Raw genomic sequence first — 57,671 nt, forward strand, 5'->3', positions numbered from 1 at the left:
CATTCACCGTATCCCTGATCGGAACCGTTCCTGCAAATAAAGCATAAACTTTATCGCCTTCCTCAACCGGGTCCAGCTTGCCAAAGTAGAGCGGAATGATCGGAACCAGATTGTTTTCTGGGGCCGGCACATTATCACACTGAATGGTAAAAAAGAAATTCGTGTCTGAAAGAGTCCCTTTCACAGCAATTTCAGAATCACTCCACCAGTTTGTATTTTGGACAGGGTAGTTAAAAGAGTTGTTGTAATAAGACTCCATCAGCTTGTAGCGCAGACCTGCTTGCATGATTGGAGACTGCATTCGTGCGCCTTCTGCTTTGGTCACTGTAAACATGGGACCGCTACTCGTCGTCTTCCACGCAGATTCCTCTACTTCAATATCCAGCGCTGCCCGAAGCTGCCCGGCTTCAGAATTATCGTTCCAGGCCAGTACAAGATCTGCACCGTCTGGCTTCAATCCTTTTAAATCTTCTAGCATGTACACATATAAAGTATGGGAAAGCCTGTATTTGCGGAATTCATTTGTTGCCCATTCCCCAAACTGCTTGTAGGAATCCTTATCCGGGCGCTTCACATAATCAGCCAATCGTGGGTACCATGTTCCGGCAATGGCGATACCGAAGCTTTGATTTTCCTTATTGGAATATATAAAATGTTCGGCAACCGTGATCCGATAATTTGTATAGTTCCTCACTAAATCCGAGGGATGGGTAATATTTGCATCAAAAATGACCCTTTTGTAATTGGCCGAGACTTTCCAGCCTGCGGTAGCGAGCAACTCTCCCATACGGGGCTGTAAGTCTGCTTCTGTTACTTTTGGAGTAAATGCTGCTGCTGTCGTATCAATGAATGACATTTGTTTCTCCCCTTTCTTTGAATTACGATTTGTTCTTTGCTACTTAACTACGTCAATGTCTGCTGATGCCGTTCCTGTCTGTCCCAATTCATTTGTTACGGTGAAGGTAACGGTGTACTTTCCCTCTTTATGAAAAGTAAAGCGGGCGTTATTCACCGTACGGCCTTCTGGATTTGTACCATCTGAAGCAAACCAGTTGAATATAATCATCGGTGAATGCCTGTTATAGGAAGCTATCAATTCCACTCCCTCCCCGATATGGACAGAAATATGGGACGGAGTTAGGGATACAACGAACGGAGGCAGCGAAACAGGCAGCCGTTTTTCCGGTCTTCGAAGATTTCCAGCCTTCAAAATACCGATGCCCGCTGGTCGATAAGGTGTCGCTGCCCGTTTGGTCAACGGTGATATGCCCTCTGTCAGATAATAAGAATACGTCCGATGCTTAGGGCCCTCTCCATCGGTGCAGTGCTCATCAACAGCCTCCAGCTCATCCCCGTTCATTATAGTTAAGGGCGACAGTAAAATAACATTTCGTAGTGTTCCGTGCGTACCATCTTCCGGATGTATTAATAAAGCTCTCGAAGAATGGACCTGCTCAGTGTAGCGGGATGGATTAAACTCATATTGATAGGTATTGCTCATATCGCTGTTGTTCCAGGCTCGGACGTGCTTGGCACCTGACGTGTTCTCCCGCAAGGGAGGCATCCTGTTCGACGGAACATTCCAGGCAAAATAGTACGATTGATAACGCGCACCATACTTTGTCCTCTTGACCATGACAGAATCAATACCATTACTCGGGTGAGCAGGATATTCTTTTAAGATCGGCATAAGCACATCCTGATGACGTTTGGGATCTGCATCATCATAGTCAAACCGGGCCGATTGACTGAGCGCATTCTCTAAACTCAAGCCATCTTTCGCAAAGGCAGTTCCTGCGAATAGAGCGGCTGTAGCACCCGCATTTTCTGTATAGATTTGAAGATCCACCCAGACCCTTGCGGAAACTGGACTATAACCATCAACTCCGGAAGAAGCGAACACTTCCAAATCAAATGAATTCTTGCCATCCACCCCGTATACGGAAAACTCTCCAAGGTACTCTGCCTGATTTTTGGAATCGACAGGGGTGCGGGCTTCTGTGGTTCGCAGCTTTACAAGCTCCTGACCTGCAATACGTAGAGAAATATAGTCTGACTCCGCAGCCACATCTCCTGATAACCACACTTTCATCGTAGATCCGGTATTAACCATAGGACTCTCCGAGAAAAAGGTTGCTTTGCGGGAATCCTCATCTCTATTCAGTTCAAACACGCGACTCTCGTTCATGATTGAATTTGCATTGCTCTGGACATCAAAATCGCCCATATAGATCGGGATCGAAGGTACTGCATTACGTTCCCAGGCAGGTGCTGTATCTGCCAGCAAAACCAGCATGGCAGACTTTCCATCGACGTAGCCTCTAAGCTGGACTTTGCTGTCCTGCCACCAGTTGGTGAATTTCACATTCATGGAGGCCACCTGTTCATAACGATCCAGTTGTGGAATCCGTGTCCGCGAAGCAACGTAAGGCGATTGATAAAATTGAGGAAACTGATGCGTGATCCTCCACTGAAGCGCTTGGGTTTCCTCGTGCAGCCCCCACATGGAGGATTGAATCTCTACGTCCAAAGCAAGCCGCTTGAAATCAGCGGGTTGTTCCCAGCCCACAATCATTCTGCTCGTATTCACGAACTTTTCCAATTGATAAAAATACACCGTATGACGCTCAAACAGGTTGTCCTCTTCAACCTTTTGGACAGCCCAAGAGAATATACCGTCAGATTGTGGCTCCAGCTGCGTTCCCCAACCGGTATGCTTCCTGTGAATAGCGAAAGGGATTTTTGAGCCTGTATTGTGCAGCTTTTCCTTCACACTGCCCAGCATGGCCAGGCCAAAAAGATGCCCCGATACATTTCGCAAAATATAGTGCTTGGCTACAACAAATTCAAATTCCTCCGAGTCGTTCAGATCACTGTAATAAACTGCGGCCTCTCCTGAAACTCCCGACGCGAAGGTAATGCGCTGTCCGCCATCCTTTCTCTCTTCTGCTGAATAATAGGAAGACGGCATAAGCTCGCCATCCAAATACACATAGTAGTCACCCTTACGCGCAAGCTTGGGAATATCTACATAGGAATTGACGAGTGGAAGAGAGAAGCGCTGAATCACAGGTTTGGTCAATCTGCTTGAATACACAACCTTATGAAATTCGTCCACCATATCCCATCCGTTTTTAGAGCAAAGGGCCGCGATCTGGCTCATCAGCTGGTCTTCGTTAACGAGCATGTCCAGCCAAGGACTATCCTGTGGCATGATATTTCACCACCTTTCTATTGGAGCATTTGATAGTTCATCCATATATCCTTGTTCCTGCCGCCTTCATTAAAGAACTCAAAACGAAATTCAGTCCCCGTCGGACAAGGAATAACGGCGGTGAAATACATTCCTTCAGGCAGGTCCTTCGTGAAGATCCGTTGGCATATCAGCTTATCTCCCACATATAAATTCCAATAATCACTGGACTCATAAAAGGACGCTCCCACTGCTACCGCAAGCAGCTCGCAATCATGACTGACTTGCATTGTGCTTTCTACCCTGCCAATTCCTCTGGATTCAATTCGATTGCCCACAATGTACGGCTGGGTCTTCGTTGGCATAAAAGGCGGGTCCAAACGCCCGCCTACCATATAGCTTGCAAAATTACCACCACTGGACAACGATTACACCGCCCTTACATAATCAAGCGTCAGATTTTTGAACAAGCCATTTTCCCGGATAATGCTTCCCCGTATAGCGTTTAACGTCAGAATATCAGCCTCTTCTTCCATTTCTGCGTTCAGGGTTGTGGAAGCTTTAAATTCAATAAAAAATCCGGTCACCTGCAACAGATCGTCTCGATACAGCGTTAGCCGTTCTGACAAACCGTTATCATAGGTGTACAGCACTGACGTTACCAATGCAGGATATTGAGGCATTTCACGGGCCACATCAATGGTAATGACATTAGGCTCCTCCTGAGCCTTTTTATCCAACAATCCGTCCGTCTGACCCGCATGTACTCTTTCCTTGCGTACTTCACGTCGAATCAGATCAATAATCGGGAATACCTCGTTGGAATTCGTAAAATTCTGGTTTTCCAAAGTTTACACCTCCCCTTCTCCTTCAATATAAGAAAAAGGAAATGACAATTAACGCAGGTTGCGTAATGCCATTTCCTTTGCTTGTGCTATGGATTATACCGTCAAAATCAGGCTTTTGCAGGAAGAGCCGACCACGTCAGCTCCAGATAGTTGACCATGCCGCATTCATTGCCAACCAGCCTGTTGCCCTTAATCAGATAATATCCCGCATTACAGGTATGGTTGTCATACACATAACACCCATCCAAAAGCTCTATGTGCGGGTTGCCCGGAATAACCATATTTTTGGTGCGGGCTTGTCTTTTGATATCAAAAAATACTTTATTCGCTATCTGCTGCTTGAGATCGCGCATGGATGCCTCATCCTGCTCTTCAATCCATGGCAGCTGTAATGCCATAGTTCTCATGTTCCCTTTAGTGGCGAGAATTAGGCTTTTATCCAGAAAGTGCTCCGTCAAACCCGCAGAACCGGTAATCATCAGATGATTACGAACACGCGAATAGTCGGTAGAAGACGTCATTTCAAGCAAATGATCATCTGTAAATTTCCATTTGGAACGCGCTGCCTGATCCCAATCCGGAGTATCCAGAAAATCCATCCGTTTCAATACAAACGTTCCGAAGCGATCGCATCTGACATCGTAGGGCAAATCCTGCATGAGCGTTTGTATAGCATCTGATGCCCTTGTCCCCGCCTTGAAGGACGCCTTGGCTACGATAGGACTTTTCCAGCCTTCTGCTGTTTTTATACGTTCTTGATCCTGGGGAATCGTCTGAAGTTCTCCTGTCTTGGGATCAAATTTCATATAGGAGTGATCGCGCTTCTTCACATCAACATACTCCGTTTCGGCTATATCCAAATCAGGGTATTGGCAATCTTCACTCTGCACACGCCATGAATCAAGACCGGCTGCAACCGCAATATCCCTTACAATGCTGGACTTCATCCAGGCAAAGGCGCCGCCATCCCCGGCATACGCTTCCTCTGGAGGGTAGATCATATCTTTATAAAATACAAATTCCTCCAGCATGTCATATCGGTCTACACAGTGAAACGTAAGCGTTCTTCTCTTGGCATCCTCCTCCATTTCACCCTTGATCATACCTGTAAATACACGCACCAGCTCATCGCCATAACCTGCATAAATACGGATGGGGGTCCCCTCACTAATCAGGTGCCGCTGTTCTCCCTCCTCCCAATAGGTAAATTCATTGGACGACTGCTTCTTTCCATCAGAAAATGCAGCGTATTGTTCCAAGAATGGGGAATAGATCCCTCTCGCATTATTTAAAGTTACAGTAGCTGAGCTCGAGGACATATCCATGTGAGAATAAACCTCCCAGTTCATCACATCCTGTTCCAGTGAAACGGTATCCTCATACTGAAATCCGCCGATGTCATACCACTTCTCCTTATACGTATCTGCGATATGGGTGGCAAACTGCTCAATGGAGTAATCATGAAAAGCATATTTTATCTCTGCAATATAGAGACCGCCACTAGATACGGAGAACCGTAGTCTGTTCGTCGTATCATCCTCGGATACGCCGCGCACTCGGGTATTTTCCCATTGTTCGATACCACCTGACAGTATGCTTTTCACATATACATCCATATCCGTTTCATTATGACAGGTTACAACATAATCCGTGTACTCACTCAAATGGTTATGGCTATAGGAGTTCACATTCGTAGAAATCCCCTGATCTGTAACCTTGAGGATAAAGACTTTGGAGCCATTGGAGATCATTATTTTCCCTTGTGTTCCCTGATCGGCTTTGATGCGGAACTGCATCGTAAATGGAAATTTGTTGATCTTCCCAGCCCGCTCAATCCCGGCCTCTCCCTGTGCGGTCGATATTTTCTGCTGATTTCCCAAATCCGTCTCCACCATATGCTGATCGGGAGTCCAATTGTTTATTGTGCACATCGGGTCTTCAAACGTCCAGACTGTTTTGGCCGAGATGGATTCCACATCAAATTCTCTGGCTTTCAGTAAAGTGATCCCGAAATTGCCCCTTGATGCCTTGGAAGGATTCGACATGGAAAATTCAATTTTGTGGCGACCACCCGTCACTGGAATAGAGGGAGGATAAGCCAGTCCATTTTTGGCATTGACCCCTTCAATGGTGGCAACTACATGGTCGTCCACCTTCACCTCTACTCTGTCCTCGATGTCCATATCCGAAACGTAGGCCCAGCTCAAACAGCCTGCCTTGAACCAGTCATGCACAAACGAAAATTTCTTTACCTGGCCTGCCCCGTCTGTTCGTTCAAAACCTAAAACATTACGGACCTGATTAGGCGTTTCATTTGTAAAAAATTGTGTCGCACCTACGATATCCATAAATTTCAAAGGGTCCAGACTCGTTTTTTGAGCCGTAAAATCCTTGAAATACGATACTTTCTCCGTGGTCCGATTGATCTGGTAGGATTCGCTGGCTTGGTCTACTTCTGAATTGGCGCTGCGGGTTCTTCCGTCTCCCCACTGCTTGATTTTTACAATGACAGGCTTTCGCCCAAATTGAAGGCATTTCTCTGCATTTTTCATTAAAATCTCAATGCGTTTGCCCTTCGTGGAGCCTGCCGTATCATCGGCCACATATTCACCCCAATTTTTCCCCTCTACCCATAGCTCAACCTTGCTTCCCAAAGGAATGACAGAAGGATCGACAGCGATAATTTTGTAGTCCTTCCACTGCCGTACATCTGTTCCGCCTCTTGTTATGCCTTCAGAGTTTGCAGGATTCACATAATAAGCCCACGCTTCCATGCTATATTCGGTGTGGGATTCGAGGGCGCTAGCTTCCAACGATGAAGCAGCCACGCTTTTATTCTCAACAGCCGTATCCAGCGTTCGAATGGGCAATTGTATGGCTTTTTCTCCACGCAGGAAAGCTTCGGGGTTCAAATCCTTGCCATCCTTGCGAACCTCAAAATGAAGATATGCTTCATCCCCGCCTTCACTGCTATTCTTGTGACCCGAATTCCATCCTATAGCAATCGGGTCCCCAGCCCTCACATGATCTCCAACCTTGACCATCATGGCATGGGGTTTCAAATGGCCATAACGGGTCGCCCAGCCATTGCCGTGATCAATATATACAGCGTGGCCGTAACCCTTTATGGCACCAGCCGCAGTGATTTTCCCATCCCATACAGCATGGATGGTATCTTCCTTGTCACAAGCCAGGTCCACGCCCTTGTGATGAGGGCGCTTGGAGTTCACTGAATGGTGACGGTTGGTAACCAGCATGCCCTGAATGTGATTCGAGTCAGTAACATGTTCACGCATTTTTGCACTTGAAAGGATCGGCATGGACATAGGCAGATTGGAGAGACGTGCTATCTCGCTAATCTTTATTGCTTCCTGTTCACTTGTTAGTTGGGTCACACCATCAATGGATAAAAAGTCTTTAACAGACGTATCTTTTACATATTGAACGACGTCTTGGTTTGGCCGTGATCCGCGGACATAGGACATTTTGTCCAGCTCAACAATGACGCGTGGCTTACGGCCCGGAGCCTGTACACGCTTCATCATGGATTCAAGAAAAGTCATTTTTTCATCTCCTATCTAAATTTCTCCAGGGCCCACTCTATGAACCGGTTTAAAAATACAACGGCTTCCGCACGTGTAATACATTTTTCAGGTTCCAGCATATTGTTTTCATAGAGTGGAAATACGCAGCTTCCATCTAGAAACTGCTCACTCATCAAGTCCATAACATTCTGCTCATACCATTGGCCTGAGAAGGTGCTTCGATCCTTTATGGTTCTCTGTGGATACGCACTGCTCTCCAATCCATGGTCGGTATATCTGTTATAAATATCCACCCGCATCTGTTGAAGAAGAACAAGAAACTGTGCTCGTTTTATACGAACATCCGGAAAGAAACGATCATGATAGCGGGCGTGTGCAGTACTTGCAATAACGGTCTCCTGTTTGAATTGCACCCTTCCGGCATCACGATAGTTATATCCGACAATTGCGGTAAACCCGTTATAGTTGAAGGGAAGATATACAATTCCCTGATGAATCGCAAATACATCCTGTCTGAAGCCGAATGCCTTCTTTATAGCTTCACTTGGAACTTCTTCCGTGAGAATCTGTACAGGCAGCCGCTTGAGCTTGGTTCCCAGAACCGTGACCGTCTCCGGCTGATATTTGGCTTGGCTTTGATAATCAGCCGCCATGGACAAGGCCGCCGAAGGCAGGGAAATCGCACTTTCGTCCGTCCCAACATAAGGCCCTTGAACACAGCCATCCTTCTGATAAGCGGGTCTACCATATGCGATGCATACCACCCCAAGTCCGCCAGACAGAGGATGAGGCATCGTTATCTTCTCGTTCTCCACTTTTTCAGGCTGCACCTGAACTCCATCGATGAGAACAAAAACCGGATTATCAATATGCACCTGGTAGCCGGGAATGGCAAACTCCTGTTGGCCATCGAACGTTATATAGCGCTTGATCATGCGTTCATGCCCCGGCTCAAACGTGTCGTAGGCCAGCCCCTCTATAAAGCTGTGCTCGCTTGGAGCATCCAGACCTAATCGTGTCATATCCAGCATATCTCTATAAAACCAATCCAGTGGATCAACATCAATCCAACGTTTCATCTCAATGCCCCCTTAGAATCCGGTCCACATACCTGTAGGACCTCATCAAAAAGGTGATTCCCTCTGCCCGGGTACAGCTCTCATCCGGCCTGAAATAAGGACTAACCTCCCCTTCATCCGTAGGGGTGATAACCATGCCACGCTGCTCCATTTCCTCAATATAGGTGGATGCCCAATGGTCTTTGAGGTCTATGAATTGGCTTTTGCAACGGGAATCATCGCTTTGCTTGCGAATAAGTGACATTTGGACTTTGATGATATATTTAGTCTCCATCTCCGCTGTTTGAATATCTGGTTGACTTGTCACAATCCCAAGGTAAATGGTGCCTTTTTCATCATAATATTTGTGCTCTGAGCCTATAAAAGATAGCCAGTCCGCGTATTCCTTTTTACGGTAAAATAAAAGTGTCAGGGTAGCGGTATAATGTGAGGTTCCACGATTGACCAATCCTGCCGAGTGAGAAAATGTCTCATGAACATATGATTTCAGATGCGGAGCCGGTGGCTTGTACTCATTGATTAGCTTAGCCTGGACCTCGACAAAACGAATTCCATTATCGTAAAATAGCCGCTTTTTGTAGATCATATCTTCTGATTTATAGGGACTTTGCTGAGTCAAATGTAAACCTCCTGTCATTAAAATGATGATTTGCTTCGGGGCGACGGATATGGATTAATAGGATGCGCTGCTACGATAAGCAGTGGTCGGATTCATGAGAAGCTGATCCCGCAAGCTTCCCACTCTACCGTTTTGAAGCCCTCTTCCCAGCCTGTTGCCGATCATCTCCAGTTGGGTCGGACTTACGCTATTCGTGACATTAGGCAATGTCACATGGACAACAACATCACCGGAGTTGATCGTATATGAAGGGATGGCTGGCATTTTAAACATTCCGGCTGGCAACTTCGTTCCATTCCAATCGTCTACCCGGGTTGGTTTGGACTGACTGCTCCATTCTCTGATCTGCTCCTGGAAGTTCCATGAAGCTTCCGGCTTCATATGAAATGTGCGCTGATGACTGAGTACACCTTGCAAGCCCTGAGCTTGTTGCTTTCGTATACGGATGTACTCCAAAGCGTCTGCTCGTACAGCTGCTATGCCAGCGTTTTGCATCTTCCTGCTTTGCTTCCTGTCCCGCTGTACCTTGCTCACGTTCGAAACTGCTGATAGCTGATCTGTTGTTTGCTGGTTTACTTCCTGCCTTGCCCTAAAATCCAATAAGGCACTTAACGTAGTCTTGTGTTCCTCCAAGCGCTCAAAGCTTACTTCCAATCCCTTCCTTTTCCCCCTGGAAGAATGCTTTAGTGTCTGAATAAATGCCTGTAGCTCCGCAAGTACATCAGTCTCTAAATTCCCCATACATTCACCGCCCTTTATAAAATGAAACTCCCCCTCCATATGAAGCAGAGCAGGAGTGTCCTTCAACCAAGCATATTGGCCAGAAATGCCATATCATCTTCGTCCGCTATCTTATAGCCGCTCATATATGAGCGGTCTTCCCTGACTTCTTCACGGCCTGTATGGCGGGTATCCAGACGACCCGTTTGATCAGCCCCGCTCCACAGCCCCAAGGCAGACATGGAAGAAACTTTAATCGTAAATTCGATATGGTCATGACACTGCTCTAGATAGTAGCCCAACTGAGGGAGTGTAAGGTCCCAAACCTGGTGCTTATCCAGGTGACAATAATGAGCCAGCTTAAAAAAAAGATTTGACCAGTCAATGGGAGCTTGCCGGTCATACTCCAGTTCCCCATCCTCAGAGGCTACATAGACTTTTTTATTCCATTCAGTCCGATCATGGCATCAATAATTTGCTTGGCCGTTTCGAGGTCGACATACTCTTCCAAATACTCAGGAGTCATCCAGTTATAATAAGGCTTGAAGCCCATCATCAGCACATCGATCAGGTCATGATAACGATCTGCACCTTCTGGATCATCCGGGATCAGATTTGCAATAATCATACCGGAATCAATAGCATTCAGCTTTTGAATCAGTTTGCGCGCATCCTTTAACCCAAGCGGAGGCAAATAATACGTTTTACCATCACGCAGACGCACCTGTTCATCTTCTTCAAAGAATGCTTTTTCTTTAATTTGAGCTTCCTCTTTGGTCAAAATCTTTTTTGCGTCTTCCGCAGCTTCATCTGACTCGGGAAGCACATTTTGCGATGGAAAGGTGAGCTCTCTTCTGTTCATTCTGAACACACATCCTTACCTATAAGTTGTTAGCAGATGCCGCTGCAATCTCATAGCGCTTGATCGTACCTAGCTTGTTATCAAAGCGTTCCGGATCAATGACCGTCAAGGTTACACTATGTGTAGACGCCTGCTGGCGCTGAGCATCAATCATGAAATTGGATTTCAGACGACATTGATACAATTCCGTTTGGTACCCCTGTACAGAGCCGTCCTTTTGCTCAAATCGGCCATCATGAACCAGATGAACGGTTAACGGTAAATCCCTGCTCGAAATATCCAAAACATCTACCACTTCATTGCGTTTATAGTTGACATAAATGGCTACATCCTTCAAAGCCGGATTGAAAATCAGCTTGCCCCCTTCAACAAAGTATTGCTCCTCAGTAGGGATTCCGGTGGACAATTGTTTGAGAAGCTTGTTTCCTGCTAATGTACGCACTGAGATTTCAGGTGTGGAATACAGCGAAGTACCATATACAAGCTCTGCCTCACATTTCCCGTTTACTTCCTGAATAACGTGCTTTTCTTCCAGTTCCCACACAAATCCATCGTTATCCTGCTGAACTCCACTCAAAGCGACTGGATAGACAATCACTACTTTTTTCCCGGCCAACGCTGCATCGAACACGGCCTTGTTATCTGTCACGGTAACTTCTGTAGTTACACTTGGACCTGTAATTACCCCCTCATAGGCCTGAATAGCAGGGCTTTCCGCCGCAGCTTCTGTGAGCAGCACCTGGTATGGCGATTCCCCTGGAACCGTCACGGTTTCCGTTATCAGTCGGTAAGGCGCTCCGCTAATACCCTCACGAAGCTTGGAACCGAGAACGAGACGGACCAGATTTAAGTCAAATTTGGCATCCTGAGCCGTAATATCAATCGTCTTTTTACGAAGCAATGCATCCAGGGGCACACTGGAATCCCCCCCCTCGATATCCTGCATATCAAGTTGGATGTCCAGAAGCATATTGTTCAGTGCTCCAATCGTGATGAGTTCATCACGATTTGGGATTTTAGCCATGAACTTGCCAGCGCCTTTAATCAACATTTTTTTGTTTTTCGTTATTCCCATTTCAAGAACCTCCCGTTTAATATTCCATTCCAATGGTATCCCGGTTTTGAGCAGACCACCTTCCTGACAATATCAATATAAGTGAAGCATTCGGGGTTTTAACTGTATCGGCGTACTTGATCTCCTTCATTTCCCTCGTTTCTTCATACAGGGCCTGCAGCCCTTAATAGACGACCTCGGAATATGCTGTTGCCGATTAGACGCTTCAACCTCATGTGGATCAACAAGGCGTCCGGACTGATCTATTACTTCTCCTGTAAGTTTGCCGATACAATGCAGACACAGCATGGCTTCTCCTGTCATTTTCTCCTGTGCAAAACTCTCTTGGCCCTCTGTGTCACATAGCGGAATTTACATCGGGTACATAGGGTAAACTCCTTCATTCTCATGGCCTCCTTCTTGGCATAAATTTGATTTTTTCTAAACCTAGCGCCCCGAATTACAACTCATCTGACGAGTCCCACTTCAATATAAGCAACTGTAAGCTTCGTTGAACGATTCAGACCACGCCTGCCGAAAATTTATAAATTCTATCATCTTAAAAAAAGGAGGGGCGCCCCTTAAGCCAATTATGGCTTGAGAGTCTGCCCCTCCTCTTCTATAAAGTGGAAGTTGCGTGCGATATACAAAACCGGTGTACCCGCCGCGGTCAGCACAAATTTTAAAATATAGGTAGTGAACAACAGCTCCAGCCATATTCCCCATGCATAACCGGAAAAAGCAATGCTACAGAAAATAAGTGTATCTATAAACGAGCTGATCATCGTACTGCCATTGCCGCGAATCCAGAGCTGGTGACGCTTCGGGAAAAACTTGCGAATCCAGGCGTACAGACGCACGTCCAGCAATTGGCTGACCGCATAGGCTGTAAGACTGGCAAGCGCAAGCCTAGGCAGCAACCCGAACAGCTGTTGCATCGGCGTCTGGGCAAAATCCGTTGCAGTCGGCTGAAACAGCAGCACCATCTGCATCGTTAACGTTGTCATAATTAATGTGAAAAAGCCGAACCATACTGCTTTGCGCGCCTCTTTAGGCCCGTATTTCTCATTCAGCAAATCACTGGCCATATACATAGAAACATACATGGTATTTCCCAAGGTAGTGGTAATGCCGAGCAAATCAATGGTTTTGGTAACCTGGATGTTAGCTAGTACCGTAGCGACACCAATCCAGGCGTACAGCCCTTTTTTACCGAACAAACGATAACATAACAAAAAGAACATAAAATTGACGAGGACAAAAGCCGTCCCCCATAACAGATTAAACATGAAATCCTCCTAGTTTTGATAGCGCGGGATGGTTGCGAACCGCGGTTCATCCGAAGCAAGCCGGAAAAACATTATTATAATGTATCATAGATCAGGATTGGTGAACAGCTTTCATTTAATATTGTCATGAAGCCAAAATAAAGAGCCGGCCTAATGGCCAGCTCTGAATATTGAGGTGCACGATGCGTTTTATTGTTGGCTTAAGAACGTGCCGCTGCATCCAGATCCAGGCCGCGATCGTTGAACACGTCCTGATCGTTCTCCTTGAGCAGCTTGCCGGAAATGAGTCCTGTGGTAATCGAATCATTGACATTCAGCGCGGTGCGTCCCATATCAATTAACGGTTCGACTGAAATGAGCAGGCCCGCCAATGCAACCGGAAGATTCATTGTAGAAAGCACGATCAAGGAAGCGAAGGTAGCTCCACCGCCTACACCCGCCACGCCGAACGAGCTGACCGTAACGACCAGGATGAGCGTGAGGATAAAATCCCAGCTTGTCGGATCAATGCCCACGGTTGGAGCAATCATGACCGCCAGCATCGCCGGATAAATCCCTGCGCAACCGTTTTGCCCAATGGTTGCTCCCAAGGTCGCAGACAAATTCGCGATGCCATCGGACACGCCGAGCTTTTTCGTCTGTGTTTCAACATTTAACGGGATGGTCGCTGCACTGGAACGGGAAGTAAAGGCAAAAACCAATGTAGGCAATACCTTTTTTACATACGTCACCGGGTTGTAGCCAAACAAGGCCAGCAAGATAAGATGGATGATGAACATAACCAGCAAAGCCACATAGGAAGCGAGCACAAATTTGATCAGCGTCAAGATTTCATCCGGATTGGTCGTAGCTACAACTTTAGTGATGAGTGCCAGAATACCATAAGGCGTCAGCCTCAGCACCAGGGTTATAATCCGCATCACCACAGCGTACACGGCGTTAATTACATGGCGGAAGGTTTGCGCCTGCTCCGGCTTTTTACGATCCAGCCCAAGCACAGCCACCCCGATAAAGGCCGAGAAAATAACTACTGCAAGCGTCGAAGTACGGCGCGCGCCCGTCATATCCTCAAAGGGATTGGAAGGAATGAACTCCAGCACCTGCTGTGGAATGGTCATATCCTGAACCGTTCCAAGACGCTCTTCCATCTTTAAGCCCTGTGCCTGCTCCTTTTCCCCGCTTTGAATCTCAATCGCCTTTAAATTGAACGACAGGCTGGTTACAATACTGACCGAAGCGGCAATCGCCGTTGTAATCAGCAGCACGGCGATTATAGACGCGCTGATTTTGCCGAGGTTCTGTTTTCCCTTCAAATTCATAATAGCCGAAATAATCGACACCATGATGAGCGGAATGACTACCATTTGCAGCAAACGGACATAGCCATTGCCTGCAAGGTTGAACCAATCGACTGATTTCGCAATGATCTCGGAGCCAGACCCATAGGCGTACTGAAGAATAGCCCCGTAGATCAGACCAAAGCCCAGCCCAGCAAAAACCCTTTTCGTAAAGGAGATACGCTTCTTCTGCATCCAGACCAATACGCCGAGCAGTACAAGCAGCACGAGCACATTCAAGATCATAAAGAATGTATCCATATATTGTTCCTCCATATGTATTATGTTATATAAATTTATCCTTAAATCCATTCATTACTATACCACAAGACCAACTATTTTTGTGGGTTTTATATAATAAATGGTTTGAAGTCAGCCTGTCTGCTTCTATTTACATGGAAAACGCCAGAAGGCCAGTCTTTCCGTTTCGAAGACTGACTTTTGTATTCTGTAAAGCCGATCAAATAGGTAGCAATCGCAGCAACCATAAAAGGTAATGAGCCCAGTGTCTTGCCTCAGGCGGAACAAATGTTGGAAACCGGAGCCAAAAATGTGTATCAAGACCTCAATATTTCTTTGGCTGTTCAGGCCGGACAAAGTAACGAATCCGTTTCCAGCTCCGCCATCCAGATGGAAGCTTATCTTCAAGAAAAGGTCGATGCCCTCAAAAATTGCTCAAGGCGATCTTTCCCAAGAAGCAAACGTTCATGGGAATAATGAAATTGCGCAGCTAGCCCGCAGCTTCCAATCCATGTCTCATAATCTCAAAGAAATGATTAGTCATGTGCTCTCCTACGTCCGGTGCGGTTGTAAAAGGCTCCGATGAGCTGCTGCGTCAGACCGAGGTTATGGGTGTCAAAGTGCAGGACTCTACCACTGCGGCTGAGGAAGTCGCAAAGGGCAGTATCAGCATTGCTTATTCAGGAAGTATCACAGCAATCTGTTGATTCTGTAACCAGGGTCAGCCGTGAAATCCACTCGGGAACAGAAATGGTTCAACAAGCAAGCTCGGTCTTTAATCAGCTAAGCTAACTTATGGAAAAAATCAATGCGACAATTCAAACAGTATCCGCAGCAACGGAGCAAGTATCCGCCAGCTCGGAAGAAGTATCGGCTTCTGTAGAGGAGACCGCTCTCATCGCTGCCAATGCACAGAACATGATTCAGGAAATCGGTTTTAATGGCGAAGAGCAGCTGAATGAAATGAAGAATCACAGCGAGGTTGTACGTCAATTAAGCAAACAGGCGACTAAGCTGCAAAAAGCTGTCCAAAAATTCAAAATCAAGTAAGCCGACATATTAAAAGAGGTGTCTCTCCGCCACGAATACGACTGTAGAGACACCTTTTTATTTTGAAAATCATTTTACGGAGTACGTATAAAGTTTAAGAGTTTATTTTCATAATGTGATAAATATGATCCATATCCAAATGAGCACGCACCACGTCTGCAACACGGTCAAATTCTCGTTCCTTGGCTTCACGCGCGGTAAAGGTGCTATAAAGCGGCGCCAACCCCTTGGCCTGTCTTAATCCGTCCAGCCAGGAACGGCGAAAATGATCATTATCAAACACACCATGCAAATAGGTTCCCCATACTTTTCCGTCTGCTGTCCCCCAGCCTTCCTCAAAGCCTGTTCCTTCGCCACGCCGAATATGGAATAGCGTACGCATTGTAGCCTTATCTAAAGCTTCATCTACAGGCAAATGCGGCTCAGCCACGCGTTCCGTAACCCCCATATGTATTTCATAGCCCTCAATGCCAGACTTGGGCTCAGAATCCAAATCAGATACTGTGCTTAGCAAAAGCGGACAATGGTCAGCTAAAGTTCCCTGTACACGCACGGTTTGCTTTTCCTTTGTAAAGGTCGTGGATAAAGCCAGCCACCTCAAGCCTTTGGCCTCCTGCGGTACCCCGGATTCTACTGCTTCGGGATCAAACAATGTCATGCCGAGCATCTGATAGCCTCCACAAATGCCGACAAGCTGCGTGCATCCGGTCTCCATAGCCTGCCGGATGTCTTCCTCCAGACCTCTTGCGCGCAATTCAAGCAAGTCACCAATGGTGTCTTTGGTCCCCGGTAAAATAATGGCGTCCGGTGTGCCCAATTCCCCGGCTTCTGCGACATAACGTACACTTACATCAGGCTCTGCGGCCAATGCATCCGTGTCTGTGAAATTGGAAATACGCGGATACCGAATCACCGCGATATCCAGTTCTTTTTCCTTTGTAGACAGCCTTGGTTTCTTCTCCAATACCACGGAATCCTCTGCCTCAATGCGAAGGTCCGGCAGAAAAGGCAATACACCGACCACCGGAATGCCGGTCCGTTCTTCCAGCCAATCCAGTCCCGGTTGAAGCAGGGACAGATCGCCTCTGAACTTGTTAATAATAAATCCTCGGATACGCTGAACTTCATGTGGCTCCAGTAATTCAATCGTTCCTACCAGAGAAGCAAAAACACCACCGCGGTCGATATCTGAAATAAGTAATACAGGAGCGTCTGCCCAGCCCGCAAGATTCATATTTACAATATCGCGATCCTTTAAATTAATCTCTGCCGGACTGCCTGCCCCTTCCAAAAGCACGATATCATAGGTATCTCGCAGCCGATTCAGAGCATCCATGACCGTCTGCTTGGCTTTTGGCAAAAAATCGCTGCGATAATCGGAGGCGCTCATATAAGCATAAGGGACACCATGCATAACAATTTGTGAGTGCATATCCTTGACCGGCTTAATCAAAATGGGATTCATGTCTGTAGTTGCTTCAATACCGCATGCCTCGGCCTGCACTCCCTGAGCGCGTCCAATTTCCTTGCCGTCCGTAGTGACATAAGAATTGAGCGCCATATTTTGTGACTTAAAAGGTGCAGGACGAAACCCATCCTGCGCAAATATACGGCATAACGCAGTCGTCACTACGCTTTTACCCACATCCGATGCTGTTCCCTGAAGCATTAATACGGGTGCCGGGTTCGTGCAGGACGGTTCGAAAGTTGACAATGGCCTCTTCCCCTTTAACGAATTCATTTTTATGCTGATCATAACCCGTACAAAATAACAATACAAAGCAGCAAAACCGTCTCCAGCAATTCGTTCAAAGCTCCGTAAATATCACCCGTAAGTCCGCCCAAACGGCGGTTAATACGACTTGCCGTGAAGGTTCCAACACCGTAAGCCACCAAGGGGAGCAGCACATAGCCCATCCAGATGGGAAGCTCCTCTCCCGCCATCGACGGATTTCCCATACTACGACCTGCTCCTATAGGCAATGCTGCAAGGATATATTGTCCTATACCCGCAGCTATCGTCACCAGTACCGCCCAGAATACGGCCAATCCGGCACGTCCACCCGTCATATCGGCAAAACGGGCTGCCAGTCCGTCATCGTTCCGGGCTTTGGGCCAGCGCTTCATCGCATGCACCATAAACCAGCGGCTCCAAACCATGGGAAGCAGCAGCAGGCCGGGCAGATTGCGGTTAACCAGTATGGTATCCAAAAGGGTATACAGTAAAGATGCCTTGAGCATGAGCAGCAGCACACAAGCAATGACGCCCATCGCTCCTACACGGCTATCCTTCATAATTTCCAGCATCCGCTCACGGGATCGATAACTGAACAAGGCATCAGCCGTATCCATCCAGCCGTCCAGATGCAGTCCGCCCGTCAGCCAAACCCACACAGCGAGGGTAAGCACCGCACTTGGCAACGGCGGCAGCACCAAAGAAACGAGCGCGGCAAAGCACCAGACAATGAAGCCAATAACTACACCGACCAGCGGATAGTAACTTGCACTGCGTTTGAGCAAATCTGGTGAAAAGTCCAGTTCCGCCTTGACCGGAAGACGGGATAAGAATTGAAAGGCCGCGGCAACAGCTTGACGCTCGCGGTTCATAGCTTATACTCCAACTGCTTAAGCTCTACAGGTATACCCGCCGTCACCAAAAATACCTCATCACACAGACGGGCAATTCGCTGATTCAGCATCCCGCTCAAATCCCGGTACAGCCGTCCAAGCGGATATTCGGGCACGATCCCGTCACCAACCTCATTGGTCACGATGACGAGCGGGCCCGGATACTGCTCCGCCGCTGCCACCAATTCGTCGATGGCGGCCCGGGATGCGGCTTCGCCGTCCTCGGCTGCGGACAGCAGCACGTTCGACAGCCAGAGGGTCAGGCAATCGACCAGCACCATAGGCGCAGCTGATGGCTGCGATGCTTGACTAGCGTACAAGCTAATGCCTTGCGCAGCCAGCCCTGCCTCGCCGCCTAGCCGCAGCAGCAGCTCCGGCAGCGCCTGCGCTTCCTCCAGCGTCTGCCAGTCATATTCGGCAGACTCGCGCTGGAGCCGATGCAGGGCGATGCGTTCCTGCATCTCCGTGTCGTAAGCTTGTGCCGTTGCAATATAGCAGGCGCGCGGGGCGCGCGACATGCATAACCGCTCGGCAAAGCTGCTTTTGCCGCTGCGTGCCCCGCCGGTCACAAGCGCCTTCATCGCTGCGCGGCTCCCTGGCCGTCCGATACGCCTGCATCGGCAAAGGTCGACATTTCGCGCATAATGCGGCACGCCGCGTCAATCAGGTGCAAGCTCAGCGCACCCCCTGTGCCCTCGCCAAGCCGCATGTCCAGGTGGAGCATAGGCTCCAGCTGGAGCTGGCGGAGCACCGCTGCATGCCCGCGCTCGTCGGAAGCGTGCGATGCAAGCATATACGCCGTACTTGCGGGCGCAAGCGCGCGCGCAGCAAGGGCGGCCGCGCTGGAAATAAAGCCGTCCAGCACGACTGGACAGCGATGTGCGGCTGCGCCAAGGATGACGCCCGTCAAGGCGGCAATCTCCAGACCGCCGACCTTGGCCAGTACGTCGAGGGCGTCGTTTCCATCCGGCTGGTTCACGTCCAATGCGCGGCAGACAACCGCTATTTTACGGGCAAGTCCAGCCGCGTCTACCCCCGTGCCCCGGCCAACGATAACTTCCGGTTCCAGTCCGGTAAGGGCACACACGACCGCAGCGCTGGCTGTCGTATTTCCGATGCCCAGCTCTCCGGTAACGAATAGCCGTTCGCCAGCTTCAAAGGCTTCGGCTACAGCTTCAGCTCCGGCCAAAATCGCCTGTTCTGCTTCTGTACGCAGCATGGCCGGCCCTTTAGCCATATTCGAAGTGCCCATGCGCACCTTGCGGTCCACCAAATCCGGATGCGTCACCTCCGCATTCACGCCAACATCAACAACCTTGACATCTGCACCCGCATGACGTGCGAGCACATTGATAGCCGCGCCGCCTGACAGCATATTATACAACATTTGCTGCGTAACCTCGGCCGGAAAAGCACTGACTCCTTCTTCACATACACCGTGATCCGCAGCCATAACCATAACGGTTTTACGATTAAACTCAGGTTTGGCCGTCCCTGTAATTCCGGCCAGCCGAATGGCCAGATTTTCGAGCTTTCCAAGACTTCCCGGCGGCTTGGTTAATTGATCCAAATGAGCCGAGGCCGCCAAGGCTGCAGCCTCATTCGGTTGAGCAATGCGATCCATCAGCTGACGCAGCTTTTTACTCATACTTTCCACTCCCTGCTCCTGTAAATCGTTTTATAAACTCCTATTGATCGGCTGCACGCCGAACATTTCTGCGCAGCAAAAGCTGCGGCACACCGCTGTCAGGATGAGGGAGCATTACAGGCTCAACCTCGTACACACGGCGAATTCGCTCTTCAGTCAACAAATCGGCGGAGGCTCCCAATCCTTCAACCATTCCATCCTTGAGCACCAGCAAATTCTCGCAAAATTGAGCGGTCAGGTTAAGATCATGCAGGACTGCAATGATCGTCACACCCGTTTCTTGCCGCCATTCTGCCAGCAGCTCCATAAATTCAAGCTGATAGCGCAGGTCGAGATAGGTTGTTGGCTCGTCCAGCAGCAATATTTGCGGTTCCTGCACCATCACCTTGGCCAAAGCTACACGCTGCCGCTGTCCCCCGCTCAAGTGATCCAAAGCTCTGTCCGCCAGTGGGGCAAGACCTAAGCGTTTCAGCACCCGATCCGTGATAAGTCCAACATCCACTCCCTTTTCCCTGCCCAGCCAGTCCTGATGGGGGTAGCGTCCCATTTCCACGACTTCCCTGACGGTATAGCCCACAGGAGGAAGCCCCTCCTGCTGGAGTACGGCTACAAGCCGGGAGAGCTCTTTTCTGCTGTAGCTGCCGGCCTTTTTACCATAGATATGAACGTTGCCCGCAGTCGGGCGATCTACCCCGGAAAGCAAATGCAGCAAGGTTGATTTTCCGCTGCCGTTCGGACCAATAACGCCCCACCAGGAGCCTTCGTCTACACTCCAGCTTATTTTCTTCAACGCATGGAGTTCTCCAAAAGAACGGGTCAGACTCGTTACCTCCAATGCCGGAATACGCTTCTTCTGGGATCCGCTTGGTTCTGTCACAGTCGTACCCCCTTGCGCAGCTTTTTGTTCCGATACAGGAGGTACCCGAAGAACGGGGCACCGACAAAGGCCGTCATCACACCGAGCGGGATTTCCGTTGGAGCCAGCAATGTACGAGACGCCGTGTCTGCCCATGCCATAAAAATGGCTCCACCCAGCGCAGACAATGGAACAATCATCCGGTAATCAGGACCTGTGGCCAGACGGATCATATGAGGTACGACAAGTCCTACAAAACCGATGACTCCACATACCGAGACGGCAGCCGCAGTCAACAGCGTAGACACGATCAGAACAGACACCTTCGTTGCATCTACCTGAACCCCCATGTGAGCCGCCTGCCGTTCACCCAAAGCCAAAATATTGAGCACCCGTGCCCGGTTCCACAGAAACACCAGTCCTACAACCACGTAGGGTAAAAGAATTCCCGTATATGACCAGCCTCGCAGACTGAGGCTTCCCATCGTCCAGTACAATATTTCATTGATTGTCTCCTTCGACATAGCTGTCAGAAAGGAAACAACTGCTCCCAGAAAAGATTGCATTACCACACCCGACAAAATGAGACTTTGTGTCGGAATTTTCCCACCTTCCCGCGCCAGCGTCAGCACCATCCACAGCGTCAGCATTCCGGTAGTAAAAGCCACCAACGGCAGCGTCCATATACCAACAAATGAAAATTGAAGTCCCCAATAAATCAGCACTGCCGCTCCTACCGAAGCACCCGAGGACACGCCAAGCGTGTACGGATCAGCCAATGGATTACGCAGCACTCCCTGAAATCCAGCTCCCGCCAGCGCAAGCGCCGCGCCTACCAGCATTCCGAGCAGCACCCGCGGGAGCCTGACCTTCAAAATAATCTGCTCTGAAGATGTGCTCCAATTCGGTGTAAACGTCTCGCCTAACCCTGGTAGGTGGTTCACCAGAATACCTGTGATTTGGCTGACCGGAAGCTTGGCCGAGCCAATCCCGAGACAGAGCAGCAGCGTCAGCAGCAGCAAGACCAGACCTGCTCCAAAACCGATCAGTCTACGGTTCATTTGAAAATTTCAGGATACACGCCCTTAGCCACTTCCTTGAGTCCTTCTGTTACGCGTGGGCCCGGACGGCTGATCAAATTATCATCCACGGCAAAAACCCGGTTATTGCGAACAGCCGATATTTTATCCCATCCACTGCGCGCTTTGATGATATCGCCGAGCGTCTGGCCTGTTTTTTCGTCTTTGACACTTTTGCTGTACAAAATCACGTCCGGATTGGCAGCAATAATATTTTCCTCGCTGATCTGGTACCAGCCCTTCTGCGATGCACCTACATTTTCGCCGCCCGCAAGCGTAATCAGCTCGTCCATAAATTCCCCCTTGCCAACCGTCCAGCCAGGTGAAAACTCAACGTACACGCGCAGTTTCTGCTCTTTGCCGATATTTTTAACACCATTCTTCACTGCCGCTACATCTGCTCTCATTTTGTCGGTCACCGCTCTTGCTTCTTTCTGATGGTCGGTGATTTTCCCATATAGTTCAATATTCGCTATGACATCTTCAACCGTTTTCGGTTCGGTTTTAAAAATCATGATTCCCATATCACGCAGTTTGGCCGTAGCCTGCTCGCTAAGGGATATCCCTGCAAAAACGACATCCGGATTCGCAGCGATGATGGCTTCTTCATTCGGCTTCATAATTCCGCCCACTTTGGGCTTCTTCGTAGCCGCTTCCGGATAATCGGAATAGTCGGATACGCCGACAATTTCCTTATCTAATCCGATGGCGAACAGCGCCTCCGTTTCTGCCGGGGAGACGGAAACGATCTTGCTTGGCGCTTTTTTGAACGTGAACTTCTGCCCTGTTGCATCCTTTACCGTTAACGGGTAAACCGTTTTGCCCGGAGGCTCTTGTACCGCTGCTGTCTGCCCTGTCTGCTGCGAAGAAGCCTGATTCCCTTCATTTTCGGCGTTCTTTCCATTTGCGCTGCATGCACTCAATGCTACCGCCAAGACCAGAGCCAACAGACCTGTCGTCCATACCTTTAATTTTGTTCCTGACATAATTACACCCCTTCATAAAAATCGTAAGAGCATTGCTTGAACATCATCCGATATCTGCTAGATTCAGCCTGTGTTCCCCTCAAAAAAACCCCGTATCCTCATCAGGACACAGGGGTCATGTTAGCGCAGCTCATGCGCAAGCGGCAGCTACTTCCGCATGGTCAGTCACTGCGAACACGTCATCCTTTCCTCGAAGGATTATGGTGATAGGCGGACGGGCAGGTATCCTGACTTATGGAAGATGTCGCAGCCTTTGTTCCTTTATATGCGTGATATGTGTGACTGCACATAAAGCAAGGCTAACGGACAGTTTTCATTTACAGTGGCGGGACCGCGCCGGATTCACACCGGCTTCCCTTTTAACAGCGCCGCGAAAGATAAATCTATTCCACTGCGCTGCCTCGTCTGCTGGATATTTGATATTGTGTTCTCAAGCCGTTCTTTTACTTGATGATTATAGGTTAAAAAGAGGCTGCTTACAAGCCAAACAGCCTGTTCAGGCAACCTTTGCCTGACTAATAGGGAAGCAGCTCCGCAATGAATTGGTGTGACTCTCCCAGCCTCAACCGAATTGTATATGCATCTCCCGGCTTTGGATTCAAGCTCCAAAAATCATGCCCCGGTATTAACATACAAGCCAACTGGCGAATGACGCCGCCATGGGTGACGACCAACACAGCGGGAGGAGCATCACTCACAGTGTTCTGCTGACTTTCCATAGCAATGTCCCACTCATACAGAGAGTCCAGGAATGAGCGCAATCGATTCACAAAATCAGCCCAAGACTCTCCCCCGGGTGGCGTGATGCGCTGCGGTTTATCCAGCCAAGAACGGTACAATGACACGTTCTTAAGCATGCCATATGTTTTTCCGTCCCAATCGCCAAAATGAAGCTCTCTCAGACGGGGTTCCAGAATAACAGGAGGCTTAGCAGATAAAGCATGTCTGGATTTCAATGCAGATTCCGGCAAAATAATCTGCAGGGTCTGGCGACACCGCTTTAAATCACTGCAGTAGATTCGAGCAAAGGACTGTCCCTGCAATCTCCTACGCAAAGGTTCCAGTTCCTGCTCCGCCCCTGCCAGCAAACCCAAATCCGAGTGTCCCAAATATCGACGCTCCCTATTCCACCGGGTGTTGCCGTGTCGTACCAACACAAGCTCCAGATCCCGCTTCAGGTCCCGCCATGGATCTTCACTAACAGATCCGAAAGACGGTTTGCCCTTTTCCTCCATACCATATTTCAAGGTCATGTCACTCCTTACTGCGTCCATTCCAAGGCAACACAGCCTGCGCCTCCCAGCAGACATAATCCCACAAACATGCCGGACACGGCGAACATCAGCCGGATCGTATGCCGGATATCCTCCGACTCCAGCGGTCGTATCTGATCGCCCATGTATGCCCGAAAGGAGCGAACGCCATGATAAACGTTATAGCCGCCGAGACGAACCCCGAGTGCACCGGCAACCGCCGATTCCGGGAAGCCGCTGTTCGGACTTGGATGCAGACGGGCATCCCGCTTGACTGTGCGCCAGCTTCTTGCCGCATCATGCCGCTGCATCCACGCCGCTGCCACAAGCATAACCGCTGTCAGGCGTGCTGGAATGTAATTAGCAACATCATCCAGACGGGCCGAGGCCCAGCCTAAATGGAGATACTTTTCATTTTTGTAGCCTACCATGGAATCAAGCGTATTCACGGCCCGATAAGCCAATGCCAAGGGCGCCCCCCCGATCAGGGCATAAAAAAGCGGGGAAATAATCGCGTCGACGATGTTTTCAGCGACTGTTTCGACAGCCCCGCGCACCATCTCTGGCTCATCAAGCTGCTGTGTATCCCGCCCGACAATCATCCCCAGCTCCCGGCGTGCCGCAGGGAGGTCACCCGCCTGCAGTTCGCGGTATACCGCCATTCCTGCTTCTTTTAATCCTTTGGAAGCAATCGTAGTCGCGATCAAAACCATTTCCACACCGACAGACAGCCACGGGTGAATCCACGCAAGCAAGCGCAGCAGCACCCAGGCGAGCGCAAATGAGCCTCCAGCCACGATAAGTGGCAGCAGCAAGCCAGCACGTTTCAGCCCCCGGTCACTGCCGACCTGGCGGCGAATCGCTTTTTCCAATGCTGAAATGGCATGCCCCATTCCGATGACCGGATGCGGCAGCCATCTCGGATCGCCTATGAGCCTGTCCAGAAGATAGGCGGCCATGATGATCAAGCTAATTGTCACGCCAACGCTCCTCCTCCAGCACCTCACCCAATACAGACAGCAGCAGGCTATTAGCTTCTGCATCTTTGACTGCAATCCGAAAATGGCTCGTCGTCAAGCCTGGATACATAGCACAACTGCGAATAAGGATTCCACGTTGTCCAAGCGCCTGCTGAATGGCCGATGCACTCCATGTTCCCGGCGCCCTTGCCAATATGTAATTTGCTTCGCCTGGAATAACGCCGCAGCCCCATTCCGCCAAGGCGGCCAGCAGACGGCCGCGTTCCATAGCAATCAGTTCCTGCGTGCGCCGCTCGTATGCCTCCCCGCTTTGCAGACACGCCTCCCCGGCCAGCAGCGCCAATCCGTTCACACTCCAGCTCACCTGCTTGGCTGTCATTCGCCGTATATAATCCGGATGAGCAATCGCATAGCCTAGACGCAAGCCGGGAATAGCATAGAACTTGGTCATCGAGCGGATCAAAATCACATGGGGATAACGATCCAGCACAGGCAGCAATGAAACTTGCCGCTCCAGAGGGATAAAATCAATAAAGGCTTCATCCACCACCAGCACGGTGTCCGATTGGCCAGCCGCCTCTGCCAGTGCGCACAGCTCCTGTTCGCTATATTGTACACCATTCGGGTTGTTCGGCTGTCCCACAAACAGAACATCCACCTGCTCCATGAGCTGGAGTATATCCTCCACGTCTGCTTTCCATTGCAGAGAAGCCTTGCCGTACACGCGGCTTACCTCGGCCCCGAATTTGCCCGCCAGCTCTGCATATTCGCAAAAGCATGGCTCCACCGTCCCCACACGCTTGGGAGCCAGTCCCAGCAGCAAGAGCGCCATGCTTTCGGCCGCACCGTTACCGATACTCAGCGACTCGGGTGGAACCTGCAGCCGCCGCGCCAGCAAATTTTTAAAATTCCGGTGCCTGGGGTCGGGATAGCGAATCACCGTATCCAACGCGCTTTGCAGCACCTCCAGCACTTCCGGCGGCGGTCCAAGCGGATTGATATTGGCGCTAAAATCCACAAAATCCGCCGCAGCTCCGCCAAATGTCGCAGCAGCCGTCTCTCTGTCCCCGCCATGGCCGTATACCTCTATCATTGCTCTCATCCTTTCCGGCCGTTCCCGATCATTTAGCTCCATTATGGGGCTGTTTTTTGCGTCCCGTCAATGCATAAGCTTTTGCACATCGCTCACTTGGGTTACAATAGAAAGAAAGCGTACATAAAATACACAGTTTGTATATACGGAGGAATGGACATGCTGTTCATCGACAACCAGGGCATACACGATCCAGCTATTAATCTTGCTATTGAAGAGTACGCGCTTAAGGATCTCCCGCTTGACGACAGCTACCTGTTGTTTTACATTAATCAGCCTTCTATTATTATAGGTAAACATCAAAACACCATTGAAGAAATCAACGCCGAGTTTGTCAGAGACAATAATATTCAGGTCGTTCGTCGCCTGTCCGGCGGCGGGGCTGTCTATCATGATCTCGGTAATTTAAATTTCAGCTTCATTACCAAGGATAACGGGGAGTCCTTTCATAATTTCCTCAAATTTACGCAGCCTGTCATTGATGCCCTGCGCCAGATGGGTGTGGAAGCCGAAATGACCGGACGCAACGATCTTCAAGTCGGTGAACGAAAAATTTCAGGAAACGCCCAGTTTGCCACACGCGGACGCATGTTCAGCCACGGTACATTAATGTTTAACCTGAATCTGGACAATGTGGCTGCATCTCTGCATGCCAACCCTGAAAAATTCAAATCCAAAAGTACCAAATCGGTCCGCAGCCGCGTTGCCAACATCAGCGAGCTGATTGACCGTAAGATGACTATAGAGCAATTTCGTGAGGAACTGCTGCGCTTCATATTCGGAGTCGATCTGGATCATGTGCCCCAATATAAGCTTACCGACGCCGATTGGACCAAAATCCACGAAATTTCCAAAGAACGCTATCAATCCTGGGACTGGAACTACGGCCAATCCCCGGAGAGCAATATCAAGCACACACGTAAATTTCCGGTCGGCATTATTGATATCCGCATGGATCTTAAGGAAGGCCATATCCGTGACATTAAAATCTACGGTGATTTCTTCGGGGTGGGCGACGTCGCTGATATTGAGAACATTCTGCGCGGCAAGCGCTATGATGAAGGCGAGGTTCGCCAAGCCTTGTCCTCTGTCGATTTGAAACATTATTTTGGTAATATCGAGCTGGACGACTTTGTTGGACTTGTATTTTTGGAAGACTGACTGTTACTTTTTCCCATAGCTTCAAGCCAATATTTCAGCGGTTATAAGGGGACTGGATCTTATAGAGTCGTCCCCTTTCATTGTGATATTGTCATTTTGAATATTATAAGATACAATTTTATCGTTACCTCATGATAGAGATAAAGGAGAGAATACCGGCATGTATAAATTAATTGCAATTGATATTGATGATACACTTATTAACGACCAGAAGGAAGTTACTCCAGCAACACAGCAAGCCTTGGAAGCTGCTGTAGCTAAAGGTGTGGTAGTTACACTTGCCACTGGGCGAGCCTACGCCTCCGCACACAAAATTGCCCGCCAGACAGGACTGAACGTACCGATCATTACGTATCAAGGAGCCTTGGTTAAAAACCTGCTAGACGAAAAAGTGCTGTATGAGCGTTATGTTCCACTCGTGGCTGCACGCCGCCTGTATGAATTCTGTCTGGAACGCAATTTGCATTTGCAAACCTATATAGATGACAAGCTGTACACACGTGAAGATAATCAGAAAATCAAAGATTATACCGCGCTGAACAATACGGAATATTTTGTAGAGCCTGTATTCAGTAAAGTCATAGAGCAACCGACTCCTAAATTGCTGATCATTGACGAGCCGGAAGTGTTGGACGAACTAATTCCCGAGCTGCGCGAACTGCTAGGCAGTGAAGTGCATATTACGAAATCCAAGCCCCACTTTCTAGAAATTATGCATCATGAAGGAACCAAAGGTCATGCTCTTGCCTTTCTTGCAAACCATTTTGGCTGTGATCTGTCTGAAACGATTGCCATCGGTGATTCCTGGAACGATCATGAAATGCTTGAATGCGCAGGTCTCGGTATCGCGATGGGGAATGCCATTCCTGATCTGAAGAAGCTGGCTGATTACATCACTACCAGCAATAATGAAGACGGCGTCAAGCATGCCATCGACAAATTCGTGCTGAATGTTTAAATAATCTTCCGCCAAAATTCTGATCCCTAAAGCGGTATTACCTGTATAAAATTTGTAAATAACAAAAATGATCTGCTAACCTCATTGGTCAGCAGGCATTTTTTATTTACGTTTATTTTCTATATTTTTTTCTCAGTACTGTCCTTATTCTTTTTCTCAGCAATAAGTAAACCTAGTAGCTTATATCCCCTATACACTAATCCAATTAACAGCACTCCACCCGCAATAGAAATAAGGATAATTAACATATTAAGTAAAACTAGAAATAAATCCAAAATGACACCTCCTCTAAAAATACCTCGAAAAAGGGAAAATTCGGTTATAGAATGGAAACTGCAACCATATTCTATGTATATTTTAGGTAGTTTTGAAAATGAAGTCAAAAATCTCAGTGTTTTTAAGTCTTATGTTAGTGTTAAACTTGTCACTCTTATCCTCTGTCTCTTTCGCTAGCAGTTCATTAAAGACTGGAAATACTCGTTGTTGATGTACATGATGTGATACCACCAGAATATTTTGACAAGTATAAAGGTGTATATAAGAGCAAAGAAGAAGTTTTGAATGCATTTGGATTGGAATCCCATAGCAAACAATCCCTCTCAGCACAAGAAATTAACAACGCTGACAAAACTCCTGCAATAAAAGCGGAGTCCGTTGATGAAATGGCTGCTGCAGCTGCTTATATATATGGGCCTCCAACAAATGAATCTTCGAAGGATTCTACTTGATTCTACGTACAAATACAACAGGTCAATAAATACAGCAAACAACCCGCTGGTAAGACACGCGGGTTGTTTGTATGGATTCGTCTCCAAAAAAGGCAATTTTAAAAATTTAAACTTAATAGCGATATCAGGCAGCGGAACGCAGCTTTCGTCTGTTCACCAGACGAAGGATTCCATTATTCATGCATATCAGTCCGGTCACAATGAGCAGCACCCCTGCCAGCATCCACCAGCTTACGTGCTCCCCGTACAAAAAAGCGCCCAAGCCGACAGCAATCAGTGGTGAAATATAGAGCCATGTTGTCGGGAACAATGGATTCGTACGGGCCATCAGCCAGTAGAACAATGTCTGCGCAATCATCGAGCCAAACAAAATCAAATAAAACAGCGAGCCCATGGCAGGAAACAGATCCCATTCCCCGGCAATCCAGGGCTCCGTGAGAGCCGACAATGCCAGCAGCATCCAGCCACCATGGAACATTTGTGCTGCATTCAAGGCAATCGGGTTCGTATCACGAAATGCATCCATAACTCGTTTGGAATAGAGTGCCCCTCCTGAATAACACAGCTCCCCAAGCAAAATGGCCAAGCAGCCCGCCAGCCACAAACCGCTGATCTGAACCGCCAAGCCGGGCAATACCACCAGCACGACCCCAATAAAACTAATCATACAGCCAATAAGCGTAATTCTCGCCGTTTTTTGCCGCAGTAGTACAGACTGCATCAATATAATCATCATCGGCCCAGTGGCTGACAAAATAGCACCGACCCCCGAGCTGACATATTGCTCTGCCCAATACAGTGTTGAAAATGTACCAAAGGTCGTTCCCACACCAATCAGCAGCATTTCCTTGCGCCATAATAACGACCACCGCACCTTGCCTGACAGCCTTATCGCAATAAACAATATCGCCCCTGCTGCCAGAAAACGTGTGCCTGCCGATAAGAACGGCGGAAGCCCAGCCTCCACGCCCACTTTTATAGCCAAAAATGTTGTGCCAAAAATAAGACACATAATCGTAAACCCGATACCAACCATGACACTTCCCTCTCCCTTCAGTTACTCATAAGCATACAAGGAGACGGACAGAACAGATGTGCAATCACAGAACAGTTGTATCTGATTTTGAAGTCATGTATAGTACAATACACACAAAGGAGCGTGGACAGCATGGGCAAGGACAACAGCGAATTACTGTTCTCAAAGGAGCAGGTTTTGACCGCTCAGGCCTTAAAGCTGTATGAGCAGGTCATCCATTACGTGAATGTACGGATTGATCGCGGAGACTGGCCAGCAGACGTCAAACTGCCGTCCGTGCGAAGTCTGGCCCAGGAATTGGGCGTGCATCGGTTAACCGTATTCCGGGCATATCAGGAGCTAAAGCAGCAGGGGCGTATCTATGTAAAGGATAAATCGGGGTATTACGCTCATGCTTCCTCTGCTAACGCAATGAAAGCATTTGCCGCCTGTACAAAACGTTCATCCGCCAATCACATCTTCCACTCGGAATCTGCCTACGCGGCAGATGATCCGTCTGTTTCGGCCTGGAGGGGGATGGATGGACTGACCCGTGTTCAGTCCGTGAATGCCGATTTCCAATTTTCCAAATCCTTGATTGACCCTTCTCTTCTGCCCAACCGCTATTGGGGAGAATTAATGATGCAGGTTTTTGAGAAACATCCGAAAGTGGCGGCTACCTATTCTGCTGTACAAGGGGATGCTGAGCTTCGTGATGCAATGGCGCAGCATTTTAGCGCAGATAAGTACTTTGCTTTATCAACGGACGAAGTGCTGATTACTTCCGGCGCACAGCAAGCCATTGATTTAATTTCCCGATCTCTGATCCGTACAGGAGACCGTGTATTGATCGAACGCCCTGCCTACGGCCCCGCCATGGAAATATTCCGCAGACAAGGCGCACGTCTGACGATGACGGATATTCGGCCGGAAGGTTATGATATGGACCAGATTGAATGGTGCATGAAAACAGAAAAACCACGTCTCTTTTATATGAATCCGACATTCCACAACCCGACAGGCTTTACGGTGCCCGATGATCAGCGCAAACGGCTGCCCGAGCTGGCCGAGCGCTACGGCTGTCTCATTGTCGAAGACGACAGCACCTACGATATCAGCTTTGGACAAAGGCCCCCTTCTCCGATCTTTGCCTATGATATTTCGGGAAGCGTCGTCTACATTCGCAGCTACAGCAAATATGTCGCACCGGGTCTGCGAATTGCAGCCGTGGCTTGTCGGCGTCAGGTCATGCATAGCCTGCTGGGCGTCAAAGCACTAGTGGACAATGGATCACCGCTGCTGAATCAAAAGCTGTTTTTACAATACTTCCAATCTTCGCGTATGCAGCAGCATCTTAAAAAGCTATGTATCGCGCTCCAGATTCGAAAGGAGACGATGGAAAACAGCCTCGCAGGTTCCGGCTGGACATGGACCAGCCCGGCAGGAGGGCTCAATCTGTGGCTGCAGCTGCCTTCTACGTTGCAACCCAATGAACTGCTTGTCAAAAGTATACAGGAGTCCATTTCCTTTGTACCAGGGGATGTATTTGATCCCGTCGGCCCAGAGGGTCAAACACATATACGGCTGTCCTATTCATATGCTAACGAGTTGCAAATCAAAGAAGGCATCTCCGCTCTTCTGCGTCTCAGCCGAACACTGTGATGGAACAGCTATTCTAACGGCAGGCTCGTGCCGGTCTGCGCCAAGCTAATCCCTTTCAGCAGTCCGTAGTTGCGTGTGATATCGACATCATGGGACATATGTGTAAATACCGTACGGTCAGGCTCAATCCTGCCTATAAGCTCCTGAGCCTCCAGCATGTCATAAACCGAGCGGGTCGCATACTCGGCTTCCTCATGATAAAAGCTCGTTCCCAGGACGAGTAGATTCAGATTATGCAAAGGCAGAATTTCCGCCTCATTCAGTCCGATGGAGTCCGAGCAGTAGGCCCACGAGAAGCCGTTCTTTTCCAATCGATAAGCGTAAGCATATCCGTTCTTCCCGTGATTCACACGCCAGCCCCGGATATTCCATCCGGCAAGCTGGGTTCCCTGATCGACAGGGATCAGATCCAAATGCCCAGGAAGCCAGGAAAATTGCCGCAGAATCGTGTCAATCACTTCCTGTGGAGCGTATAAGCGGCCTCTATTCCCCGTCCAGCGACAGGCATCCGCCCATTCCGGCAATCCTCCAATATGATCAAAATGCGCGTGGGTTACGAGAATGGTACCGATAAAGCGGAGACCTCGCAGCTCCAGCTGTCTGCGCCAGTCCGGACCACAATCAACCATAAAGCTCTCCGTATCACTTTCGATCAGCACAGACGATCTCAGTCTGGTATTCGCTCCAGTCATGCGGGCCTCTGTGCATACGAGGCAATCACAATAAACACGCGGAACACCCATCGCATCCCCCGTGCCAAGAAAAATAAGCCGATTCATGAATTAAACTCCTATCTATCTGGATGGTTGTATCTCTATTATAACGAACACACCCAGTCTGCGTAAATCCTTCCAACTCCTCAAGCGCCAAAAGGAGCATGCCCCAAGACCGTGAAAACAGGCCGGACATCCCCTCATGCGTGATTGTTATCCTTTTAAAGGATAATAGGCATTGGATCTTTCTTCAGGCGATTTTCTACCATCCAGCTCGACTGGTCGTTATACAGATAGGCCCGATGTATCAGCACTCGCACTTGCTGGCCAGGCTTCAGCGTAGACTTTTCCAGCGAACGGTACGTGATGAGCCGTTGATCTCCGATCAGCACTTCAACCATCCATTCACTTCCCCGAAAATGCAAATGCTTCACTATGCCTTCCTCAGTCGCTGACAGAAGCGCGAACTCTTCACTTGGCCCGACATCAATGTACTCCGGCCGAATCAAGGCACGCACTCCTGCACCAGCAGCTTCCTTGAAGCCGTTAAGACTGGACGCTTCCTCAATTACTGTCGATTCACCAATAAAAGAAGCAACGAACGGCGTTTTCGGTTTTTTATAAATATCCCAGGGCGTTCCCTTCTGCTCCAGCCGCCCTTGATTAATCACCATAATTTCATCCGCTACTTCAATCGCCTCATCCTGATCGTGAGTGACGAAAACGGAGGTAATGCCCACCCGTTCGATCAGCTCCCGCAGCCAGCTTCGCAGCTCCTGCCGAATCTTGGCGTCAATGGCTGCAAAAGGCTCATCCAGCAGCAGCAATTGGGGCTCGGGCGCCAATGCACGCGCAAAAGCAACCCGCTGCCGTTGTCCACCCGATAACTGATGCGGGTAACGATGCTCAAAGCCTTTGAGCCCTGTTAGCTCGACTAGCTCTGTGACCCGCTCCTGGATACGGGTTTTGGAGCTTTTTTTCACTTTTAGACCAAAAGCAATATTGTCGTACACGCTCATGTGTTTGAATAAAGCATAGTTTTGAAAAACGAATCCGATTCCTCGCTCTTGCGGGGCCAACTCATTTACTCTTTTTCCGTGAAAATGGATCTCTCCGGCATCCGGCTGCTCCAGCCCAGCCAAAATACGTAAAATGGAGGTTTTGCCGCCCCCACTCGGACCAAGTAAACCAATCAAATGCCCTGTCTGAATATCAAAAGATACGTCCTTTACCGCATGAAAATTGCCGAAATGCTTGTTTAATCCCCTTACTTCCACATGCATATCCGTACACTTCCTTTCCGACTTCTGGACCTGCTCCGAAAATCATCAGCCTTATGCAAAGCACTTGAGCCTTTTGAAATTATTTAATTATTCCAATGAATATACTATGCTTTTCTTATGAGATACTTTATCAAAGGAAAGCTTTTGTCGTCAACTGAATATATGATATAGAGAGCTATACCCATGGGAACTTCCCCAATATCGACACATGGAAGGAAATACGGCTTCCCATCTTAAATCCATCACTACTGCTGGTTCCTCACAGACGGTTAACGGTTATCATTCAGGATGGAAAGCTGTTGCTAGGACGGTGGCAAGGAATTTATTTTTGTGAATTTGACGGAACATAAAAAAAGACGATGATGTTCTCCTTGTGGATGCATCATCGTCTGTTAAATTCTTAGTCGCTTTCGCCAAGTACCGTAATGATAAATTACCGTCTTGAAGTGCATATATCCAAATAAGCGCCCTACAAATACATAGCCAAGGCGTGTGGTTGCAGGTACGCTCATAGGTGTCTGCACAGTAGCTTTACATGCGCTAAAGCAGCGGGTCTGATCTCTTCAAAGGTTAAACCATCCTGAATATAAAATGACACAAAGCCATGCATGGATAAAAACAGACTTTTCGGTACCCATGAGCACTCTTCCTCCGAATGCCCCTGATCATTCAATTCCTGACGGATTATAGACGCAAATAATTCAACACAACGGTTTTGCTCTGTGCGACAATATGCAAACAATTCTTCATCGTGCATCATAAACATAATTTCGTACTGATAAGGGTTTTCCAAGCCAAAACGAATGAATTCCATCATCAGGTACTCCAATCTGCTCAAGCCGTCCTCAGGCGTACTCGTAGCCGATTGCAGCAGAATTCCGCGAAGTGTGTTAAAATCCTCAATTACAATAGCGTAGAACAGTTCAGCCTTCTCTTTAAAATGATAATATAATGACCCATGACTGTACCCCAGATGCTGGCCAATACTGCGCATTGAAATTGCGCGGTAGCCCTTGGTAATAAACAAGTGCCTGGCCGCTTCCAGAATCCTCCCTCTTGACAATTCCTGTTCTACTGCTCTTCTAGCCATATTATTTATTCCCCTTCAATAAAGTAAAGCTGCTCTCCCTCCGACACAAGTGATTGCCCCTGTGTCAAGTCTGTTATCCAGTTGCTGAAGGATTCAGCATCACCAGTCAGCGGCAGACAGGTTAAGGTAACTTTATCCGTAAATATGGTTTCTCCAGTACGAATGCCGCGATTCCGTAATTCATTTTCCACCTTGCCCAACCAAGTATAATCTAATTCTACAAAAATTTCACGATGCAGCACACGTGTAATCGCATCGCCTGCCTCGATGGCTGCTACAGCACCGTCTGAATATGCCCGAATCAGACCGCCTGCTCCCAGTAAGATACCACCAAAGTAACGGGTAACGACAATGGCCACATTTTTCAGCTTCTGATTGCGGATGACCTCCAAAATGGGCTTGCCAGCCGTACCACTCGGTTCACCATCATCCGATTGCTTCTGGATTTCGTCCCTTTCCCCAATGACGTAGGCAGAACAATTGTGTGTTGCATTCCAGTGCTCTTTTTTGATGCGCTCTATGAAAGCCGCCGCTTCTTCCTCGGTTTGCACTGGCTGAATATGTCCAATAAAACGGGATTTACGGATCACGATTTCCTTACTGCCGGAACCGCGAACGGTTCGGTATTGTTCCAACATATCACGTATACCCTTCCTTACTTCATTTTACAAGAAAGCAGTCCCCCGCTTCTGGCAGCCGGTGAACTGCTTTCCTGTACTTTATCTGGTACTATACCCCATAACACTCTGTTCGGATCTCTTCGAATCCGAGATTATGGTTCCCTTATTCGGACAATCTCGCTTCAAGCTCGGCTTTTTGCTTTTCGAAGCCCGGTTTGCCAAGCAGCGCAAACATATTTTTCTTGTATGCTTCTACACCCGGTTGATCGAAAGGATTAACGCCTTGCAGATAGCCGCTGATGCCGCATGCTTTTTCAAAGAAATAAACCAGGTACCCAAAGGAGTAAGGGGTCAGGTCAGGAATATTTACAATCAGGTTTGGTACTTGACCGTCTGTGTGAGCCAGCAATGTACCCTGGAATGCTTTTTTGTTTACAAAATCCACCGTTTTACCTGCCAGGAAGTTCAATCCGTCCAGATCATCCGCATCCGCTTCGATGGTAATGTGGCTAGGCACATTTTCTACCTGGATAACCGTTTCGAAAATGTTGCGGCTGCCTTCCTGAATGAATTGCCCCATGGAGTGCAGATCTGTCGAGAAATCAACAGATGCAGGATAAATGCCCTTGTAATCCTTGCCTTCGCTTTCGCCGTACAGTTGTTTCCACCACTCGGATACAAAGTGCAGGGAAGGCTCGTAGTTTACGAGAATTTCAATGGCTTTGCCTTTACGGTACAAAGCGTTGCGAACGGCTGCATATTGATAAGCCTCGTTCTCAGCTACGTTCGGGTTGCTGTATTCTTTGGAGGCGTCTGCCGCTCCTTGCATCATTTCCTCAATGCTTATGCCGGCTGTAGCAATCGGCAGCAAGCCTACTGCTGTCAGCACAGAGTAACGGCCACCTACATCATCAGGAATAATGAAGGATTCGTACCCTTCTTCGTTAGCAAGTTTTTTCAGAGCGCCGCGTTCTTTATCCGTTGTAGCGTAAATCCGTTTACGTGCCTCTTCTTTGCCGTATTTTTTCTCCAGAGCCGCACGGAATACACGGAAAGCGATAGCCGGCTCAGTCGTCGTACCCGATTTGGAAATAACATTGATGGAGAAGTCTTTTCCTTCAATCAGTTCCAACAGATGGTTCATATATGTAGAGCTGATATTGTTGCCTGCAAAATAGATTGCGGGACCTTTGCGTTGTTCTTTAGGCTGTGCATTGTAGAAAGAGTGCGACAGCATCTCGATTGCAGCACGTGCTCCAAGGTAAGAACCACCAATCCCGATGACGATCAATACTTCGGAATCGCTTTGGATTTTAGCAGCAGCCTTTTGGATGCGCGCGAATTCTTGTTTATCATAATTGGCAGGCAGGTCAATCCAACCCAAGAAATCGGAGCCTACACCTGTTTGGTTGTGCAGTTGCTCATGAGCCAGCTTGATGGGCTCTGCAAAATAATCAATTTCGTGCTGACCTACAAAGGAGAGCGCTTTAGAGTAATCAAAAGCTACTTTTTTAGACATGTTTTGGAACCTCCTGTTTGGTATTACTAAGACCATGAATACGAACATAAGGACTTAGGAATAGGATACTTTAATTTGCAGGACCTGACAAGTTTGCGTTACCTCTTATGTCGTGCCTTGGCAGGCCCTGATGTAGAAAGGGCGGCATTCCCATGCTAAAATAAACGGTGAACAACCTGTGAAATATTCATTTCAAGCCGAATTTCCATCTTATCGGACGACATCCCCCAACAAGAAAGGTGATTAGCAATGAAAAACATCGGATTTATCGGACTGGGCACCATGGGCGCCCCGATGGCATCCAATCTGCTAAAGCAGGGATTTGGAGTCACGGTTTATAATCGCACGGCTGCACGCTGCGATCCACTGGCAGAACAGGGTGCTCGTACAGCTTCAACACCTCGTGAGGCGGCTGAAGGTCAGCATCTGGTCATTACCATGGTCAGCGACGACAACTCGATTCGTGACATCTACTACGGTGAAGACGGCGTATTTGCCGGTCTTACGTCCGGCATGACCGTAATGGACAACAGCACGATTTCGCCTGAGCTGGTCAAGCAATTGGCCGTTGAAGCGAACAAGCGGGGCTGCTCCTTTATTGATGCTCCTGTAACAGGCAGCAAGCCTGCCGCTGTCGACGGAACACTTGTGTTCATGGTCGGCGGTGACGCAGAAGCCATCACGGCACAATCGGACGTTTTTGACACCTTGGGCAAAAAGGTACTCCATATGGGGCCAAACGGCAGCGGAGCTGTAGCCAAGCTGGCCCATAATACGATGGTCGGCATTCATAACCTCGCTCTGGCAGAGGGCTTCGCTATCGCGGCCAAAGCCGGCATTCCGGCAGACAGCTTCCTTGAGCTGGTACAGCTCGGATCGGCAGGCAGCAAGGCTGCAGACCTGAAAGGGCGCAAAATCATCGAGCATGATTTTAGCAACCAGTTCTCCCTTGCCTTGATGCTCAAGGATTTGAAGCTTGCCTCCTCCTTGACAGATAGCCTGTCCATTCCGGCACCTATGCTGGCCATTGCCAAAAGCCTGTTTCAGGCCGGGCAAACACAAGGCTATGGTGACGAGGACTTGTCCGCTGTCGTAAAGACATACGAAGCATGGATTGGCCGCACCATTGGCGGCAAGCCTCTTGAATAGCTGTACTTTCCTTTGCAGCCATACTGCTATGCTTTGATACATATCGCATAGTTTATAGGGTAAGCACACCTGGCTTGAAGTCAGATGTGCTTATCTTTTTGCTGTTTATTCAGGATAAGAACAGCAGTAATCTGTTACACTCCGTACCTCCAGTTTGAAAGAAGACTGCGCAGGTACGTGGAATGTTGCTGCCCCTTGTATTTCCAGCCATTCCTCTGCATCTGGGAGCAATACTTTCAGATCCCCGGACAAAATTTCCATGATCTCACGGGAATCCGTACCGAATTCATATGTTCCCGGCAGCATAATTCCTAATGTAACCTTACTGCCGTCACCGAGGATGACCGTACGGCTGGTTACCTGGCCGTCATAATATATATTTGCCTTTTTAACTACGCTGACTCCATCAAACTGTAACATTTTTTATCCCCTTATCTGTTCGGCAGTGGTTGAATTGAATATGGTGCATCATAACATAGATCGGATGTCTGATTCAGTATGAAAATACACACTGGATCGTCCCTATCCCATACCCTGAATTTCAAAAGTGATTTTTTACAAAATCCAGTTGTATGAAACAAACAGCCGTAAGCCTTTCTAAGGTTACGACTGTCTGTTTTGTATGGATTGCCATCATCAGGTACAGTTGGCCGGCTAGCAATATATATTCATTGCTTTACGGACAGTCTGATTCCTAACACAGCGGACAATCCTCTGATTTATTTCAACAATGCTTTTACACGATTAACAACGTTCTCTACTGTAAAGCCGTATTCCTTGATGACACGGTCGCCAGGTGCGGATGCGCCAAATGTGCTGATACCGAGAATGTCGCCTTGATCACCGACATATTTATCCCAGCCCATCGGATGCGCCATTTCCACAGCCAAACGTGCTTTCACTTCAGGCAGCAGAACGGAATCTTTATAAGCCTTGTCTTGTTTTTCGAACAAATCCCAGCTTGGGAAGCTGATGACACGCACTTGGATGCCTTGCTCCGCCAGTGCTTCCTGTGCTTTAATAGCCAGTTGTACTTCGGAACCTGTAGCCAGAATTTGAGCAACCGGCTTGCCGTCTTTCGCATCTGCAGCTACATACGCACCGCGTTTGATGCCTTCACGTGCATGCTCCGCAGTAGCAGCCAGGATTGGCAGGTTTTGCCGAGTCAATACCAGAGCAACCGGATTTTTCTTGTTTTCCAGCGCATAAGCCCAAGCAGCAGAAGTTTCATTGCCGTCTGCCGGACGAATAACCGTCAGGTTTGGAATGATACGCAGGGAAGCCAATTGTTCGATCGGCTCATGGGTCGGGCCATCTTCACCAACAGCAATACTGTCGTGAGTCAGAACGTAGATTACAGGCAAGCCCATCAGAGCTGACAGACGAACAGCCGGACGCAGATAATCCGTAAACACGAAGAATGTACCGCCGAATACTTTTACGCCTCGGTGCAGCGTCATACCGTTCATCGCAGCAGCCATGCCAAACTCGCGGATACCGAAATAAATATTGCGGCCGGCGTAGTCTTCTGGCGTAAAGTTCGTCAGATTATTCAAGTGTGTCATCGTGGAGCTTTCCAGATCGGCAGATCCGCCTGTCAGGAAAGGTACGTTAGGGGCCAATCCGTTCAGCGCTTTACCGGAAGCTACGCGTGTCGAAACGGCTTTGTCTTCTACGGAGTATTTCGGAAGGTCACGATCCCATCCCTCAGGAAGATCACCGTTAATGGCTGTTTCGAACTGGGCTGCCAAATCAGGGTGAGCCGCTTTGTATTTTGCGAATTGTTCGTCCCATGCCTTGTTGGCCGCAATGCCGCGCTCTTTTACTTTAGCAAAATGCTCACGTACCTCTTGTGGTACATAGAAGTCCTCTTCGTATACCCATTTGTAGAATTCTTTAGTCAGCTTGGTTTCTTCTGCACCCAGCGGGGAACCGTGAGTACCGCCATGTCCGCCTTTACCTTGTTTGTTCGGGCTTCCGTAGCCGATGACTGTTTTTACCTCAATCAAGGCAGGGCGTGAGGAGTCGGCTTGCGCTTCCTCAATTGCTTTTTGAATCGCTGGAAGATCGTTGCCATCCTCTACGCGCAGCACTTGCCAGTTGTAAGCTTCAAAGCGTTTGGCAACACTCTCGGAAGAAGACAGGTTCAGTTTGCCGTCCAGTGTAATATCGTTGGAGTCAAACAATACGATCAGCTTGCCCAGGTGCAGACGGCCGGCAAGGGAAGCTGCCTCATGAGAAATACCTTCCATCAGGTCGCCATCGCCGCAGATTGCATACGTGAAGTGATCCACCACTTTAAATTCATCTTTATTGTATGTTGCAGCCAGCTGAGCTTCAGCCATTGCCATACCAACGGACATAGCCAAGCCTTGTCCCAGAGGTCCGGTCGTAGCGTCTACACCAGCGGTGTGACCAAACTCAGGGTGACCCGGTGTAAGGCTGCCCCATTGACGGAATTGTTTCAGCTCTTCCATAGGCAGATCATAGCCGCTCAGGTGCAGCAAGCTGTACAACAGCATAGAGCCGTGTCCTGCGGACAATACAAAACGGTCACGGTTAATCCATGTAGGATGATCCGGATTATGTTTCATTGTTTTAGCAAAAAGTTGGTAACCCATTGGTGCGGAGCCCATCGGCATACCAGGATGTCCCGAGTTAGCCTTTTCGATGGCGTCAATTGCCAGCGTACGAATAGTAGTGATGGACAAATTGTCGATTGTGGAGTTTTCATCCTTTTGAATCGCTTGATTCTGATCAGTCATGGTTTTCCTCCTCATATTGTAAAAAGTATGCTAATTGCATTCGTCATACTCTCCAAAACAACCGTCCTATGTAGAAACAGCGCCTCTTGGAGCGAGTGAATCTGCTTGAATGTTTCAATATGACTTATACATTCTTTAAGTATTGTACCATTTGCCGTGAAGGTTTGCCAGATCGTTTATTAAGATGGTAGCCAAAAGTGTAGTACAGCTCCAATATCAATATACCCGTTATGTATTAACCTCATTTAAAAAATATAAAACTAAAAAATATCAAAACAAAACCCGTCATTTCGACGGGCTTTGTTGTAGGAAAAGTGCACATTCCAAATATTAAAGGTTAGTTAAAAACGACCGTTTTGTTCTCATGCACCAAAATTCGATCCTCCACATGCCATTTCACAGCTCTTGCCAAAACAACCCGCTCAATCGTGCGGCCGATTCGTTTCAGCTCATTTACATCATCTCGGTGGCTCACCCGCTGTACGTCCTGCTCAATGATCGGGCCGCCGTCCAATTCTTCGGTTACATAATGCGCGGTAGCACCAATAATTTTCACCCCGCGATTATACGCTTGGGCATACGGTTTGCCACCCACGAATGCAGGCAAAAAGGAATGATGAATATTGATAATCCGGTTACGGTAATACTCAATAAACTTGGGCGAAATAATCTGCATATACCGGGCCAAAATGATAACGTCGATATCGTCACCAATGACCTCCAGCTGACGGCGCTCCGCCTCCGGTTTGGTATCGGCTGTTACCGGAATATGATGATACGGGATGCCAAACGATTCAACATACTCCTTCATATCCGGATGATTGCTAACCACCAATGAAATATCTGCATCCAAATCTCCTGCCTGCCATTGCCAGAGCAGCTCTACCAAACAATGATCTTCTTTAGATACGAAAATAGCCAGTTTTTTCTTGCGGCTGACTGCAGATATCGTCCACTCCATACGAAATTGATTAGCAACAGCAACAAAATCCTGCTCCAATTGTGGCTGAGCTTCATTCAAGTTGGGCAGATCAAATTCAACCCGCATAAAAAACATCCCGCCAGACGGGTCCATTGTATACTGGTCAGATTGTACAATATTAGCGCCATGCTCGTACAAAAAGCGGGACACGGCCGCTACAATACCCGGACCGTCCGGACAAGACACGAGCATACGCGCGCGGTTTTCATGTTCAGATATGGTGCTGTTTGGCTGATTTTTTACGTGAAGTTCCATATGACTGCTAATCCCCCTATACTGTCACTGGCAATTGACTGCCAGCAAACCAGGCAATCAGCCGTTGATTAATGTGTTCCTCGCTCAGCTCCGGAAAGAGCGCTGCTTCCGTGACCATGTCAAATAGACGTTCCAGCGGTTCACGTGGATCGGCTTTTTTGGCTTTGGCATCATTTTTCAGCAGTGTCCAGGTATCCAGCACATATTTCCGTACATCCACATCCTGCTTTTTGAAGAACGAATGCAGTAGTTCGACCTGACTCAAAAATCCATCTCCAAAGCGCTCCTTCACATTTCCGCGAAGCAAAGCAATTTCAATCTCATACATCGGACGCTGAGTTTTGGCTTCCTTTCCGATCCATGGCGTTTCCAATATAAATGGACGTCCTTGAAGTGCTTCATGATGCACTACATTATGAATGGTCTGATAGCCGAGCCAGCCTGACCCGATTGGAGTATGACGGTCTTTACGAGCGCCAACCGGATTTTTACTGTCATTGATGTGAACCACTTGGATGCGATTCAAGCCCACAGTACGGTCAAACTGTTCCAAAACACCGTCCAGATCGTTCACGATATCATAGCCTGCATCGTGAATGTGACAGGTGTCCATACAAACCGTAAGACGCTCATTGCGCTCTACTTTCTCTATTATAGAGGCAATTTCCTCGAAGCTTCGTCCCATTTCGGTACCTTTCCCCGCCATCGTTTCAAGCGCAATGTTAACATCTGTCTCCTTAACACCATTCAGTACCTCGTTCAAACCATCGGCAATTCGCCCGATCCCGTATTCTGCATCCTTATCGGTAAAAGCACCCGGATGCAGCACGATATTTTTCACACCAATCGCGTGTGTGCGCCGAATTTCCTCCTGAAGAAAGCTGACCGCCAGCTCATAGGTATTTTCTTTATAAGAACCGAGATTAATGATATACGGGGCATGCACCACGATATCCTTCATCCCTTTTTCGGTCATTAACTGCTTGCCTTCCTCCAAATACATGGACTCCATCGGCTTACGACGCGTATTTTGCGGTGCCCCCGTATATATCATAAACGAGCTGGACCCGTAAGAAGACGCTTCTTGTGTAGCACTGAGCAGACCCTTGTCCGAGAAGGACACATGAGAACCAATTTTCAGCATGATCCTGATTCATCCCCTTATCCTGATTATCCTGTTATGCTTGTCTTAATTAATTAATCATTTTAACGTGATTATTGAAATCAAACAACATGGCTTTTATGGCAGCCCTGGCGAATGTGCTCCACTGGGAACATACAGGCAGAGTACACATCAGAAAACATGTTTGTCAACCGAGGGAAAGTAAACAGCACAGGTGGGGTCGCTTCGCGTTTATTCGTCATTCAAAATGAAGGTTTTTTGTTAAAAAAGGTTATATTCTATAATATATATTTTTTTGCGAATCGGAAGGAGAGCTGGCTCGATGAATATTATCGTATGTGGAGGTACTGGATTGGTAGGAAGTGCGCTGGTCAAAAGCCTGCTGGGTGACGGATACACTGTGAGGATCATTACGCGCAAGTCGCTGGTCGCTCACGAAGCGAGACCCCGTCTGCAATACTTGAGCTGGAACGAATTGAAACAAAGACCTGAATTGCTCGAAGGCACAGATGCAGTTGTTAATTTGGCTGGTGAAACGTTGAATCAACGCTGGACGGACAAATCCAAACAAAAAATTCTCCAATCCAGACTGTTATCCGTAGCTCATTTGGCCCAGGCCCTGAATGCACTGCAAAGAAAACCGAAGGTCATCATTCAAGCTTCGGCTGTTGCCGCATATGGTACTTCCTTGACCGATACATTCGATGAAAATAGTCCGAGTCGTCCGGAAGATTTTCTTTCTCAAGTCGTCGAGCAGTGGGAAGAGGCCGTCAACGCCTATCCATCTGATTCCCGTATAATTAAGCTGCGTATTAGCCTCGTGCTGGACAGAAAACAAGGGGCGTTTCCCCTTATGAAATTGCCCTACAGATTCGGATTCGGCGGCAGAATAGGCAGCGGTAGGCAATGGATGAGCTGGATTCATATTGAGGATATCGTCCGCCTGATTACATATTGCATCCATACATCGGAGATCGCCGGAGCCGTGAATGCTTCATCACCACACCCGTTGACGAACGACCAGTTTGGAAAAATCGTTGCTCAAGTATACCACCGTCCACATTGGTTTCCCGTTCCCGGCATTCTCGTTCAAAAGCTGCTCGGCGAGATGAGCGCCCTTGTATTGGACGGCCAAAAAGCAATTCCACGCAAAGCGCTGGATCACGGATTTAAGTACAAATATCCTGCATTGAAGGAAGCGCTGGAGGAACTCCACTCTTCTCAAAAGCAGCGCTAAAATGAAAAGAGGAACTCTATGTAGCGGCATCTCACCAGCTCAGAGTTCCTTTTTTAGATAATCTATTTTCATTTTAGCCTATCCCTTCAGCTATCCTCTCAACTATTTCCTTATCAAAATCATCAAGTTCAGCCATTAAAAGATCATATTGTTTTATAGATTCAGAGGTGTTCAATACTCGAAGGACAGCAATACTGTAGTGTCCAAGAGTATCAATACCAAATAGCTTATTTACCTTCGGATCTCTGAACTGACTAATATGCTTCAATTTTTCGATAATTCTTTCGTTGCAGAGCTTCTTTTTTGCTATCTGACTCATAGCATTCATCATAACCTGATTATGATGAATGTCCAGACACTCCAGCAATTTATCATCACTTATCTTTCCCTCTCGTATTTCTTTTGATAAAGTAAGTAGATTCATTATTATACAATCTCCATTCAATCTAGTTTAACTGGCCCAAAATTCTCCAAAAGATACTGCCGTTCATCCCTGTAATTGCTCCAGAGATGTTCTGCAAGCTCCTTATTTCCAATCCTCTCTGCTTCTTTTATTTCCACCATATAAGCCCTAAGCTCCATGATAATTCTATTTTTGAATTCATATGTTACATCCAAACTTGGAAATCCTTTAGCCTTATCATCAAGGAAATGTTGATACTCATGTCGCAATGCACTAATTGAAGCATCCTCATATATATTCAGCTGACCAAGCTTCCCTGAACCTTTGGGAGCATACGCCATAATATCTCTATCCAAAATCCTAACTTCAACGCCCGCTTCTTGTGTGTTTTTAATAATGTTACTCCACTCTTCTGGGTGAGAAAGTCTTCCTGGACCATAAATATCCCTAAATGGGTCAGCATCATTTTTACCTAACATATTATCAGATAAACGTTTTGAAGTCCCTTCAGCTTCAATAATAGTCCCAGATTTCATCTCATATTTTATTGACGACCCCAAACCAACTTTAGGCTTAATTACTGAGCTAACTCCTCCAAATATTGCTGCTGTACTAATCATATTGGCCCAATGTTCCTTTGACCAGGCATTTGTAGGCATTGTAGCTTCTCTGATCGTTCCATGTACACCAAAAGTCCAGAAGTTAAAAAAATCATTTGCTGAATCAAACTGCTTGGATGCTCGCTCCGCATATCCTTGATACAGACCTTTCGGAATACCAAATGTCCAATAGTCTAAAAATCCTCCTACTGAATCATAGCGTTTTTCATACCTTTCCTCAGCAGCGTTCATGAAATCTTGACCAAGTTCCAATAAACTATCTGCCGATTTCTGAAACGCATTTCGTGTATCTGGAGCAGGAATAGCACATGCATTAGGTGGAGGCGGTAAACAACTTGCGTCAATGTTACCTGCCTCCATCAGATCAGCTAATCTGAATTTGTCTGCATGGTGACGTAACTCCCTCGCAATAGAATCCGTCAGGGCAACAAAGTCAGTCATATTCTTCTGAGAGACTTGAAATTGACTATAAAATTGTTGTTTAGTTGTACCATCCCATGATTGCTGCATAAAAGAAATTTGCTGCATCAATTGACTATTCATCTGAATCGCTGTTTTCTGTGCAAGGTCAAATTGCTTGGAGACGGTTATAAGTTGTTCAGGAGTCACTCTAATCGTTGTCATAATTTACCTCGGTTCAAGTTCATTATGACATGATGCATTATTCAAATTTATGGAAAACATCCTTATCTCCTAAATTGTTATGTGAAGGATTAACCTTTCTACCTATGTCTAAAGGCTTAAATCCTCAACCATATCCTGCACTCAGGGATAAGAGTTAGAAGTTTTTATAATTTCTAAGTTGCTGAGTTGTTATGCAATATCGGCTTGTGTTTTTTGCTGACCAAAATTATTTTGCTCAGCACTTTTATATTTTATTGGTTACTTCCATCACTAGCACTTCCCTCTCTCACCCCATAAATTCTCTCTAACTCAACAATACATCGGGCAAGCTTTTTCCATACACATTAAAAAAGGCTAGACGGAATAACCATCTAACCCCCTACAAAGCTTCCTTAGTTGATTTGAATTAAAGATTCTTATCCGTATAGATGGCATCTGGAAAAACATCAGCATCTCTTGGAATCTCAAAAACGTTTACAGCTGTTGTAAATGCGTGGACTGCAACTCCTGAAGGAACCTTGAAATATCCGAACGGAATATTGAATATTACAGGGTATACAAACTAAGAATTATAAAAATTATGCCTCAGGGTAGATCAATTTTGTCTCCCTGAGGTTATACTAAAAGGAATGTAAAAATGAAAAGGCGACTATTATTTTTTGTTTTTTTTATGATTGTAATGTCTTCTTGTTCACAAAGCAGTTCAGTTAACCCGGTTTTGAAGAATACGAATAATTCACTAAACAATATTGATTTAAAACCAATAACAACAACTCTTCAGAAACTGTACGTTGAAGAGAATAAAGCCTCAGGTTTTAAAAATGAAGTCAATAACGAGGTGGATTCTTTTACTACATTTCGCGGAGTTATCGTAAATGATTTTTTGGGGAATAAAGTACATGTTAACAAAGAAAAATTAAAAATTTTTGTCCTCCTGAAATTAAAGAGAATGACACAAATTGAAAATATAACACGGGATTTGACGGAAGAAAAAAACACTATTGAACTAGTGAATTATTTAAACATTCAATTAACAGAAGAGTTAAAGAAAAAAATTATTAAAACATTAGATAACCATATTCTAAGAGAGTCTCAAAAATCCCCACAAGGAAAAAAAGAATTAGTTTATATTAATCGTCAATTCAAAACTCAAATTGCAGCATCAAGGCAATTTTCTATATCCACATGTTGAAAAGATTCCTTAACATTCCCCTTAACGAGGAATCAAATATTGAAACGCTAAATAAAATCAAGAAACTCAATTTGCCAGATGGTGGATACACCTTTCTGCCAGTATATAAAAATGACACTCTAAAAACTAAAAGTGATGTGTATTCTACCAAGTCAGCTATTGAAGTATTATATGACTTGAAAGCACATATGTATATAATGAGCAAGGAACCAATGCTATGTTAAAACCGTTTCTGTTAAAACAACTAAATAAATCTGATAAAAGTGAAAAGCAATCAGCTTCTGTAGTTGAATTTTATGAAATGGTAGAACTATTTAAAATAATCGGATTTAAGAATTACAAAAACTTATAGTTGGAGTGAAATCATTTGTTGCATATCGAATGGCCTAATCTGATACTAACAGTATTAGTAATTGGCGTTGTTTTTACATTGCTAATATGGGGAGTAGTTTCCCTAATAAAGTATCTTCGTTCGTCAAAATAATCTCTTCCTCCCTATTTACTGTAGGGAGACAAAATGTCGTTTTTGATGTAAAATATCCCCCCACTGTATATTATATGGCCTTAAAAAGTTAAACAACAGACATAACAAAAAGCCTAGACAGGATTCATCTAGGCTATCACATACATATGAGCTATTTTATCCTACTTGTTGCTGCTGTTCATATTCTTTAACTCTATGGGAAGATTTAAAAGAGTCCAGCCGATAAGTGTAGGACACTCCGGCAATTTTAAAAGTGTCTCCCTCATTCAGGATGTACTCCTTGTATGGCACCATCGGCTCTCCGTTCAAGATAGTTCCGTTCGTCGAGGACAAATCCTTGACAATGTGACCTTGCCCTCCCGTATCTATACAAAGCTCAATATGAGAACGGGACGCCCCCTCTGTATCCTCTACAAACTGGACCAATTGCGGATCTCTTCCGATGAAAAAGCTGCCTGCAACAAATTGGTCCAATTGCAATTGGATGTGCTCGGTCGCTCCACTTCCCGGTGCCTTGCGCTCCAGACAGGCAATCGGTGATTGCTGAACATGTGGAATATGTGTCCCTTGATCTGCACAAAGGAGCACCGTTTCTTGCCTGGATGCGGCATGCAGCAGCTCCGTTATACCAGACAGAGATTTATAATAAGCCTCGCTGGTTTCACTGGTTTCACTGGTTTCACTGGCTTCCAATTCACTCCCCTGAACTGCGCCCTTTCCCGGTGAATTGTATAAGTCATAACGTGCAGAAGCTGCTTCCCTATCTTCCGCAGCTTGGCTTCCCATATTTTCAGACTTTGGGCCAGGAATAGGCCAGCGCCAGCTTTCCCGCCTTGGATTGCTTGGATCCGAAAAACGCTTGTTTAAATACTGACCACCCGTTATAAATCCGGTCAGCTTCTCCACCTGATAGCGGTCATTTCTCCGCTGGGCAGGCGAAGCAGCCCCTAACCATTCCGACTCCAGTACGGGTACTGAGTCGGCATAGATTGGAGACGAGGCGCCCTTGAAGCCCCATTTTCCCGTCCAGCTGATATAAGCAACTGTGGCAAGTATCGCGGTCAGAACAACAGAAATGATCAACGGTACGGTCTCAGAATGATCCAGATAAATATAGCGCCACACGACGGCCGAAGCGAGCAGACACCCGAGAGCAATATATGTTTTATATTTTTGTATTGCAGGCTCCATCTCTTCTCTTTCGGCATCTACCTCTCCACTTTCCTCTGACCTTACAGTCTGCTTGAATCGATTCATCCGTGTAAGCTCCTGAATTGCCTCCACACTCTCCTGATGCTCTTGCTCATACACTCCCCCACGCTCTGAATGATGACGTAGTGAGGATTGAGAGGCAAAGGATTTTTCATATGCAGCTTGTGGCTGTAATCTATCATGCACTTCTTTAGCTTTTTTCGAGATATGTGCATTTCTGTTATAACTTTCAACACTCTCACCTTGAACGCTAACGCTCTCTGCACCAGTTGTCATTCCTTGAAGAAGCAGTTCCTTTAACGTTCCCAAATCAATCTCATTTCTATCGCACAACTCAAGTATGTGGTGTATGTTTTCTCCATGAAAGTGTCCCACACGAGTCATTAAACGAATAACCAACTGTTTAAATTGATCGCCTATATGCCCTCCATACAATCCACCCTGTAAAGGGACATAGGTTAAATTAGCGGCTTCCCTTGAATCCGAACCGTTAACAAAAATATAATCCTCATGCAAAATAAACTGCCGTATATCCAGCATATATTGCGGGCTACGATGAAGGACATCTGCCACTTCAAAAAGAATCTGATAAAACGCTGAAGTCGAAATACCTCCGCTCTTCCAAATCTGGGAAAGCATGCGCCGCCCCGAAATATCGTAGTGCAACTCAACCTGAAAATCGACTTCTTTTATTCTGAGTTCCAGAAGACCGGGTATTCGATTGCCAGTCATCATTCCGGTTTGCACTGAATTTAAATCATCGGTCTTGAGTCCGCCTTCCTTGTTCAAAATCATAAATATTCCGCCGTTCAGGACAAAATCTCTACTTAAACCAAACAATTCATGACCTCCTTAGCTTTGCCCCGACCAACATAAGGCAGCATGATCAATCCCGGCGAGCATATTATGGCAAAAAGTAAAGATACGCGCTGATTGTTCCCGGAATGACTGCGGTCATAAAAGGAAACCTGAGATGCGCTTCTCTCCCGTTCGTCAGTGTCTTACCGCTGCGAAACAGGAAAAAACCTCCCAAATTAAAAGCCACGCGCCGCAGTCTCATGATAGCTTCCCTCCGCCATAGCAAGATTCCCATACCAATCATGCCTGCAAAAAAAATGGAATATAAAGCCGATTGCCACGTAAAGGCAGCACCTGTCCAGGCCCCGATTAAACCGAATAGCTTCACATCTCCGGCACCAACAGCTCCTAGCCAGTACAAAATCAACATGAAGCCAAATCCGGTACCAAGTCCAGCAGCGGCAAATAAAAATCCTTGCCATCCTCCAAACACTGTATTGATCAACAAACCTAAGATCATACCTGACAGTGTAAGTTTATTAGGGATTTTCATGCTCCGTAAATCGGTAACCAGCGCAATCACCAGTAAAACTCCGCATACCATATACATCCAAGTCAACACGATCTTCCCTCCTTTAGTGAACATGAAACATTCAAAAGCATTCATCCTCCATTGATCCATCTATATGTCCAAGATATGTGGTCTACTTTACGGAAAATGGAACCTCGATGCGTTGTCCATCCTCTGTTTCAATCACAAAGCTCCATTGACCAGGTGTGGTGTTTGTTCCCACAAACCAGTTCCACTCAACAATTCCCTCCGCATTAGCAGAAGTCCATCCCAAATGCTGAGCCGTGCTTTGACCCGACTTATAGAACACGGAAAGATTAGCAGTCATTCCAGGTTCAATCCTGGCCCTGATCAAATTGTACACACCTTTCACGGCAGGCTCTGGCTTGACAAGCAACTGTATGGAATGCTGTGCATCCTTATCACCAGTTGCACCCCCTGTACCTGCTCCCTCGCCTGTGTCACCAATCCATAGTCGCTCCTCTGCTGCCGCCTGAATCACAATGCTGCGATACACAAAAGGAACCTTCATCGGCAGTTCATAAGACAGCTCGACTCTAAAATAAGGGTCCTTAGTTCCTGTAAGTGAAGGTACATGTACACCCGTCACATGAATACGGCCATACTCAAGCATGCTTCCCTCCATAAAAGGCTTGAGCATCGGCTTCAGAGCAGGATCAAGTGCGGCTTCTGTCAAGCGTCCCCGCAGCTTCTCCATGGGCTTTTGACCGCTCCGGGCTGCACTTTCTACCCAATCGCCAAGCGGAGGTGGCAGCTGTGTAGCAAATTTACTTGCATATTCACGCACAGATAACTTGGGCAATTCATCCAGCGGTTCACGAACTGCATCTATTTTGGCGGACGCCGCATCTACCACCAGAGATACCGGGTATATTTTAGCTGAAGCCTGCTTGACCGTTTCTGAGGCAGTAGTCTGCAAAGCGGTGGATAACAGTGTCATCTGAACCATATAAATAAGAAAAATAATAAAGAACAGAAACAACGGCAGTACCAGTGACGCTTCCAAAACAATGCTTCCTTGTTCACACCGCCTTCGCCCACAAACCTGCCGCAAATGACGATTAATAGGAAAAATGCGCTGTTTTCGTAACATAATACACACTTCCCTTAATACTTTCGCCTTTCTTTGAGGCCGTGCCGAGCATTTTCATCACTCCAGGTAAGAACCACAGGCGCATCCCGTTCCTGACCTCACCCTTGGCATACGTTTGCCGCTCAGCAGGATTGACATCTGTATTCAGGCGGATCAGAGCAAGCATACGGGACATTTTTCTTTCATTATTGCTATGAAGCATTAGGAACAACCGCAAGTGGTCCTTGTACGTCATTCGGAAATTCAGAAAATCAGACAATGGCACATAGCCCTTTTGCGCCAGCATAAGCATATCTTCAATCGCCTTTTCTACCCCATATAATAAAGCTGCTGCTAACACGATTAACGGGTTTCCCTTCGAGCTATTTTTGACCAGTCCCTCCATCATACGTATAGCAAGCCTCATAGCAAAAATCTCACCATAAGCGGAGGCCAGATTACCTGTCGGATTATGGAACCCATACAGGATATACTCAACCTCCTGATTATTTACGTCAAGCTGGTCTCCCAAAATTTGCGCTGCATTGCCCACATTTTCACCTGATCCGGCTAAATGGCTAAATCGGTTAAAATCCACATAATGGAAGTAAGAAAGGGCGTATTCGTTCTGGTAAAATTCATCCCCCAGTTGAGTCAGCAAACCGGATGCCACCTCATATAAACCATCCATACGATCCATGGAAGCCCCTGCCGCATCATAAGCATCATAAGATAAATCAGCGGGGACAGAGCGACTGGATGCAGATTGGTTAAATCCGATACTTTCATTGTAATATTGCTCCAGTTTTTGGAACTTTCCGGCACTTTCTTTACCTTTAGAAAGAACCTCAATAATTCGATAGGCTTGCTTGAGCTTCTTCTTCGCCTCTTTTTCCATTTTTTTGCGTTCTTTGTCAGGTCCGCGACGCGAGTCCATCATTCTGGCTTCACTGTCGAGTACATTGACAGGCCCCGACCAAACATACGCATTCAAATACTTGTCCATCTCCTTGAGCGTTGAGGCGACTTCCTGCTTAAGCATATCTGCATTTAAAAACGGATCTGTATAAAAGGATAACGTTCGGAGCATATTCGAAAGAACGTTGTTAATCACATCAAAATTGGATCTTTGCTCTTCGATCTCTGCTCCCCATTGCTCAAACTCTGCATCGGAGATCAACAGATCCTCAGCCTTTTGCCGGGCACTTCCGACTGACGGATCAGCATTGGAACCGCCTCCGCTAGGAGTAGGTGCTGCAGAAATCTCATCATAGCCCGCATTGGCCGCTCTCTGCTTATACTGCACAATGACTTTGTGCATCTCTTCATTAATCTGCCGGGCCTCATTTAACAACTCCTTGGCTTCCAGAAGCAGCTTATCATGCTCTTCCTCAGCCTGAACCATAGCATTACGAAGGCGGTCAAGCGCTGATTTCGCTCTCCTTGCATATTTCTCCAGCTGCATGATTTTAACGTCATCCACGCTTTTTTTATGATCCTCATATACATGCACGTAGTGCTTGTATTGGGCAGCAATATCAGCTGCAACTTCAAGCGGGTCCCAAATATATTGATTGGGAATATATACGCCCCGCTGCTTAATCATCCGCTTGCGAATCTTTTCGATACGGGCACCGGCCTCGTGCTGCTTCTCCAGCATGTCATCCAGCTTGGTTTCGCGCTGGTCATACAGCTTTTGCAGCCGTTTCAGCACATCAACCGTATGAGAGGCCTCCTTCATATTTTGAGAGAGCGGTTTCAGCTTTTCGAGCACTTCAAGCGTAAAATCGACAGGAGCTTTATACTTCATCTCTTCACGGATCTGCTCGTTAAATATGGCATAATGGCCGAGCTCCCTTTCTATTTGCAGCGAACTTGAATCCAGCTTTATATTCATTAGCGGCAGCGTTTCTGTATGTGCTGTACGCTTGGCGCTGTCATTCAGCACTTTGGCCATGATTAGTTCTTCACCGCCTTTACCATAAGCAAACAGGCCATACTCCTGTTGCAATACCGGATCATAAGCAGACATTACTGAACGAACCGCTGCATGGGCCAGACGTTCGGTTTGCACATGCAGGGCAGCAATTCTTGCATAGTCTATAAAGACAGCAATAAAGCCAAGCATGACCGCCAAAATCAAAATTAAGAATACGGTGACAGCACCTGATTCGCGATCCTTTGTGTTCCGTTCTTTTCCAAACACTTGCTTCCTCCCTATCGCTTCATTCCCATTCCTTACTTAACATTCTGACCATATTGCATTAATACTTGTCCGGCAACTGACGGCTCTACCTTTTCCCCTGTGCCCCTATCCATAAACTTTGCACCGTAATACCTCACCATCTCTACTGTACGAATCCATTCCACAGGCTCAACCACACCCGAACTCATTTTCCCCTGTAAATCTGTCTGATCCAGGAACTTGTTCAATAAAGGCACTTTTACGATCTTATTTAACTCCGTTGTAACCTTACGGTGAACGAAACTGTTCTCATATGTCATATGTCCCTGCATACCCGCAGGCATTTCGTTTTCGGCATGAGACAACTTCTGAGCAGGCAGTGAGCCTGTATCACTGTCTGTAGGCACCTGTACACTTTCTGAATGATTATTCCCGGCCCAACTAAATAAAAAGTCCAGCATGACATCATCCTTCAAACGCCAATATAGCGAATCCCGTTGTCCCTGCGTAAAAGCTCCTGTATGCGGGTCCCTGAAACTGTTATCCCAACTATAAGCAGCTCTTTCTGATGCGGTAGAAGCAACCTGTATCAGTATGGATTTCTGGTAAATGTACAGGCAGAAAAATAACATCACAAAAATGATCAATAACAGAGTAGGAAAGACGAGAGATGCTTCCAACGAGAAGCTCCCGTCCTCTTTTTGTGCCAATTTGACCGGCATTATGAGTCCATAAAATCGTTGCTTTTTTTATCTGCCTTTTTCAGCAGGCCTTCTACAATCTTCTTAATCTGATCCTTGAAAATAATTGCCACTGCAATCAAGATTGCAATAATCAAAATCATCTCCAGCGTACCCAGACCGTCCTCATCCTCGTATAATTTGCGGATACTGCCGGTTCCTAATGTCAACATCGTTTCATTCCTCCTACATATTCATCATCATTAAAGCGGGAGCACCCACCAGCACGATCACTGTAAGTAAAATGAGCGCCATCGGGAATACCAGCTTAGATGAAGCCTGCTCCCCTCTTGTCCGACTAATCGAAGTCCGTTTGCCCCACAACGACTTGGACAGCTCGCGTAACGCGATCACAAAATCACTCCCGCCGCGTCTCATATTCAGCAATATCGTCGTCGTAAATACCGTCATCTCCTGAATGCCGCAGCGTTTGCTTAAATGCTCAAATGACTGTTGAAAGGAATAGCCGCTTTGCCACTCCCCTATCGTCTGACGGAGTTCCCGGTACAAGGGATGCACCGTATCCGTCCCTTTACGCTCTACACAATGAAGCAAAGCCCGTTGTACCGTCTCGCCTGCACCAACTAAAAGCATTATTTTATTCAACAATTCAGGCAATTCCATCAGAATTTGCTGATCCCTCTTCTGTACTTTTCCGTATAAATCCTTGACCAGCGCAACTGGAACTAGAACGCCGAATCCCAAACCAATTACCAGCACACTCGTGTCTCCGCCCATCAACAGTGAGATTAGAGCTCCACCAGCAGCCGTTATATATCCGTAACCCAGCATTTCCGCGAGAAAAAGCATCGTTTTTTCTCCGCTATTTCGCATACCATACAGTTTTTGCACTGAACGCTGGAGCTTGAATATCAACACAGGCAGTCTATGAGTAGCACGCGAAACATGAATCATATGAATAAAAGGAACCGAAAGTCTTTGCAGCCGCAATCCTTCCAGCTTCAGATGGCGATAATGTGCATACTGAGCATCGTACATCCGGTTCAGCACCACCCAACCTCCCACTTGCAGAACCAGCATGACCAGACAAACCAACATCACCATGGCTATCACTCCTTACACTTCAATCTTCATAATGGAATTGATCCACACGAGACAGCCGCCAAGCACCAGCAGACAAAAGGTGGACAGGATCATCCCTGTACCGCTGTATAACGGCATCATGTAGTCTCCTGCAGTCATTGTCATAAATAGGACAAATAAAAAAGGCGCCGCAAACATAACTCTCGATTCAAAACGCTTCTGCGCAATCATCACACTGATCTCCTGCTGGATTTCCAGCTTCTCTCCAATGACATTTGAAGCCCGGCGCACGACCTCCACCAGATCACCTCCGGTTCGTTTACAAGCCGCAAATACATCCGAAAAATTCGTAATATCCTCAATCTGCGCCCGGCGGGCCAAATCCTGCAAAGCGTCCTCCACGGGCTGACCAATTTCAAGACAGGCTGTAATAATGCCAAATTCAAAAATCAGATCATGATCTCCATCCGGACTAAGCAATCTCAAATCCTCCACAGCCTCACGAAAAGCATTCTCAACCGACCTTCCTGCCGAAAGAGAAGAAGAGAGCGAGTACAAAGCCTGCTTGAATTGGATGCTTAGAACGGATCTGCGCCGTTGCAGCAAAAATTGCCTGAAATAACGAGGCATTGCCAAAGCCCCTGCAGCACAAAGCAGCGATATTATCCATTGGTGATAAAATAAATAGCCGATTATTGCGAATAGGACACCACTCAAAATAACGCACATACTTTTTTGTATCGTCGATAAGGTATATACCGTATAAACGGGTAGAGAAGTAACCTGACGGGATGCTTGCTCCGGCCTCACAACCGATATTCCTGTCTTCATACCGATACTTCCCTCCTGTGCCAGCCTTCCGGCTTTATCCCGGCCATTTGCAGCTTCAAGGTGTGCTGCAGGCCTTCACCACAACGTTCCAATCCTCCTATGATTTGCCCTTTACTTTCTCCGTGTTCTTGAAAGCGATAGAGCGGATTAAGCGCCACTTCGCCATTTTGAAAACCAATCACTTCACTGATTTCCAGCACCCGTCTGGATTTGTCACGCAACCGGGACAGATGCACAAATATATCAATGGCCGAGCTGATCTGCTGCCGTACTACACCTAGCGGAAGCTCAGCCCCGCTGAGCACCATCGTTTCCAGTCTGCTGACCATATCGCGGATATTATTCGCATGACCGGTTGATAACGACCTTTCTAATACAAAATGGTATTAAAAAAACGCCCCGATTTTGGGGCGTTTTACTTCATTACCTTTTACTTGTATAGATAAGATTTAGTGCATCTTCAAATCCAAACCTATAGCATTTGTCTGCATAGTTAATGCTATTCTGAATTAATGCATCTTCTAACTTGAGTATTAAGGCCCTACTGTTATTTGGTAAAACCTCTTTCAGCTTTTTGAGAATTTCATTAAACTCTTCATTCAACTGAAATGTCTGTTCCTCGCATAAACCTATTACCTCTTGCACTCTTTTCTCGATTGCTGGTTCTATCCAAGTTTCGATCATCTACTCATCTCCTAAGAAGCAATTGATAAAAAGACAAATAACCTGTATACTCACGATGAATTATTTTGACGTGGGACTGATTTGGCATCCCTGCCAGGATAGCCAACCCACATTAAGCGCCTCTCTTTGGGAGGCGTTTTTTTCACATCCTTCCACATATTTGATAAACAACTATCCTTGCTAAAACGTACCACATACACCGCGCGAAATTTGTCGAAACATGTCTACGGATTCGTTTGGGCTTTCCTAGGGTGAATTTATGTTGACTTTCGGTGTAATATATGATAATAGCCCGACCAAAGGCCGGGCGTGTTTGTTCAGATATATTTTTTAAGCCTCTTGTATTTATCGTTCGAAATCGGACAAGTATAGTCCGAATCCTTGAAAAGTACAGTTACCCCATAGGGCTTTACATCAAATCCAGAAACTTTGTCTAAATTTATAAGATTACCTTGTGTTGCAGGATACAAATGCGGAAAAGCTGCTTTACACTCCGCAATAGTAAGTCCCACGACAAACGCGCCTGCAGAAAAATGGAACCTTGGTACGTAGTAGTTCTTTTTCGGTACAA

57 protein-coding genes, 2 pseudogenes and 1 riboswitch (2 of these 60 cut by a window edge) are annotated in these 57,671 nt (G+C 47.1%); of the genes and pseudogenes, 12 read left to right on the plus strand and 47 right to left on the minus strand.

Annotated elements, in window-relative coordinates; translation table 11 throughout:
• The 13 genes from JO375_RS21460 to JO375_RS21520 all read right to left on the minus strand — a co-directional run.
• Nucleotides 1–856: the 5' portion of a hypothetical protein gene (locus tag JO375_RS21460; protein ID WP_229526366.1), read on the minus strand. The gene continues 572 nt to the left of window position 1, outside the view; the window shows 856 of its 1,428 coding nt (coding positions 1–856); its start codon is at nt 854–856; the stop codon falls past the left edge of the window.
• Nucleotides 857–895: 39 nt separating this feature from the next.
• Entirely contained in the window at nt 896–3,214 is a 2,319-nt protein-coding gene (locus JO375_RS21465) for a PKD domain-containing protein (protein WP_229526367.1), read from the minus strand.
• Between the two features lie 17 nt (nt 3,215–3,231).
• Nucleotides 3,232–3,618: a Low copy number virion structural protein gene (locus tag JO375_RS21470; protein WP_229526368.1), complete on the minus strand. Its 387-nt coding sequence runs from the start codon at nt 3,616–3,618 to the stop codon at nt 3,232–3,234.
• 3 nt (nt 3,619–3,621) lie between these two features.
• Nucleotides 3,622–4,041, minus strand: coding sequence for a hypothetical protein (locus tag JO375_RS21475; protein ID WP_229526369.1), 420 nt, complete (start codon nt 4,039–4,041; stop codon nt 3,622–3,624).
• A 107-nt stretch (nt 4,042–4,148) separates the two neighbouring features.
• A complete protein-coding gene (locus JO375_RS21480) occupies nt 4,149–7,604 on the minus strand; it encodes a peptidoglycan DD-metalloendopeptidase family protein (RefSeq protein ID WP_229526370.1) in 3,456 nt (1,151 codons plus the stop codon).
• A gap of 11 nt (nt 7,605–7,615) precedes the next feature.
• A complete protein-coding gene (locus tag JO375_RS21485; protein ID WP_229526371.1) occupies nt 7,616–8,665 on the minus strand; it encodes a hypothetical protein in 1,050 nt (349 codons plus the stop codon).
• A 1-nt stretch (nt 8,666) separates the two neighbouring features.
• A complete protein-coding gene (locus JO375_RS21490; protein ID WP_229526372.1) occupies nt 8,667–9,284 on the minus strand; it encodes an S-layer homology domain-containing protein in 618 nt (205 codons plus the stop codon).
• A 54-nt stretch (nt 9,285–9,338) separates the two neighbouring features.
• Nucleotides 9,339–10,025 carry a hypothetical protein gene (locus JO375_RS21495; RefSeq protein WP_229526373.1) on the minus strand — a complete coding sequence of 229 codons (687 nt, stop codon included), beginning with the start codon at nt 10,023–10,025 and terminating at the stop codon, nt 9,339–9,341.
• 62 nt (nt 10,026–10,087) lie between these two features.
• Complete coding sequence (locus JO375_RS21500; RefSeq protein WP_229526374.1) at nt 10,088–10,306, minus strand: hypothetical protein; 219 nt, start codon at nt 10,304–10,306, stop codon at nt 10,088–10,090.
• 125 nt (nt 10,307–10,431) lie between these two features.
• The gene (locus tag JO375_RS21505; RefSeq protein WP_229526375.1) at nt 10,432–10,866 is read right to left on the minus strand and encodes a DNA polymerase III subunit gamma/tau; all 435 of its coding nucleotides are present in this window, start codon (nt 10,864–10,866) and stop codon (nt 10,432–10,434) included.
• A gap of 19 nt (nt 10,867–10,885) precedes the next feature.
• Entirely contained in the window at nt 10,886–11,941 is a 1,056-nt protein-coding gene (locus JO375_RS21510; protein WP_229526376.1) for a hypothetical protein, read from the minus strand.
• A 569-nt stretch (nt 11,942–12,510) separates the two neighbouring features.
• Nucleotides 12,511–13,209: a queuosine precursor transporter gene (locus JO375_RS21515; protein ID WP_229526377.1), complete on the minus strand. Its 699-nt coding sequence runs from the start codon at nt 13,207–13,209 to the stop codon at nt 12,511–12,513.
• Between the two features lie 200 nt (nt 13,210–13,409).
• On the minus strand, nt 13,410–14,807 hold the full coding sequence (locus JO375_RS21520) for an L-cystine transporter (RefSeq protein WP_229526378.1): 1,398 nt from the start codon (nt 14,805–14,807) through the stop codon (nt 13,410–13,412).
• 267 nt (nt 14,808–15,074) lie between these two features.
• On the opposite strand from JO375_RS21520, the gene JO375_RS25160 reads away from it, so the two are divergent.
• The 4 genes from JO375_RS25160 to JO375_RS25175 all read left to right on the plus strand — a co-directional run bounded on the left by JO375_RS25160 (nt 15,075) and on the right by JO375_RS25175 (nt 15,836).
• The gene (locus tag JO375_RS25160; protein WP_229526929.1) at nt 15,075–15,263 is read left to right on the plus strand and encodes a hypothetical protein; all 189 of its coding nucleotides are present in this window, start codon (nt 15,075–15,077) and stop codon (nt 15,261–15,263) included.
• A complete protein-coding gene (locus tag JO375_RS25165; RefSeq protein WP_229526379.1) occupies nt 15,205–15,372 on the plus strand; it encodes a HAMP domain-containing protein in 168 nt (55 codons plus the stop codon). The genes JO375_RS25160 and JO375_RS25165 overlap by 59 nt, the downstream gene beginning before the upstream one ends.
• The gene (locus JO375_RS25170; protein WP_229526930.1) at nt 15,329–15,493 is read left to right on the plus strand and encodes a hypothetical protein; all 165 of its coding nucleotides are present in this window, start codon (nt 15,329–15,331) and stop codon (nt 15,491–15,493) included. The genes JO375_RS25165 and JO375_RS25170 overlap by 44 nt, the downstream gene beginning before the upstream one ends.
• A gap of 88 nt (nt 15,494–15,581) precedes the next feature.
• Entirely contained in the window at nt 15,582–15,836 is a 255-nt protein-coding gene (locus JO375_RS25175) for a hypothetical protein (protein ID WP_229526380.1), read from the plus strand.
• 94 nt (nt 15,837–15,930) lie between these two features.
• On the opposite strand, the gene JO375_RS21545 is transcribed toward JO375_RS25175, so the two are convergent.
• From JO375_RS21545 to cobD, 10 genes are all read right to left on the minus strand, one after another.
• On the minus strand, nt 15,931–17,550 hold the full coding sequence (locus tag JO375_RS21545; RefSeq protein ID WP_229526381.1) for a cobyric acid synthase: 1,620 nt from the start codon (nt 17,548–17,550) through the stop codon (nt 15,931–15,933).
• A gap of 38 nt (nt 17,551–17,588) precedes the next feature.
• On the minus strand, nt 17,589–18,443 hold the full coding sequence (cobS, locus tag JO375_RS21550; RefSeq protein WP_229526382.1) for an adenosylcobinamide-GDP ribazoletransferase: 855 nt from the start codon (nt 18,441–18,443) through the stop codon (nt 17,589–17,591).
• Nucleotides 18,440–19,045 carry a bifunctional adenosylcobinamide kinase/adenosylcobinamide-phosphate guanylyltransferase gene (locus JO375_RS21555; RefSeq protein ID WP_229526383.1) on the minus strand — a complete coding sequence of 202 codons (606 nt, stop codon included), beginning with the start codon at nt 19,043–19,045 and terminating at the stop codon, nt 18,440–18,442. The genes cobS and JO375_RS21555 overlap by 4 nt, the downstream gene beginning before the upstream one ends.
• Nucleotides 19,042–20,112, minus strand: a complete 1,071-nt coding sequence (gene cobT, locus JO375_RS21560) for a nicotinate-nucleotide--dimethylbenzimidazole phosphoribosyltransferase (RefSeq protein WP_229526384.1) — start codon at nt 20,110–20,112, stop codon at nt 19,042–19,044. The genes JO375_RS21555 and cobT overlap by 4 nt, the downstream gene beginning before the upstream one ends.
• Nucleotides 20,113–20,152: 40 nt before the next feature.
• Nucleotides 20,153–20,989, minus strand: a complete 837-nt coding sequence (locus tag JO375_RS21565; protein ID WP_229526385.1) for an ABC transporter ATP-binding protein — start codon at nt 20,987–20,989, stop codon at nt 20,153–20,155.
• Complete coding sequence (locus JO375_RS21570) at nt 20,986–22,029, minus strand: FecCD family ABC transporter permease (protein ID WP_229526386.1); 1,044 nt, start codon at nt 22,027–22,029, stop codon at nt 20,986–20,988. The genes JO375_RS21565 and JO375_RS21570 overlap by 4 nt, the downstream gene beginning before the upstream one ends.
• Nucleotides 22,026–23,033 (minus strand): ABC transporter substrate-binding protein, encoded by a 1,008-nt coding sequence (locus JO375_RS21575; protein ID WP_229526387.1) that lies wholly within the window; start codon nt 23,031–23,033, stop codon nt 22,026–22,028. The genes JO375_RS21570 and JO375_RS21575 overlap by 4 nt, the downstream gene beginning before the upstream one ends.
• A gap of 201 nt (nt 23,034–23,234) precedes the next feature.
• Nucleotides 23,235–23,452: riboswitch (cobalamin riboswitch) on the minus strand.
• 96 nt (nt 23,453–23,548) lie between these two features.
• Complete coding sequence (locus JO375_RS21580) at nt 23,549–24,286, minus strand: histidine phosphatase family protein (protein ID WP_377531825.1); 738 nt, start codon at nt 24,284–24,286, stop codon at nt 23,549–23,551.
• Nucleotides 24,287–24,294: 8 nt separating this feature from the next.
• Nucleotides 24,295–25,266 (minus strand): adenosylcobinamide-phosphate synthase CbiB, encoded by a 972-nt coding sequence (gene cbiB, locus JO375_RS21585; protein WP_229526388.1) that lies wholly within the window; start codon nt 25,264–25,266, stop codon nt 24,295–24,297.
• Nucleotides 25,256–26,359: a threonine-phosphate decarboxylase CobD gene (gene cobD, locus JO375_RS21590; RefSeq protein ID WP_229526898.1), complete on the minus strand. Its 1,104-nt coding sequence runs from the start codon at nt 26,357–26,359 to the stop codon at nt 25,256–25,258. Before cobD ends, cbiB begins: the two co-directional genes overlap by 11 nt.
• A 159-nt stretch (nt 26,360–26,518) precedes the next feature.
• Between cobD and JO375_RS21595 the strand changes: the two genes are divergently transcribed.
• A complete protein-coding gene (locus JO375_RS21595) occupies nt 26,519–27,520 on the plus strand; it encodes a lipoate--protein ligase (RefSeq protein ID WP_229526389.1) in 1,002 nt (333 codons plus the stop codon).
• A gap of 160 nt (nt 27,521–27,680) precedes the next feature.
• Nucleotides 27,681–28,478, plus strand: a complete 798-nt coding sequence (locus tag JO375_RS21600; protein ID WP_229526390.1) for a Cof-type HAD-IIB family hydrolase — start codon at nt 27,681–27,683, stop codon at nt 28,476–28,478.
• Between the two features lie 119 nt (nt 28,479–28,597).
• On the opposite strand, the gene JO375_RS21605 is transcribed toward JO375_RS21600, so the two are convergent.
• Entirely contained in the window at nt 28,598–28,753 is a 156-nt protein-coding gene (locus JO375_RS21605) for a hypothetical protein (protein ID WP_229526391.1), read from the minus strand.
• A 222-nt stretch (nt 28,754–28,975) separates the two neighbouring features.
• Here JO375_RS21605 and JO375_RS21610 point away from each other — a divergent pair, with 222 nt between their 5' ends.
• Nucleotides 28,976–29,206: a hypothetical protein gene (locus JO375_RS21610; RefSeq protein ID WP_229526392.1), complete on the plus strand. Its 231-nt coding sequence runs from the start codon at nt 28,976–28,978 to the stop codon at nt 29,204–29,206.
• 124 nt (nt 29,207–29,330) lie between these two features.
• Here JO375_RS21610 and JO375_RS21615 read toward each other — a convergent pair whose 3' ends face one another.
• A complete protein-coding gene (locus tag JO375_RS21615; RefSeq protein WP_229526393.1) occupies nt 29,331–30,242 on the minus strand; it encodes a DMT family transporter in 912 nt (303 codons plus the stop codon).
• Nucleotides 30,243–30,374: 132 nt separating this feature from the next.
• Here JO375_RS21615 and JO375_RS21620 point away from each other — a divergent pair, with 132 nt between their 5' ends.
• Nucleotides 30,375–31,883 (plus strand): aminotransferase-like domain-containing protein, encoded by a 1,509-nt coding sequence (locus JO375_RS21620; RefSeq protein WP_229526394.1) that lies wholly within the window; start codon nt 30,375–30,377, stop codon nt 31,881–31,883.
• An 8-nt stretch (nt 31,884–31,891) separates the two neighbouring features.
• Here the strand turns inward: JO375_RS21620 and JO375_RS21625 are convergent, their stop codons facing one another.
• A complete protein-coding gene (locus JO375_RS21625) occupies nt 31,892–32,662 on the minus strand; it encodes an MBL fold metallo-hydrolase (RefSeq protein WP_229526395.1) in 771 nt (256 codons plus the stop codon).
• A 155-nt stretch (nt 32,663–32,817) separates the two neighbouring features.
• On the minus strand, nt 32,818–33,879 hold the full coding sequence (locus JO375_RS21630) for a sulfate/molybdate ABC transporter ATP-binding protein (protein ID WP_229526396.1): 1,062 nt from the start codon (nt 33,877–33,879) through the stop codon (nt 32,818–32,820).
• 172 nt (nt 33,880–34,051) lie between these two features.
• Between JO375_RS21630 and JO375_RS21635 the strand changes: the two are divergent.
• Nucleotides 34,052–34,229, plus strand: a pseudogene (locus JO375_RS21635) (YjbQ family protein); the annotation flags it as partial.
• 158 nt (nt 34,230–34,387) lie between these two features.
• On the opposite strand, the gene JO375_RS21640 reads toward JO375_RS21635, so the two are convergent.
• From JO375_RS21640 to JO375_RS21650, 3 genes are all read right to left on the minus strand, one after another.
• Nucleotides 34,388–34,969: a TetR/AcrR family transcriptional regulator gene (locus tag JO375_RS21640; RefSeq protein ID WP_229526397.1), complete on the minus strand. Its 582-nt coding sequence runs from the start codon at nt 34,967–34,969 to the stop codon at nt 34,388–34,390.
• Nucleotides 34,970–34,974: 5 nt separating this feature from the next.
• On the minus strand, nt 34,975–35,607 hold the full coding sequence (locus JO375_RS21645) for a YigZ family protein (protein WP_229526398.1): 633 nt from the start codon (nt 35,605–35,607) through the stop codon (nt 34,975–34,977).
• A 145-nt stretch (nt 35,608–35,752) separates the two neighbouring features.
• On the minus strand, nt 35,753–37,108 hold the full coding sequence (locus JO375_RS21650) for a glucose-6-phosphate isomerase (protein WP_229526399.1): 1,356 nt from the start codon (nt 37,106–37,108) through the stop codon (nt 35,753–35,755).
• Between the two features lie 249 nt (nt 37,109–37,357).
• Here JO375_RS21650 and JO375_RS21655 point away from each other — a divergent pair, with 249 nt between their 5' ends.
• Nucleotides 37,358–38,257 carry an NAD(P)-dependent oxidoreductase gene (locus tag JO375_RS21655; RefSeq protein ID WP_229526400.1) on the plus strand — a complete coding sequence of 300 codons (900 nt, stop codon included), beginning with the start codon at nt 37,358–37,360 and terminating at the stop codon, nt 38,255–38,257.
• 105 nt (nt 38,258–38,362) lie between these two features.
• On the opposite strand, the gene ppnP is transcribed toward JO375_RS21655, so the two are convergent.
• From ppnP to JO375_RS21675, 4 genes are all read right to left on the minus strand, one after another.
• Nucleotides 38,363–38,677 (minus strand): pyrimidine/purine nucleoside phosphorylase, encoded by a 315-nt coding sequence (gene ppnP, locus JO375_RS21660; protein WP_229526401.1) that lies wholly within the window; start codon nt 38,675–38,677, stop codon nt 38,363–38,365.
• A 299-nt stretch (nt 38,678–38,976) separates the two neighbouring features.
• Nucleotides 38,977–41,022 (minus strand): transketolase, encoded by a 2,046-nt coding sequence (tkt, locus tag JO375_RS21665; protein WP_229526402.1) that lies wholly within the window; start codon nt 41,020–41,022, stop codon nt 38,977–38,979.
• 337 nt (nt 41,023–41,359) lie between these two features.
• Nucleotides 41,360–42,259: a formyltetrahydrofolate deformylase gene (gene purU / locus JO375_RS21670; RefSeq protein ID WP_229526403.1), complete on the minus strand. Its 900-nt coding sequence runs from the start codon at nt 42,257–42,259 to the stop codon at nt 41,360–41,362.
• 16 nt (nt 42,260–42,275) lie between these two features.
• Nucleotides 42,276–43,403: a deoxyribonuclease IV gene (locus tag JO375_RS21675; RefSeq protein ID WP_229526404.1), complete on the minus strand. Its 1,128-nt coding sequence runs from the start codon at nt 43,401–43,403 to the stop codon at nt 42,276–42,278.
• Between the two features lie 301 nt (nt 43,404–43,704).
• On the opposite strand from JO375_RS21675, the gene JO375_RS21680 reads away from it, so the two are divergent.
• Complete coding sequence (locus JO375_RS21680) at nt 43,705–44,619, plus strand: TIGR01777 family oxidoreductase (protein WP_229526405.1); 915 nt, start codon at nt 43,705–43,707, stop codon at nt 44,617–44,619.
• 73 nt (nt 44,620–44,692) lie between these two features.
• Here the strand turns inward: JO375_RS21680 and JO375_RS21685 are convergent, their stop codons facing one another.
• Both JO375_RS21685 and JO375_RS21690 read right to left on the minus strand, forming a co-directional pair.
• Nucleotides 44,693–45,043 (minus strand): hypothetical protein, encoded by a 351-nt coding sequence (locus JO375_RS21685; protein ID WP_229526406.1) that lies wholly within the window; start codon nt 45,041–45,043, stop codon nt 44,693–44,695.
• 17 nt (nt 45,044–45,060) lie between these two features.
• Nucleotides 45,061–46,266 carry a WXG100 family type VII secretion target gene (locus JO375_RS21690; RefSeq protein ID WP_229526407.1) on the minus strand — a complete coding sequence of 402 codons (1,206 nt, stop codon included), beginning with the start codon at nt 46,264–46,266 and terminating at the stop codon, nt 45,061–45,063.
• 670 nt (nt 46,267–46,936) lie between these two features.
• Here JO375_RS21690 and JO375_RS21695 point away from each other — a divergent pair.
• On the plus strand, nt 46,937–47,458 hold the full coding sequence (locus JO375_RS21695; protein WP_229526408.1) for a hypothetical protein: 522 nt from the start codon (nt 46,937–46,939) through the stop codon (nt 47,456–47,458).
• A gap of 640 nt (nt 47,459–48,098) precedes the next feature.
• Here the strand turns inward: JO375_RS21695 and JO375_RS21700 are convergent.
• The 11 genes and pseudogenes from JO375_RS21700 to JO375_RS21750 all read right to left on the minus strand — a co-directional run.
• Nucleotides 48,099–49,994, minus strand: a complete 1,896-nt coding sequence (locus tag JO375_RS21700) for a DUF6382 domain-containing protein (protein ID WP_229526409.1) — start codon at nt 49,992–49,994, stop codon at nt 48,099–48,101.
• Nucleotides 49,995–50,058: 64 nt separating this feature from the next.
• Nucleotides 50,059–50,571, minus strand: a complete 513-nt coding sequence (locus JO375_RS21705; RefSeq protein ID WP_229526899.1) for an A24 family peptidase — start codon at nt 50,569–50,571, stop codon at nt 50,059–50,061.
• Between the two features lie 85 nt (nt 50,572–50,656).
• The gene (locus JO375_RS21710) at nt 50,657–51,637 is read right to left on the minus strand and encodes a pilus assembly protein (protein ID WP_229526410.1); all 981 of its coding nucleotides are present in this window, start codon (nt 51,635–51,637) and stop codon (nt 50,657–50,659) included.
• Nucleotides 51,606–53,822, minus strand: coding sequence for a hypothetical protein (locus JO375_RS21715; protein ID WP_229526411.1), 2,217 nt, complete (start codon nt 53,820–53,822; stop codon nt 51,606–51,608). The genes JO375_RS21710 and JO375_RS21715 overlap by 32 nt, the downstream gene beginning before the upstream one ends.
• A gap of 32 nt (nt 53,823–53,854) precedes the next feature.
• Entirely contained in the window at nt 53,855–54,523 is a 669-nt protein-coding gene (locus tag JO375_RS21720) for a TadE family protein (RefSeq protein ID WP_229526412.1), read from the minus strand.
• Nucleotides 54,523–54,714, minus strand: coding sequence for a Flp1 family type IVb pilin (locus JO375_RS21725; protein WP_229526413.1), 192 nt, complete (start codon nt 54,712–54,714; stop codon nt 54,523–54,525). The genes JO375_RS21720 and JO375_RS21725 overlap by 1 nt, the downstream gene beginning before the upstream one ends.
• Nucleotides 54,715–54,727: 13 nt before the next feature.
• On the minus strand, nt 54,728–55,606 hold the full coding sequence (locus JO375_RS21730) for a type II secretion system F family protein (RefSeq protein ID WP_229526414.1): 879 nt from the start codon (nt 55,604–55,606) through the stop codon (nt 54,728–54,730).
• Nucleotides 55,607–55,618: 12 nt separating this feature from the next.
• Nucleotides 55,619–56,416, minus strand: a complete 798-nt coding sequence (locus JO375_RS21735; RefSeq protein ID WP_229526415.1) for a type II secretion system F family protein — start codon at nt 56,414–56,416, stop codon at nt 55,619–55,621.
• Nucleotides 56,413–56,781 (minus strand): annotated as a pseudogene (locus tag JO375_RS21740) (CpaF family protein); the annotation flags it as partial. The pseudogene JO375_RS21740 and the gene JO375_RS21735, both read right to left, overlap by 4 nt.
• A 58-nt stretch (nt 56,782–56,839) precedes the next feature.
• Nucleotides 56,840–57,100, minus strand: a complete 261-nt coding sequence (locus JO375_RS21745) for a hypothetical protein (RefSeq protein ID WP_229526416.1) — start codon at nt 57,098–57,100, stop codon at nt 56,840–56,842.
• A gap of 317 nt (nt 57,101–57,417) precedes the next feature.
• Nucleotides 57,418–57,671: the final stretch of a LytTR family DNA-binding domain-containing protein gene (locus JO375_RS21750; protein WP_229526417.1), read on the minus strand. It continues 460 nt past the right edge of the window; 254 of the gene's 714 nt are visible here — the last part of the coding sequence; its start codon lies beyond the right edge, outside the window; it ends in the stop codon at nt 57,418–57,420.

The sequence above is a fragment of the Paenibacillus farraposensis genome (assembly GCF_020736845.1).
Classification (GTDB): Bacteria; Bacillota; Bacilli; order Paenibacillales; family Paenibacillaceae; genus Paenibacillus; species Paenibacillus farraposensis.

Coding starts and splice junctions, on each gene's coding strand:
- JO375_RS21465 (WP_229526367.1), bottom strand. CDS start 3,214: ATGCCACAGGATAGTCCTTGGCTGGACATGCTCGTTAACGAAGACCAG.
- JO375_RS21480 (WP_229526370.1), bottom strand. CDS start 7,604: ATGACTTTTCTTGAATCCATGATGAAGCGTGTACAGGCTCCGGGCCGT.
- JO375_RS21485 (WP_229526371.1), bottom strand. CDS start 8,665: ATGAAACGTTGGATTGATGTTGATCCACTGGATTGGTTTTATAGAGAT.
- JO375_RS21495 (WP_229526373.1), bottom strand. CDS start 10,025: ATGGGGAATTTAGAGACTGATGTACTTGCGGAGCTACAGGCATTTATT.
- JO375_RS21505 (WP_229526375.1), bottom strand. CDS start 10,866: ATGAACAGAAGAGAGCTCACCTTTCCATCGCAAAATGTGCTTCCCGAG.
- JO375_RS21510 (WP_229526376.1), bottom strand. CDS start 11,941: ATGGGAATAACGAAAAACAAAAAAATGTTGATTAAAGGCGCTGGCAAG.
- JO375_RS21515 (WP_229526377.1), bottom strand. CDS start 13,209: ATGTTTAATCTGTTATGGGGGACGGCTTTTGTCCTCGTCAATTTTATG.
- JO375_RS21520 (WP_229526378.1), bottom strand. CDS start 14,807: ATGGATACATTCTTTATGATCTTGAATGTGCTCGTGCTGCTTGTACTG.
- JO375_RS25160 (WP_229526929.1), top strand. CDS start 15,075: ATGTTGGAAACCGGAGCCAAAAATGTGTATCAAGACCTCAATATTTCT.
- JO375_RS25165 (WP_229526379.1), top strand. CDS start 15,205: ATGCCCTCAAAAATTGCTCAAGGCGATCTTTCCCAAGAAGCAAACGTT.
- JO375_RS25170 (WP_229526930.1), top strand. CDS start 15,329: ATGTGCTCTCCTACGTCCGGTGCGGTTGTAAAAGGCTCCGATGAGCTG.
- JO375_RS25175 (WP_229526380.1), top strand. CDS start 15,582: ATGGAAAAAATCAATGCGACAATTCAAACAGTATCCGCAGCAACGGAG.
- cobS (WP_229526382.1), bottom strand. CDS start 18,443: ATGAACCGCGAGCGTCAAGCTGTTGCCGCGGCCTTTCAATTCTTATCC.
- JO375_RS21555 (WP_229526383.1), bottom strand. CDS start 19,045: ATGAAGGCGCTTGTGACCGGCGGGGCACGCAGCGGCAAAAGCAGCTTT.
- cobT (WP_229526384.1), bottom strand. CDS start 20,112: ATGAGTAAAAAGCTGCGTCAGCTGATGGATCGCATTGCTCAACCGAAT.
- JO375_RS21570 (WP_229526386.1), bottom strand. CDS start 22,029: ATGAACCGTAGACTGATCGGTTTTGGAGCAGGTCTGGTCTTGCTGCTG.
- JO375_RS21575 (WP_229526387.1), bottom strand. CDS start 23,033: ATGTCAGGAACAAAATTAAAGGTATGGACGACAGGTCTGTTGGCTCTG.
- JO375_RS21580 (WP_377531825.1), bottom strand. CDS start 24,286: ATGACCTTGAAATATGGTATGGAGGAAAAGGGCAAACCGTCTTTCGGA.
- cobD (WP_229526898.1), bottom strand. CDS start 26,359: ATGATAGAGGTATACGGCCATGGCGGGGACAGAGAGACGGCTGCTGCG.
- JO375_RS21595 (WP_229526389.1), top strand. CDS start 26,519: ATGCTGTTCATCGACAACCAGGGCATACACGATCCAGCTATTAATCTT.
- JO375_RS21600 (WP_229526390.1), top strand. CDS start 27,681: ATGTATAAATTAATTGCAATTGATATTGATGATACACTTATTAACGAC.
- JO375_RS21615 (WP_229526393.1), bottom strand. CDS start 30,242: ATGGTTGGTATCGGGTTTACGATTATGTGTCTTATTTTTGGCACAACA.
- JO375_RS21620 (WP_229526394.1), top strand. CDS start 30,375: ATGGGCAAGGACAACAGCGAATTACTGTTCTCAAAGGAGCAGGTTTTG.
- JO375_RS21625 (WP_229526395.1), bottom strand. CDS start 32,662: ATGAATCGGCTTATTTTTCTTGGCACGGGGGATGCGATGGGTGTTCCG.
- JO375_RS21630 (WP_229526396.1), bottom strand. CDS start 33,879: ATGCATGTGGAAGTAAGGGGATTAAACAAGCATTTCGGCAATTTTCAT.
- JO375_RS21640 (WP_229526397.1), bottom strand. CDS start 34,969: ATGGCTAGAAGAGCAGTAGAACAGGAATTGTCAAGAGGGAGGATTCTG.
- JO375_RS21645 (WP_229526398.1), bottom strand. CDS start 35,607: ATGTTGGAACAATACCGAACCGTTCGCGGTTCCGGCAGTAAGGAAATC.
- JO375_RS21650 (WP_229526399.1), bottom strand. CDS start 37,108: ATGTCTAAAAAAGTAGCTTTTGATTACTCTAAAGCGCTCTCCTTTGTA.
- JO375_RS21655 (WP_229526400.1), top strand. CDS start 37,358: ATGAAAAACATCGGATTTATCGGACTGGGCACCATGGGCGCCCCGATG.
- ppnP (WP_229526401.1), bottom strand. CDS start 38,677: ATGTTACAGTTTGATGGAGTCAGCGTAGTTAAAAAGGCAAATATATAT.
- tkt (WP_229526402.1), bottom strand. CDS start 41,022: ATGACTGATCAGAATCAAGCGATTCAAAAGGATGAAAACTCCACAATC.
- purU (WP_229526403.1), bottom strand. CDS start 42,259: ATGGAACTTCACGTAAAAAATCAGCCAAACAGCACCATATCTGAACAT.
- JO375_RS21675 (WP_229526404.1), bottom strand. CDS start 43,403: ATGCTGAAAATTGGTTCTCATGTGTCCTTCTCGGACAAGGGTCTGCTC.
- JO375_RS21680 (WP_229526405.1), top strand. CDS start 43,705: ATGAATATTATCGTATGTGGAGGTACTGGATTGGTAGGAAGTGCGCTG.
- JO375_RS21685 (WP_229526406.1), bottom strand. CDS start 45,043: ATGAATCTACTTACTTTATCAAAAGAAATACGAGAGGGAAAGATAAGT.
- JO375_RS21690 (WP_229526407.1), bottom strand. CDS start 46,266: ATGACAACGATTAGAGTGACTCCTGAACAACTTATAACCGTCTCCAAG.
- JO375_RS21695 (WP_229526408.1), top strand. CDS start 46,937: ATGATTGTAATGTCTTCTTGTTCACAAAGCAGTTCAGTTAACCCGGTT.
- JO375_RS21710 (WP_229526410.1), bottom strand. CDS start 51,637: ATGTTACGAAAACAGCGCATTTTTCCTATTAATCGTCATTTGCGGCAG.
- JO375_RS21720 (WP_229526412.1), bottom strand. CDS start 54,523: ATGCCGGTCAAATTGGCACAAAAAGAGGACGGGAGCTTCTCGTTGGAA.
- JO375_RS21725 (WP_229526413.1), bottom strand. CDS start 54,714: ATGTTGACATTAGGAACCGGCAGTATCCGCAAATTATACGAGGATGAG.
- JO375_RS21730 (WP_229526414.1), bottom strand. CDS start 55,606: ATGGTGATGTTGGTTTGTCTGGTCATGCTGGTTCTGCAAGTGGGAGGT.
- JO375_RS21735 (WP_229526415.1), bottom strand. CDS start 56,416: ATGAAGACAGGAATATCGGTTGTGAGGCCGGAGCAAGCATCCCGTCAG.
- JO375_RS21745 (WP_229526416.1), bottom strand. CDS start 57,100: ATGATCGAAACTTGGATAGAACCAGCAATCGAGAAAAGAGTGCAAGAG.